The organism is Streptomyces sp. RKAG337 (assembly GCF_023701715.1).
In the GTDB taxonomy this organism is placed as follows: Bacteria; Actinomycetota; Actinomycetes; order Streptomycetales; family Streptomycetaceae; genus Actinacidiphila.
The window spans coordinates 225,395-283,065 of the sequence record NZ_JAJOZA010000001.1; the positions used below are offsets into that span (position 1 = coordinate 225,395).

Sequence of the window (57,671 nt, forward strand, 5' to 3'; positions counted from 1 at the left end):
ACCGACTCGCTGGCGACCACCGTGGACACCGTCCGCGGACTGCTGTCGGAGTCGGTCGGGCGGCACCTGGTCGCCGATGTGCCGGTGGCGGCGCTGCTGTCCGGCGGTATCGACTCCAGCGCGCTGACCGCGCTGGCCGCCGGCGCGCTGAAGGCGGAGGGCCGCGGCGCGATCCGCACGTTCTCGATGAACTTCGCCGGCTACACGGAGAACTTCGAGGTCCACCCGACGATGCGGGCCACCCCGGACTCCCCCTTCGCGACGATGGTCGCCGAGCACGTGCACAGCGACCACACCGAGATCCTGCTCGACACGGCCGCGCTGTCCGACCCCAAGGTGCACGCCCAGGTCATGCGCAGCCAGGACACCCCCTCGCCGCTGGGCGACATGGACGTCTCGCTCTATCTGTTCTTCCGGGCACTGCGCGACCAGGCCAAGGTGGTGCTCTCCGGGGAGACCGCGGACGAGGTCTTCAACGGCTACTTCTGGGCGTACGACCCCAAGCACGCCAACTCCCAGACGTTCCCCTGGGTGAACTTCGAGCGCGGTCACGACACCGCGGTCGGCGGCCTCGGCACCGCCCTGCTGGACCGGGGGCTGCGCGAGCGGCTGGACTTCATCGGCTACGCGGACGGGCACTACCGCGAGGCGGTCGCCGAGGCCCCGCGGCTGGCGGGCGACTCGCCGGCCGAGCGCCGGGCGCGCGAGATCACGTATCTCACGCTCACCCGCTGGGCGCCCACCCACCTGGACCGGGCGGACCGGATGAGCATGGCGGCGGGCGTCCAGCTGCGCGCACCGTTCTGCGACCACCGGCTGGTGGAGTACGTGTTCAACGTGCCGGCCGAGATGAAGCGGGTGAACGGGCAGGAGAAGAGCCTGCTGCGGGCGGCCGTCTCCGATCTGCTGCCGGAGCCGGTGCTCAACCGCCGCAAGAGCGCCTACCCGACGACGCAGGACATCGAGTACGGCCGGTTCGTCCACTCGCGCTTCGTCGAGCTGGCGGCCGACTCCTCGGCCGCCGTCCAGCCGCTGCTGGACCAGGCGGCGACCAAGGCGGTGCTGGCCCAGGACACCACGCCCGAGGGCGCGTTCGCCTGGGTCGAGCGGGCCAACCTGGAGATGGTGCTGCAGCTCGACACCTGGCTCACCGAGTACGGGGTCCAGCTCAAGCTCTAGCAGCTCAGGTACGGCAGGACGAAGGGCCGGCCCCGGGAACTCCCCGGTGGCCGGCCCTTCGCGTTCCCGCTCTCAGATGACTCGGACGACTCAGGTCCCTCAGGTCCCCCCTCGGGTGCTCAGGTGACTCAGGTGTCGACGCCGACCCGGGTGCCGTTGATCGCGTCACCGGTGTGGCTGTACACCTGCGTGCCGGCCGGATCGTAGATCGCCACGTTCGCGGTGCCCGCCCAGTAGGTGTCGGAACTGAAGGTGCCGTTCCCCCACATGTGCATCTGCCCGGTGTAATCCCCGGTGGCCGGGTCGGTGTTCAGGATGTGGAAGTTGAAGACGAAGGTGTTCCGTCCGGTGGACGACCAGTTGCCCATCCCGATGTTCGCGGCGGCGACATGCATGACCAGGACCAGTCCGTCGGAGGTGAAGGCGGTCAGCCCCGGCCGGAAGGTGTCGAAGTGCTGCAACTGGATGGTCCAGGCGCCGGGCAGCCGGCGTTCCGCCGCGTTGCCCGGCCGGGCCGGCGCCGTACCCGTGTGCGCCGAGGCCGCCGGGGCGGCCAGCATGCCCACCGCGGCCATTCCGAGGCCGAGCGTCCCCGCCGCGCCGGCCTTTCTGACGATGTCTCTTCGGGCTATCGCGTCCGTCATGTCCAGATCCCCCAGGGTGGCTGAAATGTGATGTTCCGGGTCCCGGCAAGCTCTCAGGGGCTACTGGAATTCGAATCGACGCGTACTGGAGTGCGAGGTCAGCTGGGCTCGACCCACCTTCTAGGCACCGCTGTCACGATCACCCGCGAGAGCTCCACAGCGGTTCACAAAAGGCCCACAGAGGTACTGAAGAGGCCCCGAGAGGGAGAAGTCCTATGAGCGATGACCGGGTCCCGGTCCTGATCGTCGGCGGCAGCCTCGTTGGCCTGTCCACGGCGCTCTTCCTGGCCGGGGAGAAGATCCCCTGCCTGCTGGTCGAGCGTCACCCCGGCACCTCCGTCCATCCGCGCGCGGTCGGGTACTACCCGCGCACCCTGGAGATCCTGCGCGCCGCCGGCCTGGAGGAGACCGTTCTCCAGGCGGCCGCCGGCTTCAAGGACCACACGCTGCGCGCCGGCCTGGAGTCACTGACCGGGCAGGTGTTCTGGAGCCGCGACGAGCTCGCCGGCGGTGACGAACTCGACGACCTGACGCCGAGCCGGATGGTGCTGCTGCCCCAGGACCGGCTGGAGCCGCTGCTGCGCAGCCGCGCCGAGCTGCTCGGGGCCCGTACCTCGTACGGCACCGAGCTGGTCTCCTTCGAGGCCGACGCGTCCGGTGTCACCTCGGTGCTGCGCGACCGCGCGGACGGCAGCGAGCGGACCGTGCGCAGCGACTACCTGGTGGGGGCCGACGGCCCGCGCAGCCTGGTGCGCGAGACGCTGGGCGTGCCGCGGCATGGGCGCGGCGTCATCTCGCACCAGCTGAGCATGGCGTTCACCGCCCATATGCGCGAGGCCCTGGACGGCCGCCGGTTCAGCGTGGCGCACGTCCAGAACGAGGAGGTGACCGGGATCCTCGTGCACGACGACACCCTCACCGAGGGCACCCTCGTCGTCGCGTACGACCCGGCCGAGGGCGACAGCCTGGACGACTTCACCGACGAGCGATGCGTGCATCTGGTGCGCGCCGCGATCGGCGTCCCGGACCTCGAAGTGCGCATCCGGTCCCGTTTCCCGTGGGAGATGGCCGAGTTCGCGTCCGAGGAGTACCGCCGCGGCCGGATCTTCCTGGCCGGCGACGCCGCCCATGTGATCCCGCCGACCGGCGGCTACGGCTCCAACACCGGTATCGCCGACGCCCACAACCTGGCCTGGAAACTCGCCTCGGTGATCCGGGGCACGGCGGGCGCGGGACTGCTCGACAGCTATGACGCGGAGCGCCGGCCGCTGGGCGACTTCGTCGCCGACCAGGGAGCCCTGGAACTCGCGGTCCGCTCCAACACCGCCACCGACGAGCAGCGCGCGCGGATCGCGGATCCGCTTTCCGTGACGATGGGGTACCGGTACGTCTCCGGCGCGGTGCTGAACGGCGCCGGCGACGAGGCGGCGGACCCGCCCGCGGTCATCGACCCGCGGACCACCGGCGGCCGGCCCGGCACCCGCGCGCCGCATCTGCTCGTGGAGAGCCAGGGCAAGGAGATCTCCACGCTCGACCTGTTCGGCGGCGGCTTCACGCTGCTGGCCGGGGAGGACGCGGACCCGTGGTGCGAGTCGGCCGGAACCGCCGCCGAGGAGCTGGGGACACGTCTCACGGTCCACCGGACCGGCGGTTCGCGCGGGCAGGTGCTGCACCCGGTCACCGGCGACTTCACCGAGGCGTACGGGATCGGCCCGCAGGGGGCGGTGCTGGTGCGCCCCGACGGATTCGTCGCGTGGCGCAGCCACGGCGCCGCGGCCGGGCCCGCCGACGAGCTCGGCACCGTACTGCGCCGGCTGCTCGCCCGAGACAGCTGACCGACCGATACCGAAGACCCCCGAAAGGAACGGCCGTGGCCGCCACTCCGATCCCCCGTCACATCAAGCTCATCCTGGCCGGTCTCATGCTCTCGGTCTTCATGGGCATGCTCGACGGCCAGATCGTCGCGACCTCCCTGCCCAAGGTCGTCACCGACCTGGGCGGACTCAATCTGTTCGCCTGGGTGACCACCGGGTACATCATCGCCGCCAGTGTGATCACGCCGCTGTCCGGCAAGCTCGGTGACCTGTTCGGCCACAAGCGGGTGGTCATGGGCTCCATCGGGGTGTTCATGACCGGCTCGCTGGCCTCAGGGCTGGCCGGCTCGATGCACCAGCTCATCGCCTTCCGGGTGCTGCAGGGGCTGGGCGCCGGCGGTCTGGTCACCGGTGTCTTCGCCATCCTCGGCGCGCTGTTCAGCCCCCGGGACCGGGCGAAGTACCAGAGCTACTTCGCCGCGAACTTCGCCGTGGCCGCGCTGGCCGGGCCGGCCGTCGGCGGCATCCTCTCCGACCACCTCGGCTGGCGCTGGGTGTTCTTCATCAACCTGCCGATCGGGATCGCCGCCCTGCTGATGCTGGGCCTGCTGCTCAAGCTGCCGGTCATCAAGCGCAACCCGGTCGTGGACTACCCGGGGATCGCGCTGCTCAGCGGGGCGATCGTCACGCTGATCCTGTTCGCGAGCTGGGGCGGCTCGCGGTACGCGTGGAGCTCCCCGGTCATCATCGGGCTGGGCGCCGGGACCGTGCTGATCGCGGCGCTGTTCATCGCCGTGGAGCGCAAGGCCGTCGAGCCGGTGATCCCGCTGCGGCTCTTCCAGGACTCGACGTTCTCCCTCTGCGCCGCCCTCGGCATCATCGGCGGCGCCGTCTTCCTCGGCTCGGTCAACTTCCTGGCGCTGTTCGCCCAGGGGGTGACCGGCGCGAGCGCCACCGTCTCCGGCCTGGTGCTGCTGCCGATGATGTTCGGCCTGGTCGCCAGCACGATGATCACCGGCCAGGTGATCTCCCGGACCGGCCGGTACAAGTGGTTCCCGGTGGCGAGCATGGCCGTCGGGCTGGTGGGCGTGTCCCTGCTGGCCACCATGACCGCCGACACCAGCCGGGTGGTGGCCTGCCTCTTCATGATCCTGCTGGGGATCGGCTCCGGGCTGTCCCAGCAGGTCCTCACCCTCGCCGCCCAGAACTCCGCCCCGATGCGCGACATCGGCGCCATCACCGGGACGGTGACGCTGGCCCGTCAGGCCGGTACCGCCCTGGGGCTCTCGGTGTTCGCGACCATCTTCTACACCCGGCTGGGACACCAGCTGCCCAAGCACCTGACGCCCGCCCTGGAGGCCGAACTGGCCGGCAAGGGCGGCGCCTCCTCGCTGGCCTCCACCCACGGTCTGTCGCCCGCACTGGCGCACGCCGTCTCCAGCGCCTACGCCGACGCTCTGACACCGGTGTTCATCGCGACCATCCCGCTGCTGGCGACCGGTCTCGTCATCGCCCTGTTCCTCAAGAACGTCCCGCTGCAGAAGGCGGAACGCGGCGCGCCCGCCGCTGCCAAGCCCGAGCCCCAGCTGGCCCACGCCAACGAATCGGACAAGGACTGACTATGGCAACGCCCCATGATGTCGACGTGATCATCGCCGGTGGGGGGCCGGTGGGTGTCTTCCTGAGCGCGGAACTTCAACTGGCGGGCATCCGCAGTGTGGTGGTGGAACGCCTCGCCGAACGGAGCCCCCACTCGAAGGCGTTCGGTCTGCACTCCCGCTCGATGGAGGTGCTGGACCGGCGGGGCCTCATCGACCGGTTCACCGACGGAGCGCGGTCCTGGAGCAACGGGCACTTCGCCGGCCAGGACGTCTGGATCGACTTCAGCGTGCTCGACAGCAGCCACGCCTACGCCCTGCTGGTCCAGCAGACCAGGACCGAGGAGCTGCTCGAGGAGCACGCGCTGCGGTCCGGGGTGGAGATCCGGCGCTCCCACGAGATCACCGGCGTCGACCAGGACGAGGACGGTGTGACGGTCCAGGTCACCGGCGGCGGCGCGGACTACGCGCTGCGCGGCCGGTATCTGATCGGCTGTGACGGCGGCCGCAGTCTGGTCCGCAAGGCGGCCGGCATTCCGTTCCCCGGCCAGGGCGGGCGGGTCACCGCCCGGCTCGCGGACGTGGTCCTGGCCGACGGCGAGAACGCGCCGATGGGCATGGAGCGCACCGAGAACGGCCTGCTGTTCTGTGTCTCCCTCGAAGAGGGGGTGCACCGGGTCGCGACCTTCGACTACACCGAGGAGGGCCGCAAGAGCCCGGACGAGACGCTGACGCTGGAGGAGTTCCAGGACAGCATGCGCAAGGTCTGGGGCACCGACCTCGGGGCCCACGACGCCCGCTGGCTCTCCTGGTTCACGGATTCGGCACGGCAGGCGGAGACCTACCGGCACGGCCGTATCCTGCTGGCCGGCGACGCCGCGCACACCCACTTCCCGGTCGGCGGGCAGGGCCTCAACCTCGGTCTGCAGGACGCCTTCAACCTGGGGTGGAAGCTCGCCGCCGAGATCAACGGCTGGGCACCGGAGGGCCTGCTCGACACCTACAACGCCGAGCGCCGGCCCCCGGCCGAGGGCGTCATCGGCAACACCCTGGCGCAGATCGCGCTGATGAACCCGGACCCGATCGTCACCCCGCTGCGGGACATGTTCAACCAGCTGATGCAACTGCCCGACGTCAACCGGTTCCTGGCCGGCATGATCGCCGGCGTCGACGTGCGGTACCCGCCGCAGGGCGGGACGCACCACCAGCTGGTCGGCGACTTCGCCCGCGACATGGTGCTGAAGGGCGCCGACGGGGAGGTACAGCTGGCGCATCTGCTGCACGACGGGAAGCCCCTCCTGGTCGACCTGGCCGGACAGCCGGAGACCGGTGCGACGCTCGCCCGCTGGGCGGCCGCGGCGGGCGCCGGCGACCGGGTGCGGTCCTACGCCGGGACCGCCGAGGCGGCCCCCGGCCTGGCCGCGCTGCTGATCCGCCCCGACGGCTACATCGCCTGGGCCGCGGACCGTGACGCCACCCCCGGTGAACTGGGGGACGGGCTGTACCTGGCCCTGTCGACCTGGTTCGGACGGCCCTCCGCCTGACCTGTCCTCAGCACCCCGGACCGTCCCCGGCCCCCGCGCGAACCTCTCGTGCGGGGGCCGAGCCGCGCTCCAGTGCCGCGAGAGCGCGAAGGTGACCATTGATGCCGGGGCCGTTCCCGGCCCGCAGCGGCGGGCCCGCCCGGTCCGCCGGCTCCCCTCACCGCCTCGGAGGCCGCCCATGCCGTTCGCCGCCATCACCTACGACATCAAGGCCGGGTACGAGAAGGAGATCGGGGAGATCTTCGGCGGCTTCCGCCGGGTCGGATCGCCGGTCGTGAAGAGCGAGGGTGAGGAGACCACCCGGATCCTCGCCACCGCCGTCTTCATCAGGGACGCCACGATGGTCCGCGTCATCGAGTACGAGGGCGACCTGCAGGACGTCGCCCGCTTCATGGCCTCTCAGCCCGGCGTCCAGGAGGTCGAGCGCAAGCTCGCCCCGTACCTCACCCGGCCGCGCGACACCGGTACTCCGGAGGGCTTCATCGCCACCTTCAACCGGAGTCTGCTCACCTGCCTGACCCAGATCTCGGCGCGCGACGCGACCTGATCCATCAGGCCGCGCCTGCGGCGTGCTGACAGGGCGGCGGCCCCGGTTTCCCGGGGCCGCCGCCCTGTCAGCACGCCGGTCGTCGTACCCCTCCGGCCGTCAGCCGGCCCGCACCACCCGCAGTGGTCCCCCGCCGGGCAGCGACCCGACGGAATCGCATTCGAGTCCCGGGTCCGACGCCAGCATCGCCTGCTGCAGTTCCTGCAGCGCCGAGGACGGGTCGAGGCCCAGTTCCCTGCCCAGCACGACCCGCATCCGGTGGTAGGCCTCCAGAGCGCCGCCCCGGCGGCCGGCCCGGTACAGGGCGAGCATCAACTGGCCCTGCAACCGCTCGTGCGTGGGGTGCTGGGCGGCCAGCCCGGCCAGTTCGCCCAGGATCTCGTGGTGCCGGCCGAGCCGCAGATCGGCCTCGATGCGCTGGCTGAGGATGCTCATCCGCGATTCCTCCAGCCGGGTCACCTCCGCCTCCAGCAGCGGGCCGACCTGTACGTCCACGAGCGCCGGGCCGCGCCACAGGGCGAGCGCCTGCTGGAACAGCACCGCCGCTCCCGCGTGGTCACCGGTCTCCAGAGCACGGTGGCCGGCGCCCGCCAGCCGCTCGTACTCCACCGAGTCCACGACGCCGCCCTGGGTGTCGAGCAGATAGCCCCCGGCCTCGGTGACCAGGACGCTCTTGGCGCCGAGCGGAAGGTCGGGCTGGTCCTCCCCGGCGAGCGCTCTCGTGATCAGGTTCCGTATCTGCAGGATGTAGGTCTGCAGGGTGGTCTGCACACTGCGTGGCGGATTGCCGCCCCACAACTCCTCGATCAGCGAGCTCACCGAGACCACCCGGTCCGGCTGGAGGGCGAGCAGGGCGAGCACCTTGCGGGGCTTGATCGCGGTCGGGACGACGGAGAGTCCCGCCTGCGTCACCCGGCAGGGGCCAAGTACACCAATGTCCATCTTCTCGGCTCCTCTCGAGCGTCAGACGGCCGGTTCCAGCGGGCGGCGCTCATCGAGCACGTCGCGCAGCAGTCCGGCCAGGTCGGCGTCCCTCACGAACAAGTGGTCCCCGGGCACCGAGCCCGTCCGGAATCCCTCGGGCGCGTAGCGGGACCAGGCGTGTACCGCACCGGGCGATACCAGCAGGTCGTCCTGGCCGGACACGGCCAGTACGGGGCACGGGAGCGGATCGCCCGCCGCGGCCCGCAGGCTGCGGGCGAGCAGCAGATCGTCGCGCATGATCGTCATGGTCAGCCGCAGCCACTGCGGCCGGTCGAGCAGCTGGCTGGAGATACCGCCGGAGGCCTTCATCACCGAGAGCACTCCTTCCTCGGAGACGTCCGCGCCCTCGAGCACCGGCATCCCCAGATGCGGTGCGGAGCAGGCTCCGACGGCCAGCACCTCCGGCGGGCGTCCGCCCGCCCGGTGGTGATGGAGCGCGAAGGAGTACGCCACGAGAGCGCCGAGACTGTGCCCGTAGAAGGCATACGGCCGGTCGAGCAACGGACCCAGTTCTGCTTCCAGCTCCCGCGACAGTTGCTCCCCGTCGACGACGCGTTCTTCACGCAATCGCGTCTCGCGTCCGGGAAGTCGTACCGGGATGACGGAAATGTCAGAGCCGAAACGATTCTGCCATCGCGCGAACGACAAGGCGCCGCCCCCCGCATGATGGAAACAGAATAGCCGCAGCCTGGCGGCCGATTTAGGCCTCACCGCCAGATATCCACCCACAGCTGACCGCCTCCTGGACTTGTCCCGCCCACATCCGGACGGATGCCGCGATCGTCCACAGGCCGCCTGGAAAGCGACTTGACGCAGGCTGGAGGCGGTGGCGCCGGCTCTCAGCCGATACTCGACACCCCGACGACCGCGCCCGAAGGAACCCCGTCGAGTACCGGGTCCGCCGAGAGAATCGCCCGCTGCAACCGCTGTACCCGGGCGGAGGGCTCCAGGCCCAACTCGTCCACCAGGCCCGACCGCAGCCGGCGAAAGGCCTCCAAAGCCTGCGAGGGCCGGCCGCACCGGTATAAAGCGAGCATGAATTGCGCGTGCAGATTCTCGTGCAACGGGAATTCTGCGGTGAGACCGGCCAGTTCGCCCAGGAGTTCATGGTGCCGGCGCATGGCCAGATCAGCGTCGAGCCGGCGCTCCAGCGCCGCGAGGCGGCTTTCCCGCAGCCGCATCACCTCGACCTCGAGCAGCGTCCCGTGCTGCAGGTCGACCAGTGCAGGTCCCCGCCACAGGTTCAGTGCCTCGCTCAGCCGGCGGGACGCCCGAGCGGCGTCCCCGGCCTCGTATGCCGCGTACCCGGCCACCGTCAGCTGGTCGAACTGCCAGGCATCGACGGCGGATGCGTCCATGCTCAGCTGGTAGCCGCTGTGCCGGGTGGCCAGTACGTCCTTCGCCCCCGTCACCGACCCGAGTGCCGCGCTCAGTTTCCGGCGCAGCTGCAGGATGTAGGTCTGCAGCGTCGTCGGCGCACTGCGCGGCAGATCGGATCCCCACAGCTCCTCCATCAACCGGGCGACAGTCACCACGTGGTTGGCGTTGAGAGCGAGAACGGCCAGGATCTGCCGCGGCTTGGCGGCGCTGGGCACAATCGAAGTGCCGGCTTCACTCGCCGTCAATGGTCCCAAGACGTTGATCTCCACAGGTGCCGTCCTCTCCCCGTTCCACGCCGCCGTTGTGTCGTCTCGACCCGGCGATCGCTGCGCACATAGGAGCACGAGCAAAGGTTCCCACCTAGGGGATCGGACTGAACAGTGAGATCTTCACGGGTTTCAGGGGGAGCACCGGAATCCGAGATCATGAAATCTTCACATGAGTTCCGTGACCGACCCACTGTTCGCTGCCCAATTTTCAGCCGCACACTCCTCGGTGTACGGCCAGGAACGCATCCACAGGCCGTCGACACGCCTCAGAACTGGAGAACGAGAATGGACGCAATAGAGCAGGACTGGCGCTTCGCGGAGCTGGTGGCGCTCAGTTGGATCGAGCCGGACTTAAGCATCCGGTACGCCCAGAACCCCTCCCAGGTGCTGGCCGAGTTCGGCCTGCACGTCGACGGCGACGGCAGTACCCCTGACCTGCCGCCGGCGCCGGAACTGGCACTCGTCATCGAGGACTTCGCCGCCGCATCGACGGCAAAGGCGTGCACCGGCTGCGTGGGCTGCAAAATAGCCGCCAACTGAGCCAATAAAACCGGACAGGCATGAGGGGGATGCTGCTGTGACCGAGTTCAAGGCTCATTTGCGCGCTGAAGTGATTCCGGGTGAGGGTACTTATCTCTTCTCGGAACGGGACGTGAAGATGATCGACTGTCCTCAGTTGGAGCTGGTTGCTCCGCTCATGGACGGCCGCCGGGGATTGAACGAGATAATCCGGGACGCCTCACGGGAACTCGCTCCTGAACAGATCGGATACGTGTTGGCGCAACTCGCCAATGCCGCACTGGTCGACTTCCGGCGTACCGCACGCACGCTGGAGAACCCGGCCAGGACAGGCCTCGCGTTCTGGGAACTGGCCGGACTCGACGGTGCTCGGACCGCTGCCCGGCTCGCGGACGGATCCGTCCGCATCCTCACGGTCGGCGCGGTCGACGGCAGTGCGGTGCGGGCCGCTCTGCAGGCCACCGGGCTGTCGGTCGACACCACCTCGGCGGTCGCCGGGTCGAGCTGCGAGATTCCGCGCACCGACCTCTCCGTCGTGGTCTGTGACGACTACCTGGCCAGTGAACTGGCCGCCGTCGACACCGCACACCGCGCGGCCGGCCGGCCGTGGCTGCTCGCGAAGCCGCACGGGGCCGACATCTGGCTCGGCCCCGTATTCCAGCCGGGTGAGGGCCCGTGCTGGAACTGCCTCGCCCACCGGCTGCGCGGTCACCGGGAAGTGGAGAACCACGTTCAGCGCACTCTGGGCCGTTCCGGTCCGCTGCTGATTCCGCAGGCCTCGATACCCCCGAGCCAGGGGGTGGGACTGCACATGGTGGCGCTCGAAGCGGCGAAATGGATGGCGGGACACCGCTATCACGGGCAGCAGTCCGTCCTCACCCTGGACAACTTCACGATGACGGCCCGTCATCACGCGGTACAGCGCCGTCCGCAGTGCACCCACTGCGGTGATCCGGCACGCAGCACCGAACGGATCGGTCGTCCGCTGCCACTGCGTTCGCGCACCAAGGCGTACGCGAACGGCAGCGGCGACCGGTCCGCCTCCCCGGAGAACGTGCTGGCCCGTTACCGGTCGCACGTCAGCCCGGTGACCGGGGTGGTGAGTCAGCTCGGCCCCGACCCGGCCGCGCCACCCGGACTCCAGGTGTACCGGGCGGGGCACAACATGGCGCTGGGGACGCCCGGTCTGCGCTCGTTGCGGCAGGGCTTCCGCGGCATGAGCGCCGGCAAAGGCGTCACGTCGGTGGAGGCCGAGGTCGGGGCGCTGTGCGAGGCGCTCGAGAGATTCTCCGGTGTCTTCACCGGCGAGGAGCTGCGGGTCCGCGATTCACTGCGGAACCTCGGCGACCGGGCCATCCACCCGAACCGCTGCCAGCTCTTCGACGAGCGGCAGTACGCGGACCGGGACGGCTGGAACGCGACGCACGGCGACTTCCACCAGGTGAACCAGGTGTTCGACGCCGACGCGGAGGTGGACTGGACTCCCGTCTGGTCCCTCACCGAGCGCCGGCAGCGGCTGCTGCCGACCAGCCTCATGTACTACAACACCCCCGGGGCGTCCGGCCGCGGCTTCTGCTCGGCCGACTCCAACGGCTGTGCGGCCGGCAGCAGTCTGGAGGACGCCATCGTCCAGGGGTTCCTGGAACTCGTGGAGCGCGACTCGACGGCGCTGTGGTGGTACAACCGCACCTGCCAGCCGGGGCTCAGTCTCAGCGCGTTCGAGGAGCCCTGGATCGCGGAGCGGCGCGCGCTGTACGCGGGCCGCAACCGCGAGGTGTGGGCCCTGGATCTGACCGCCGACTTCGGCATCCCCACGGTGGCGGCCCTGTCCCGGCGCACGGACAAGGAGGACGAGGACATCGTGATCGGGCTCGGCGCGCACTTCGACATGCGGGTCGCGCTGCGCCGGGCGCTCACCGAACTCGACCAGATGCTGCCCTACGTCATGAACGCCCGCCCGGACGGCCAGGGTTACGACTGCACCGGCGACGACATCCTGGAGTGGTGCCATACGGCCACCGTCGCCAATCAGCCGTATCTGCTGCCCGATCCGGGGGCTCCGCTGCGCACTCCGGGCGACTACGCGTACGCCGCCCGCCCGGATCTGCTCGACGACGTCATGGCCATCCAGCGCATGGTGGAGGCCAAGGGCATGGAACTACTGGTCCTGGACCAGACGAGGCCCGACATCGGCCTGCCGGTCGTCAAGGTCATCGTGCCGGGACTGCGCCACTTCTGGGCCCGTTTCGCACCGGGCCGCCTGTACGACGTCCCGGTTCTGCTGGGCCGTCGCACGACGCCACTGGGGTACGAGAAACTGAATCCGGTTCCTCTCTTCCTCTGACATCGCGTCCGTACCACCGCAGCTGAAGGAGACCCCCTGTGCACCCAGAACCACGCCCCGACGTAGGCACCGACCTGCGCAGGGTCTCCTTGTGGTCGCTACGGGAGGACGTCCATCTGGAACGGGCGTCCTCCGCCGGCGGGGCGGTGCTGCACAGCCGGTGGGGTGATGTGATGGTGGCCGGCTCCGACGAACTGGTCTACGAGTCACTGCGCAGGATGAGCTTCGGACCTGTCGATCTGGAGAACATCCTGCGCGCCACCCCCCGGCCGTACGCCGAGATCACGGCGAGCGACCGGGCCCGGCTGCTGGCGTTACTGGACAGCATCTCCTACCTCGTCGTCCGCTCGCTGGGTCTGGACGACACAGAACCGCAGCTGCTGGACATGGTCCCGATCGCGCGCGGCGCCCGGCTGGACATCCGGTCGGTGCCGCCCGACCAGCCGCTGCGGCTCTCCCGGTTCGCGGTACTGCAGACCAGGGACGAACTGCTGGTCCTGGAGTCCGCGCTGTCCCTGCACCGGGCGCAGTTCCACCGGCCCGAGGCCGCCTGGGTGGTCGGGGTGCTCGGCAAGGCCACCACTCTGAAGGCCGCGACGGCCGCGCTGCCGGTCGCGGACGGCGTCGTCGCGGACATCGTCGCCTATCTCACCGCCGCCGGCATGGTCACACTCGGCGAGCACGACGAGAACGGCGCGGTGGTCTTCGCCGAGGACCACGATCCCTCACTCATCACCTGGACCCCGAACGAGCTGCTCTTCCACACCCGTACCCGGCTCGGCCGGCACGACGGCGACTTCGGGGCCACGTTCCCCTACCTCGGCCAGTTGTCCCCGGAACCGGCCGTCAAGAGCGCTCCGGACGGGGAGCGTATCCCGCTGTTCCGGCCCGATCTCGACGCGGTGCTGGCGGCCGACCCGCCGCTGACCGCGGTGCTGGAGACCCGCCGGTCCACCCGTACCTACGCGGAGGAGCCGCTCAATGAACGACAGTTGGGCGAGTTCCTCTACCGGATAGCGCGGATCCGTTCGCTGTACAGCAGTATCGGTCTGGAGCCCGCCTCCTATCCCGCCAGTAGCCGGCCCTATCCAAGCGGCGGATCGGCCTATGAGCTGGAGTGCTACATCACGCTCAGCCGCTGCGCGGGACTGGCGCCCGGCAATTACTACTACGACCCCTACGGCCACTGTCTCGTACAGCTGGACGACCCGTCGAACTCGGCCGCCGAACTCCTGGCGCATGCGAGCGCCGCCGCGGGTATGACCACGACACCCCAGGTCCTCATCACCATCACCGCCCGCTTCCGCAGGCTGTCCTGGAAATACAGCGGTATGTGGTACGCCCTCGCGCTCAAGCACGTGGGCGTGGTCCAGCAGACGATGTGCCTGGTGGCCACCGCGATGCGGCTCGCTCCGCTGCCGCTGGGCAGCGGCGACATCGAAACGTCCGCCCAGGCGTTCGGTCTTGACTGGCGCGAGGAATCGAGTATCGGCGAGCTGCTGCTCGGCCCGCTGGCACCGGACGACACCACCGCCGCGGCAGAAAGTGCCATGGGCTACCCGGTCAATGACAGCGATTGGGGCGACAGATGCGCGGCAACAGCAATTCAAGTTCATCCCGTAGCGAGTAGTCTTCCGGCACGGCCTGGTGCTCAGCACGATGACCGCTGATCCATTGCTGCAGGGGAGACAAGTAATGGTCGGTGCACGGGGGCAGGTAGAACACGATCTGTCAGGTGGCGACATTCCTGTGCCCCGGCTCGGCCGGGTCATCGTCGCGCTGACGACGTTCGGTTATCTGGCGCTGGCGATATCGAGCATGTTGGGACGGCATGTCGCGACGCGTGACATCGCGTTGGGGATCCCGATACTGATCCTGCTGTTCCTGCTGCAGAATCTGCACTCGCTGCCCAATCGCGGTGGAGCCAGACCTCGTTACTGGATCTGGACGCTGTCCGCGCAGGGCCTGCTCACCTACATCCCCTTCCTGATCTTCAAGGAGAGCTGGGTGGGGATGCCCGGCTTCTTCTCCGGGTCCCTGCTGCTCTGGATACCCGGCGCCGCCGGTTGGATCAGTGCGGGAACGGTGTCGGTCACGCTGTTCCTGATCGAGAAACAGCTCGGCGCCGATTCGTTCACCTCCTTCTACTACGGCTGCGGCGCCGCGATCATCGGCCTGTCGATCTTCGGGCTGACCCGGCTCGTGGACCTGCTCGTCGAGGTGCAGCGGGCCCGCGCCGAACTCGCCCGGCTGGCGGTGGCGCAGGAGCGCGACCGGGTCGCCAGGGATCTGCACGATCTGCTCGGCTACAGCCTCTCCGCGATCACCCTCAAGGGAGAGCTCGTCTACCGGCTCGTGAACAGCCAGCCGGAGCGGGCCTGCGAGGAGATCTCCACGATGCTGGCCATCTCCCGTCAGGCGCTGTCCGATGTGCGCATGGTCGCCAGCAGATACCGCGACATGTCGCTGGCCGCCGAGATAGCCGCCACCCGGGCCGTGCTGGTCTCGGCCGACATCGCCACCGTGGTGACGGTCGACTGCGGGCCGCTGGAGGACCGGGTCAACACGGTGCTGTCCACCGTGCTGCGGGAGGGCGTGTCGAACCTGCTGCGGCACAGCAAGGCGCAGCACTGCGTCATCGAAGTGGTTCTGGACAAGGGCGTGGTGCGCCTGCGGCTGGAGAACGACGGGCTCAACAGCTCGCCTCCGGTCGCGACCCGGCGGGACGGCCGAGGGCTCGACAACCTCTGTACGAGACTCGGTGAACTGGGCGGCACGCTCAACGCCGCGGCGGCCGAGGACGGCTGGTTCCGGCTGGTCGCGCTGGTACCGCTGGCCGGCGCGGCGGCGTAGCAGACCGACGGTCCGGTGCGCGCGGCGGCCGGCGGGGCGGTCCACCCACCGCCCCGCGTCCGGTCGTTACAGCCAGCCCGCGTCGCGGGCGATCCTGATGGCGTCGACCTTGTTACGCGCGTTGAGCTTGGCGAGGATGGTCGTCAGATAGTTGCGCACGGTGCCGACCGACAGGAACAGCCGGGCGGCTATCTCCACCGCCTCCGCGCCGTTGGCGGTCAGCCGCAGGACCTCGACCTCGCGCCGGGTGAGCGGGTTCTCGCCGGTGTCCCAGGCCGCCAGGGCGAGATGGGAGTCGATCACCCGCTCCCCCGCGCGCACACTGCGGATCGCCTGGGCCAGTTTGGCCGGCGGCGCGTCCTTGAGGATGAATCCGGAGACATGCGCGTCCAGGGCCCGGCGGAGGTTGCCGGGTCTGCCGAGGCTCGTGAGGATCAACGTCCGGCAGGACGGCATCTGCTGATGCAGTTCCGCGGCGGCGGTCAGACCGTCGATGCCCGGCAGATCGATGTCGATCACCGCTACATCGGGGCGCATCCGGACGGACGTCGGCACGATCTCGTCCCCGGACTCCACCTCGGCGATGACCTTGATGTCGACCTCGAGGTTCAGCAGGGCGACCAGCGCACCGCGGACCATGTGCATGTCCTCCGCGAGGAGAACGTGAATCATGCGTCGCGCCTCCCGGCTCCCAACTGCCCACTTCCGGGTGACAGGATCGCAGATTTGGCCACGTTCAGCACACGGATGAGCAGATTACGTGGAGGGCAGGTGCCCAAGAGCGCAGGATATGACGTCCGGACCATGACGAGGACGTGGCCGGGACCGGCCGGGAACCGGCTCAGCCGTGCCGCACCAGACGCTTCAGGTCCGGGTCGACCACCTCGTGCAGCGGCCGCAGCCGGTCGGCGAGGAACAACTGCCGCATGGCGGCGCGCTGCAGCTTGCCGCTGGTGGTTCTGCGTACGGTCCCGGGCCTGACCAGCACCACGTTGCGCACCGGCATCGCGAACTCCCGCGACACCATCTGCTGCACCTGCGACACCAGGCCGGCCAGGTCGGCGTCGAAGGTGCGCCCGGACCGTACCTCCTGGACCACCACCACGTGCTCGCGGTCGGAGTCGACGGCGAAGACCACCGTCGAGCTGAACAGGGCGCTCACCCGCTGCACGGTGCGCTCCACGTCCTGCGGGTACAGATTGCGCCCGGCGACGATCATGACGTCCTTCAGCCGCCCGGTGACGAACAGCTCGCCGTCCCGCACCACTCCGAGGTCCCCGGTGCGCAGGAAGCCGCTCTCCCCGCTCGCGGTGACCGCCTGGAAGGCGTACGAGGTCTCGGCGGGCCGGTTCCAGTACCCCTGCGCGACGCTGTCGCCACGGATCCAGATCTCGCCTATGGCGCCGGGCATCTTCACCCGGCCGCTCTCCGGGTCGACGATCCGCAGGTCGAAGTCCCGGACCAGACCGGAGCCGACGAGGGTGCGGACGGGCCGGCCGGGCGTGGGGTCCTCCAGCCGGTGGCGCTCCAGCGCGGCGGCGTCCACCGGGAGTTGGGGCGCCCGGCTGCCGGGGATGCCGCCGGACACCAGCAGCGTCGCCTCCGCCATCCCGTAGCAGGGGTAGAGCGCCGAGGGGTCGAGACCGGCGGGCCTGAACTTCTCGGCGAAGGCGCAGAGCGTCTCGGCCCGCACCGGCTCGGCCCCGTTGACGGCGTTCTCCCAGCGGGAGAGGTCCAGTTCGGCGACCTGCTCGTCGGTGACGCGCTGCACGCACAGCTCGTAGGCGAAGTTGGGGCCGCCGCCGGTGGTGATCCCGTACTCGGAGACCATCTGCAGCCAGCGCACCGGACGCCGTACGAAGCTCATCGCCGGCATGATCACGCCCTGTGCGCCCAGCCACAGCGGGTGCAGCAGATGGCCGACCAGGCCCATGTCGTGGTGGAAGGGCAGCCAGCCGCCGATCCGGGACCGGGCGCCGGTGCCCATCGCCCGCTGGATCGCCCGCTGGTTGGCGAGCAGATTGCGGTGCGAGATCATCACGCCCTTGGGCTCGCTGGTGGAGCCCGAGGTGTACTGCAGGAAGGCCAGGTCGTCCAGCGAGAGGTCCGGGCGCCGCCAGTCGTCCGGGTCGGCCGGCGCGATGGCGTCGGCGGGCAGCGCGTCGGTCGCCAGGCACACCACGTCGCCGTGGCCGGCCTCGGCCAGCAGCTGGGAGATGACCGGCGCGTGCCGGGAGTCGGTGAGCGCGAACGACGCGGCGGAGTCCTTGACGATGCCGACGACGCGTTCGATGTGCCGGCGGGTGCCGCCGGGCGGCGGGGCGGGCACCGCGACCGCTCCGGCGTACAGACAACCGAGGAAGCAGGCGATGAACAGCGGACCCTGGTCCTGCAGTATCAACACCCGCTTGCCGGCCGCGTTGTGGTCCTGCAGCCAGGCGCCCAACCGCCGGGCCTCCCGGTCGAGCCGGCCGTAGGAGATCCGGTCGACCGTCGCGGCCCCGTCCCTGGCCTCCCCGATGAAGGCGAAGGCCTCTTGGCCGGTCCGCGCCTCGGCCTGCTGCCGCACTAACTCTGCGAAGTCCGCTTGTCCAGACAAGGCTGCTCCCCCGTTGGCGTCGCCGTACGGGGTCAGAATGGGCGCGTCGCCTCAAACTCGCCTCGAACCTGAGTGGTCAGGAGCGTTCGAACCCGTGCACAAGGCCCAGCTGGCGGGCCGCCTCGCGTTCGAAGGAGCTCAGCGGGACATCCGGACGGAGGGCCTCCGGGTGCCCGGCGACGGGACCGCCGAAACTCGGCACGGGCTGGCGCTGCTGTTGCCGTCCCAGCCCCGCGGTGCGGCCCGACGGGTAGAGGTACGGGGTGATGGGCACGTAGAACGTCCCGTAGGTCACCAACGCCCGGTAGACCGGGCCCAGGAAGTAGGTGACAGACCACTTGGCGAGCTGGCTCATCTAAGGCCTCCGTGGGATTCCGCGCCTCTGTCCGGCGCTGCGTCCATGGTGTCCGCGACCGCTCAAGGACGACTCCAGCACGAGTCATGGAAGTTCTGATCCGCTGCCACCGGATTTCCTTGACGGGACGTCGACCGGATCACGAGCCCCCCGGCGGACGCTCGGCCGGGGCGCGCTCCGGCGCTCCACCGCCCCGAGGAGTGTCACTGTGACCACCTACCCGCCGCCCCGGCCGTCCGCGACGCAGGTGCCACCGGCCTACCAGGAACTCCGCGCGGGCTGCCCGGTCGCCCGGGTCACCCTGCCCAGCGGCGACCCGGGGTACCTGGTGAGCCGTTACGAGGACGTCCGTGAAGTGCTCGGCGGCGCCGACTTCAGCCGTGCGGCCACCGTCCTCCCGCAGGCCCCGAAACTGACCGCGATGCCGTTCGACGCCGGTGGTCTGTTCACCCTGGACCCGCCCGAGCACACCCGGCTGCGGGCTCTGGTCACCGCCGAGTTCACCGCGGGCCGGGTGCGCGCGCTGCGGCCGCGGATCGAGCAGGCCGCCGAGCGGCTCGTCGACGGGATGATCACCGAGGGCGAGGGCGTCGACCTCATCGGCGCCTACGCGTTCCCGCTGCCTGCCTTCGTCATCTGCGAGCTGCTGGGCGTGCCCTACGAGGACCGGGACCGCTTCCGCGGCTGGTCCGACGCGCTGCTGTCGCTCACCGCGCACTCACCCGAGGTGATGCGGGCCAACCGCGACGAACTGGTGGGGTATCTCGCGGACCTGGTCGGCGCCAAGCGCCGCGAGCCCGGCGACGATCTGCTCAGCGCGCTGGTGCAGGCGCACGACGAGCACGGCAGCCTCAGCCATCTGGAACTGCTGACGATGGCGATGACGCTGCTGGTCGCCGGGCACGAGACGACCGCCGGAATGATCGGCACCTGCGTGTTCACCCTGCTGCGCGAGCCGGACGGCCTCGCGACGCTGCTGCGCCGGCCCGCCTCCGTGGTGGAGGAGCTGCTGCGCCACAACCCGATGGGCGACGGCGGCCCGCTGCGGGTGACCCTGCGCGACACCGAGGTCGCGGGCGTGCCGATCCCCGCCAACAGCGCCGTCATCGCCTCGATCTGCTCCGCCAACCGCGACGAGCGGGTCTTCCCGGACGCGGACACCTTCCACCCCGGCCGGCCCGGCCCGTCGCATCTGGCGTTCGGTCACGGCGTCCACCACTGCCTGGGTGCGCCGCTGGCCCGCGCCGAACTGGAGATCGCGCTGACGACGCTGGCGCGCGCGCTGCCGAAGCTGCGGCTGGCCGTTCCCGAGCAGGACATCACGATGCACACCGGACTGCTGGTGAACCGGCTGACGGCGCTGCCGGTCACCTGGTGACGTGGCCGGCCGCGTCCCGCGGTCCGTAACCGCAGGCGCGGTCCCAGCCGATGTGCCCGAGCCAGGCCAGACCCGCGACCGCGAGGCGGCGGCGCCCGGTGAGCGCCGCCGCCGTCAGCAGGACGGCCGGGACCGCGGGCGAGTGCAGCAGGTTGTACGGGCGCACCGCGTAGGACGGCATCCGGTGCCAGGTGGGCGCGCCGGCGATGCCGATCAGCAGGGCGGTGTCCGGCGCCACCGCGCAGAACCACAGCACCTTGTCGCGTGTCCCGCCCAGCGCCACCGCCCCGCCCAGCGCGCTCAGGCCCACCGCCAGGCTGACCGCCCGCCCGGCCGGGTGGCGGTGCGCCCAGGTGGCGGGAGCGCCGCTCCAGCGGGCTGTGGCGGGGGCGGGTGCCCGGTCCGGGACGCGGCCCCGCGAGGCGGTGGGCGCGACCGGCGGGACGGTTCCGCTGCCGGGGTTCGGGGGCATCAGGCGGCTTCCGGTACCGCGCCGGGCGCCGCCGGTGCGGCGGCGGCGAGCGCGGCCCCCAGCAGCAGTCCGCGGGTGTGGTCGAGGTGGGCGGGCGCACCGTGCACGTCGTCGAGGACCGTCACCTCGCCCGGGACGGCCGCCCTGCGGAGCACGGCGGCCTCGCCCAGCGGCACGATCTCGTCGCGCAGGGCGGCGATGTAGTGGACGGGGATCCGCAGCGCACCGAGCTCCTGGTCGGTGAGGCCCCAGCCACGGGTGTACCCGAAGACGAGGGACGGCGGGACGCCGGTGGTGTGGGCCAGCGCGGCGAGGGTGGTGCGGGGCACCTGGCGCTGCCAGGCCTCGTCCTCGAAGAACAGCCGCAGCGGGGCACCGACGGTGGCCACACAGGCCAGCCGGGAGTCCACCAGGGCGCAGCGCAGCGCGAGATGGCCACCGAAGCTGAGCGCGATGGCGGCGGTGCGGCCGACATCGGCGCGGCCGGACAGCGCGTCGAGGATCGCGGAGAGCATGCGCGGGGAGCGCGGCCCGTACGGCACGGTGTTCTCGCCCACGCCGGGCAGTTCGGTGACGGCGAGCGCGACGCCGAACGCCTCGGCGTGCACCAGCAGCGGCGCCCACTGCTCCTTGACGCTGACGATGCCGCCCATGACGACGATCAGCGGTTTCGGGTCGGTGGCCGACAGCCCGGCGGTCCAGCAGACGGCGGTGCCGTCCTCGAGAGGGACCTCCAGCCGCTCGATGCCGGCGTTCTGTTCCGCGCGCCAGGTGTCGAACGCCGCGACACAGCGGCGCTGGGCCTCCTGGCGGGGCGCGTCCCCGGGGTAGGGGAAGCGGGCCATCGCGTAGTGGCGGGAGGCCTCCAGGTGCAGTCCCTGGCCGGCCAGCCGGTCGCCCTCCGCGCACCAGACGCGTCCCCAGGAGCGCGCACGGTCGCCCCACGGCTCGGTGATCCGGGCCAGCAGCTCCTGGGCGGCGCCGGGTTCGATGCCCTGGGCCTGTGCGTGCAGCAGGGACAGCCCGCGCAGTTCCTCCAGGCCGATGGCGTCGTCGGCACCGAGCCGTGTGGTCATGTCCGTGCCTCCTGCTCGTGCTCGTCGTGGTCCTCGCGCCGTGCGCCGCGGGCCCGTTCGGCCCGCTGGTCGGCGAAGTACGCCGGCTCCAGCATCCGGGCGCGCAGCCGGGCGGAGCCGTCGAGCGCCCGGTAGACGCCGCGGCGCACCGCCACGGCGGCCGGGGCCGACCAGGTGAAGATCCGCTCCTGGCGCAGTTGCAGCCGCCGGGAGCGGGCCACCTCGCGGGACCGCTGTCGCTGGAACTGTGCCGTGGCGCGGTCGAGTCCGGCTGGTTCCCCGCTGTGGAGCGCGGCGGCGGCCAGCGGCGCGAGGGCCGCCGCGTCGGCGAGGGCGTGGTTGACGCCCTGCCCGAGGACGGGCGACAGGGTGTGCGCGGCGTCGCCGATCAGTACGGCGCCCGGCGCCGACCAGTGCGGCACGGTGGTGCTGAAGATGTCCAGCAGCGCGGTGTCGGACCAGTCCCGCAGCGTCTGCCGGGCGGGCGCCGCCAGTTCGGGGGCGAGCTCGCCGAGCCGCTCGTGCAGCGCGTCCAGTCCTGACCTGCGCAGTTCGCGCAGCCCGCCCTTGGGGATGTTGAGGCCGACCCGGACGGTGCCGCCGGAGTCGGGGAGCAGCAGGGCGTGCCGGTCGCCGCGGATCCGGATCCGGTAGGCCGCGTCCGTCCACTCGGCGGGGCGCGGCAGCCGCATCCAGATCACGTCCCGGTCCAGCGGCCGCACGTGGGCGTCGAGTTCGGCGAGTTTGCGGATCCTTCCGTAGCGGCCGTCCGCGCCGACGGTGAGCCGGGCGCGGATCTCGCACTCCGCCCCGCCGGGCCCGGCGGCCCGCACGCCGGCGGTCCTGCCGTCCGTGGACAGCAGGCCCTTGGCGGTCCAGCCGCGCAGCATCCGGAAGCCGTCCTGGCGCTCCGCCGCGGCCTCGATCTCGGCGAGCAGCAGGGACTGCGGGATCTCCAGCGGGAAGCGGTACGGATAGGGGAAGGACTCGAAGCCGACGTCGAGTACGGTCCTGCCGCCGTCGGCGACCTCCAGCCGGCGCACCGGCAGGGCGATGGCGCGCAGCGGTTCCAGGACGCCGCAGCGGTCCAGCAGCCGGACGCCGTCCGGGGACAGCGACTCGCCGCGGAAGTCGCGGCGGCCGCCGGCGGAGCGTTCCAGCACGGTCGTGCGCACCCCGAGCCGGACCAGTGCGAGGGCCAGCGCGAGTCCGGCCGGCCCGCCGCCGACCACGACCACGTCGGTCCCGGCGGGCGGCGGGGCGGTCATGCCGCCACTCCGGCTCCGGTCAGCGGCACGTCCGTCGCGGCGGTGGCCTCGGCGGCCGGCTGCGGCGCCTCGGCCGGCTGGTGCAGCAGCGCGGTGACCAGGCCCTCGTCGAGCATGGTGCCGGCCCGGGTGTCGTCGGTGTCGCCGAATCCCGCGTCGTACAGCGCCCAGCTGGCGGTGTAGCGGCCTTCGACGCGGCAGGTGCCGAACGCCCACTCCTCACCGGTGCCGGGCGAGCCGTCCGGTCTGAGCACTTGGACCGGATGCCCGCTGGGGCCGAAGCCGAACTCGTTGAACCGGAACCGCATGCCCTGGCCGATGGCCTTGCTGTACGCCTCCTTCAGCGTCCACAGCCGCACCATCTCCTGGTTGCGGTCGCTCTCCCTGACCTGGGACAGCATGGTGCGCTCGTACGGGGTGCACACCTGCCGTTCGATGCCGGAGACCAGCATGGAGCGGTCCTCCAGCTCGGCGTCGACTCCGATCCAGCCGCGCCGGGTGATGCCGACCAGCAGCAGTTCCTCGGTGTGGCTGAGGCTGATGTCGATCTGGTCGCAGCCGCGCAGATAGGGGCGGCCGCCGGGCTTGTAGGCCAGCTCCACGGTGGCGGGCGGGGCCTGGATCGCCTGTGCCGCCACGTGTTTGAGCAGCAGCCGGGAGGCGGCGAAGCGCTCCCGCACATGGTGGTGGCGCATCGCCTGGTAGCGGTGCCAGTCCCGGCCGAGCACCGGGCGCAGCTCCGGGTCGTCGAGGTTCTCGGGCACCCAGTCCGACAGCAGGGCGTGGACCATGACGCTGCCGCGCTCGTTCAGCGCCTCAACCACGCGGTGCCACGGGCCTTCCGGACTGGTCACCCTGATGGGCCGGCCGATCACCGGAACGGCGTTGGGGGGCGTCCCACCCCCCGGGAAGAGCGGCATCGCATGCCTCCAGGAGTAGTGCCAGGTCGTCCAGTACGTCGGCGGCCGCCGCGCCGTCGAGCACGCGGTGGTCGAAGGTCAGACCCAGGCGCAGCACCGGCGCCACGGCGACTCGCGTCGCACGGGCCACCGGAACCTCGGCGATCCGGCCCGCGGTCAGGGTGACCGCGGTACCACCGTAGGAGTGGAAGGTGTCCACCCTGCGGTGGCCGAGAGAGCTGACCGCCACGGTCCCGAGCAGCTCGGCCCGGCGGGCCCGGCTGCTCACGGCCGTCCGGAAGGCGAGGTGCCCGAGCGGCGGTGGCAGCCGGCCGAGCCGGCGCACCCCCTCCGCTCCGGGCAGGTCCTCGGCGGCTCCGTTCCGGTAGCGGTCGACGAGTTGCTGGATTCCGGCCAGGTCCAGCCGGTCCACGTCGGGCAGCACCGCCACCCGCACCGCGCGCCGGCCCTCGTCGGCGGTTCCGCTGTCGAGGGCCAGCTTCGCGTGCACCCGTTCGTAGCGCAGGGTGCGCGGCACGATCCCGCCGGCCGTCGTCGCGTTGGCCTCCGGGTGGTCGGCCAGTACCCGGCCGGCGGCGTACAGCAGATAGCTCACGACGGAGTACCGGCGGCCCTCGGCACGGGCCGCGGCCCGGTGTGCCTGGACGCCGGTCATGTCGATGTCGGCGCCCAGGTGTACGGGGGCGGCGGCGCGGGCCCACCGCAGGAAGTACCGGGTGTGGCGGCGGGCCCGGTCGGATCGCGCGGTGTCCTGGCGGGTCGCGGCCCGGCCGGTCCCGGCCTGACCCGAGGCGGCCTGGGGCGTCACAGCCCCACCGCCAGCGCGTGGATCTCGGCGAGGCTGCCGGCCGTGACGAGCTCGGCGACCGGCAGCGGCCTCCCGGCCTCCTCCTCCAGTACCGCGACGAGCCGGAACAGCAGCAGCGAGTCCCAGCCCGGGAGCGCGTCCAGCGGTGCCCCGGCGTCCTCCGGGCGCAGGAACAGGCCCAGTTCCCGGTTGAGCAGGGTGATCATGTCCTCGACTCCTGTCACTGTGCCTCCTCCTTCATTCGGTTGTGCCGCACGGTCCTCATGACGCCTCCAGGGCGAAGCCGGCCGATATCCACCGGCTGGACTCGACGCAGGCGCACAGCGCCCGCGCGCCCGGGGTCAGCAGCGGCAGCAGTTGTTCCAGCTGGCTCATGACGAGGGCGTTCCCGGTGTTCCCGGTGTCGGCGACGCAGGAGATCTCGACGGCCTTCTCGACCCCGAGCCGCTCGCGGAGCGCCGCGGTGATCCGCCGGGTCATCAGACCGCCGAGCTGCGGCGGCAGCAGATAGCCGAGTTCGGACGCGGACCAGCCGAGGGTGTCCAGCAGATCGGCGCAGACCCGCTGCGCCAGTTCCGGGACCAGGCACTCGACGGCCTTGTAGTCCTCGGAGACCGGCGGCAGCGCGCTGTCGCGGTCGGCCGCCCCGTACCACTCGACGTGCTGGCCCGGCGGCTGGCCGGGCAGAGCGAGCCGGTTCCCGAGCCCGTGGAAGGCGGCGCTGCCGGGGGCCGGGGCGGCGCTCACCACGGCGGCGCCCGCGCCGTCGCCGAAGATCACGTAGTTGACGAGCTGGGCGGGTGGCATCCGGCGGAAGTCCTGCTCCAGATCCAGGTGTTTGGCGCAGACGTCCCCGCCGAGCACCAGTCCGTACGGCCCGCCGCCGGACCCGGCGGGTTCCTGGGCGAGCAGCGCCTCGGCGAGGGTGAACGCCTGGACGGCGCCGGAGCAGCCCGACTGCAGCTGATAGGCGGGGATGCCGGCGGCGCCCAGCCGGTCCGCGACGACGGCGGCCGTGGTGGGCATCAGGGAGTCCGGGGTCGCGGTGGCCAGCACCACGAAGGAGAGGTCGCGCACGGTCAGTCCGGCCCGCTCCAGACCGCGGACGGCGGCCTGTTCGCACAGGTCGGCCAGCAGACAGCCGACGCCGCCCGCGAGGTCCACGGCGAAGTGCCGGGTCCGGGTGCCGATGAACATCTCCACCCACTCGGCGGACAGTCCGAGCCGCCCGGCCAGCGCGTCGTTGCCGATCGCCGGGCCGGGCAGCGCGGTGGCCGCCGAGAGCAGGTGCATGCCGGGCTCCGAGGGCGGGCGCCCGGTCATCAGGCGGGGACCCGGGCGAGCTGCTCACGCAGATAGCCGATGAGGGTCGTGACCGAGACCAGGCTCGACATCATCTCCGGGATCGACAGCTCGCCCAGCGCCGGTACCGCCTCCTCCAGCCGGTACTTGAGCTCCATGAACATCACCGAGTCGAAGCCCAGGTCGTCGTAGAACCGGTCGTCGTCGCGCAGGGTGCCCTCCTCGGCGCCGGTGATCCCGGCGACCGTCTCGCGCACCGCCTCGGCGAGGCCGCCGCCGTCGTGCTCGGGTGCCCGTGGGCCGGAGTCGGCGCGCACCAGCGACAGGACCGGGCTCCCCGGTTCGCCGGCCGGCGCCGCCGCGGGCCTGGGGGGCTCGTGCCAGAACCGGGCCGTGGTGTCGAAGCTCTGCGGTGCGAGCCGGGCGTGGACCTGGTCCTCGGGGCGGTAGAGCCGCTCCCAGCGGATGTCGACGCCGGCGGTGTAGAGCGCGGCGGCCGCCTCGGCCGCGGTCAGCGCGCCGCTCTGGGCGTCGCGGACCACCGAGATCCCGGGCAGCGCGCTGCCACCGGGCAGCCGCCGGGCGAGCGGCAGCAGGACGGGCTTGGGGCCGAGTTCGACGAGGTGCGTGACGCCGGAGCCGAGCAGCGCGGCGGCGGCGTCGGCGAACCGGACGGTGCCGGTGATGTGCTCGCACCAGTAGTCGGCGTCGAGCGGCCGGCCGGCGAGCAGTCCGCCGCGGACGGTGGAGAAGAACGGCAGTCGCGGCTCGCCCGCGGTGATCCGGTCGGCCGTCGTGCGGAAGCCGGGCAGCACCGGGTCCATCAGGACCGAGTGGAAGGCGTGCGAGACCTTCAGCGGGGTGCAGCCGACGCCGCGCGCGCCGAGCTGTTCGCGGATCCTGCCGATGGCCGTCAGATCACCCGACAGCACGGACGCGGCGGCGCCGTTGGCGGCGCCCAGGCCCACCAGCGGTTCGCCCGCGAGGACTTCGCGCAGGTCGTCGGGGTGCGCCCGTACCGCGAGCATCCCGCCGCCCTCCGGCAGCGCCTCCATGGCGGTGCCGCGGGCCGCGACGAGCGCCGCGGCGTCCTCCAGGCCGAGCGCGCCCGCGGTGACGGCCGCCGCGAACTCGCCGATGCTGTGGCCCAGTACGGCGCCGGGCCGCACTCCCAGCTCCTCCAGGTAGCCGGCCAGCGCGTACTGCACGGCGAAGACGGCGGGCTGGGTCCAGCCGGTGCGGTGCACCCGTTCGTCGCGGCCGAGCAGCAGTTCGGTGATCGATCCGCCGAGGTGCGGTTCCAGGGCCAGGGAAGCCTCGTCGAGGTGGCGCCGGTAGAGCGGCGACTCGCGGTACAGCCGGCTGGTCATCCCCGGGTACTGGGCGCCCTGGCCGGTGTAGAGGAACGCCACGACCGGGGGTTCCGGCGGTTCCGGCACGCCCTCCCCCGCCTCCGCGGCGGCGTCGAGCGCGGCGGCGAGCCCGGCGGTGTCCTCGGCGGGGATCGCGATCCGGTACGCCATGCCGGTACGGGTCAGGTTGCTGGTCCAGCACAGCGGGGTGACCGGCTCCTGGGCGCGCGCCGCGAGCGAGCGGGCCTGGACGACGAGGTTGCGGCGCAGCGCCTCGGCGTTGGGCGCGGTCAGGGTGAAGACCCCTGGATGCTCGCCGTCTTCGGCGTCCCGGTCCTCCGGGACGGGAGGAGCCGTCGGGCGGGGTGCGGAGGACAGCACCACATGGGCGTTGCTGCCGCCCATGCCGAAGCTGGAGACGGCGGCGAGCATCTCGCCCTCGGGCAGCGGCAGCGGTTCGGTCAGCAGCCGCAGGCCGTGCGCCGCCAGGTCGAGTCCCGGGTGCTCGCCGCCCGCGGTCCTGACCGGCGGGACCAGCCGGTGCTCCAGCGCCAGCACGGCCTTGATCAGGCCCGCGATGCCCGCCGCGCCCTCGGCGTGGCCGATGTTGCCCTTCACCGAGCTGATCGCGCACGGTTCCGGCCGCAGTCCGCCGTACACGTCGCCGAGCGCGCGGGCCTCGATGAGGTCGCCGACGGGGGTGCCGGTGCCGTGCGCCTCGACCCAGCCGATCCGCTGCGGCTCGACCCCGGCCCGCCGGCAGGCGGCCTGGATGACCTCGCGCTGGGCGCGCCGGGACGGGGCCATGATGCCGTTGCTGCGGCCGTCCTGGTTGACGGCGCTGCCCAGCAGCAGCGCACGGACCGGCCGGCCCGCTTCGCGGGCGCCCGCCAGCCGCTGCAGGACCACCGCGCCGACGCCCTCGGCCCGGCCGATGCCGTTGGCCTGCGCGCCGAAGGGCTTGCAGCGGCCGTCCGGGGCGGCGAGCCCGGACTGCCCGTAGATCTCGTCCAGGACGTCGGACATCACCAGGTTGACCCCGCAGGCCAGGGCGATGTCGCATTCGCCGGACAGCAGCGCGCCCATCGCGAGGTGCACGGCGATCAGCGCGGAGGAGCAGGCGGAGTCGACGGTGAGGCTGGGGCCGCGCAGGTCCAGCTGGTACGAGAGCCGGTTGGCGAGGATCGCCCGGCCGGCGCCGGTGCCGGTGCGCGGGGTGATCGCCGCGTCGTCGGCCAGCCGCAGCCGGGACCAGTCGTCGGCCATCGCGCCCACGTAGATGCCGGTGCCGCTGCCGGCCAGGTCCCTGGGGTTGACGCCGGCGTCCTCCAGGGCGCGCCAGGCGGTCTGCAGCAGCAGTCGCTGCTGCGGGTCCATGGCGGCGGCCTCGGCACGGCCGATGCCGAAGAAGGCGTGGTCGAACGCGTCGGCGTCGTCGATGAATCCGCCGTCGGGCCGGGCCGCGGGCCCGCTCGCCCGCCGGGTGTCCCCGACCCGGCGGGAGGCGGGTCTCGGCCCGACCCCGTCGGCTCCGGCGGCGAGCAGGTCCCAGTACGCCCCCGGGTCGGGGGCCCCTGGGAAGCGGCAGTCCAGGCCGAGAACGGCGATCGGGTTCACCGCGGTCCACCTCCCGGGGTGTTCCGCGTCCAGCCCGCCGTCCCGGGGGTGTCGCGGGGGTCGCTCGGGTCGCCGCCCGCCTGGTTCCCGCCGATCGGTTCACCGTAGGGGGCCTGCGTCAGCGGGCCGGTGGCGCTGCGGGCGGACTCGGAGGCCAGATAGCGGGCGAGGGACTGCACCGTGGGGTGGTCCCAGGCCACCGTCGGCTCCAGGTAGAGCCCGAAGGCGTCCTCGATGTCACCGAAGATGCTCAGCGCGGCGACCGAGTCGATGCCGTACTCCGCGAAGGGCACGCTGATGTCGATGTCCGCCGGGGGGCGCCGCAGGTACTGGCCGAGCTTCTCCAGGAGCCACCCGCGGAACTCCCGCTCCTCGACGGCGCTGCCGGGAACCACCATGTCCGACTCCTCTTGTGTCTCGGTGCCGCTCAACCGGCCAGGGGGCTGTCGTAGAGGTCGTAGCTGCGTTCGCCGTGGTAGCGGTCCAGGACCTCGCCGAGCAGCCAGTCCACCTCGTCCCGGGTGCGTTCCGGGACGGGCAGCCCCAGCCGCCGGGCGATCCGGGCGAGCGCGGCCGTCGGCCAGGCCGGGTCGGCCAGGAACGGCGAGCCGCCCCCCAGTTGTTCGCGCCACACGTTCAGGACGGCGGATCCCGCGAGCACCAGGGCGTACCGGTCGGCGAGCGCGTAGGCGTGCGGGCTGGCCAGTACGGTGCGGTCCTCTGGCGGCATCTCCGTGCACTCGCCCTGCAGTTCACGCAGTTCCTCGACGAGCGAGCGGACGAGTTCGATCAGTGCGGCCGCGTCCGTTCCCCCGCTGCCGGTGGCCCGCAGCCAGTCGTACCCGGTCACCAGGGAGGCGGCGAGCGCGTCGCCGTCCGCCGCGAGCGACAGCCGGCTCGTGTCGAGCGGCGGCAGCCCCTCCCAGCTGCGGAACAGCGAGGCGGGGGCGGGTTCGCCGGCGAACCACGACTTGCGGGCCAGCCGCGGCAGTTGCGGGATGATCGTGGCCTGGCAGGCGGCGGTCCCGGCGTGTCCGAGGCTGGTCATCGGCAGGTCGCGTACGTGCTTCTGGAAGATGCCGTACTCGCCGTTGCGTACGTAGAAGTTGGCGCCCAGCACGATCGAGAGGTCGTAGGTGGCATCCTGCAGGAACTTGGGCACCAGGTACTTCACCACCGCCGCGTACACGCTGGTCTGGCCGGGCAGCAGATGGACCGCCCGGGTGGCGGCCAGCGCGAGGGAGTCGCAGATCAGCAGGTCGGTGAAGGCGCCGGCCACGGTGGACCGGGCGTGCGGGATCTCCAGTACGGAACGGCCGTACAGCTGCCGGTCCACGGCGAAGCCGACGACGGTGCGCAGCGCCGTGTCGGCACCGGCCAGCACCATCGCGGGGATGGCGCTGCGGGTGATCTGGAAGGACCGCAGGGCGATCTCCACGCCTTCGCCGAGGCCGCCGACGAGCGCGTCGCCGGGCAGCGGGCAGTCGCGGAAGTGGAAGCCGCCGATCTCGCAGCCCTTCACCCCGACCGTGCGGTAGCGCGGCAGGTGCTCGAACCGGTCGGCGGGCAGCACGCCCTTGTCGACGAGCAGCACGGAGTGGCTGCGGGCGCCGGCCTCCTTCGCGGTGCGGCTGAACAGCACGAGGGCCTCGGCGCGCCCGGCGTTGTTGATCACTTCCTTGCGGCCGTCCAGCCGGAAGCCGGTGCCGTCGGGGAGTGCGGTGAACTCGTTGCGGACGAAGTCGTTGCCGTGGGCCAGCTCGTGGTAGGCGATGGCCAGCCGGCCGCCGCCCATCAGCAGGTCGGCGGTCCAGCGGCGCTGCTCCGGCGTGCCGGCCGCCCACACCGCGACCGCGGCGAGGAAGGAGGTCACGCCGTAGCCCAGCGCCAGTGAGGCGTCGCGGCGGAAGACCGGGCGCAGCACCCGGGCGAGGGTGTCCACCCGGGCGAGCCGCCCGCCGAGTTCCACCGGCACGAACTCGTGGTTGAGGCCGAAGCCGGTGAGCGCGTCCTCCGCGGAGGGGAGGAGTTCGCTGCGGTCGTCGGCGGCGAGCAGCGCGTCGTGCCCGAAGGGGTTGTCCGGGTCGCGGGGGTCGCCGAGCAGTTGCTCCAGTTCGGCGACCCTGGCCTGGATGGCGACTTCCGCCGGGTCCACCGACCGGAGCCCGGCCGGCTGCGCCGGCGCGGCGTCCGGGACGGGACCCGGCTGCGGGCGGGAGCTGTTGTCCTTCAGCATGATGGCGGTCCCTCGGCTATCGGGCAGGGCAGCAACGAGAAGAGACTGCCGTCCTGGTACTGCTGGGTCAGCTGTGTGTAGAGCCGCTCGAACAGCGGGTCCTCCGCGGCGCCCGCGGCCGGACGCGCCTCCAGGCGGGCCAGCAGCCGGTTCAGTACGGCTTCGAGCCACAGGCCGTCCTGCCAGAGCCCGCCGGTCCCGCCCGCCTCGGCCTCACGGTGGCTGTGCAGCCACAGGCCCAGGCAGGCGGCCCCGGCGAAGCAGAGCCCGTACTTGCGTGCGTCGGTGAAGCTCTCGGGTGACGCGGCCGCCACCGTTTCCATCCGGCGGGCGATCCTGCGGTGCAGCGCGTCGGCCGCCACCCGCAGTTCCGCGGCGCACCGGGCGGCGCCGCCGAGCGCGGGGTCGAGCAGCGCCGCGTCCGCCAGCCGTGTCACGGAGGCGGGCAGGGTGCCCAGGACGCTGCTGCCGTAGCGGGAGAGCAGGGTGAGCCGCTCGGGGTCGAACGGCGGCAGCGGCCGGCTCAGGTTGAACAGGGTGCCCAGCCGCGGGCGGTGGTCCAGCGGTCCGAGGTAGTTGCGGGCCAGGGAACGGAACTGCGCCACCAGCGAGTACTGGTTGACGAGGGTGTTGCCGTCGAAGATGCCGACGATGCGGTGGTCGCGGGCCACCTTCTGGAAGCTGCCGTGCGCGAACTCGCCCGACAGGAACGACCGTGCGCCCAGCAGGGATCCCAGCGAGGCGACCTGTCCGTCGATGATGGTCGGCACCAGGTACTTGGCGACGGCGGAGGTGACGCTCAGCTCGCTCGGCAGGGCGTGGATGCTGCGGGTCGCGACCGTGCTCAGCGCCTCGCAGACCAGCAGGTCGGCGTAGGCCTCGGCCAGGGTGCGCCGGGTGAGCGGGAGTTCGGTCAGCCGTCGGCCGTAGAGCACCCGCTCACTGGCGAACTCCATGGCCAGCCGCAGCGCGTGGTCGGCCGCGCCGAGTGACAGCGACGGGCAGAGCGTACGGGTGAGCTGGAGCGACTTGAGGAGCAGTTCCGCACCGCCGCCGGCCCCGCCGACCACCGCCTCCGGTCCCACCACGGCGTCCTGGATGACGACGCCGCTGATGTCCGCGCCGCGGATGCCGTGGGTGGGCACCTTGGGCAGGCAACGGTAGGTCTCCTCGGGCAGTTCCTCCTTGTCGAGGAGGAGCAGGGTGAAGCCGCGCGGGCCGCCGACCGGTGACGTACGGGCGAGCAGGCTGAGCAGCCGGCCGCGGGTGGCGTTGTTGATCAGCCACTTCTCGCCGTTGACGCGGTAGCCGGGGCCGACCGGTTCCGCGGTGAGCTCGCCCGCCATGATGTCGCTGCCGTGGGTGCGCTCCGTCAGCCCGAGCGAGACCCGGGCACCGGCCTTGACCAGCGCACCGAGCCGGACCGCCGCCGCGTGGTCGCCGGAGACCCACACCGACACCGAGCCGAGGAAGGTCTTGCCGTGTCCGACGGCGACCGTCAGATCGCGCCGGGCCAGCATCCGGATGAGCTGCTGCAGGTCCTCGAAGCCGGTGAGGACCCCGCCGTAGTCGGCGGGCACGTAGTAGTCGGCGAGGCCCCAGGCGTCGAGGGCGGCACACGCCTCGTCGGGGAACTCCTCGGCGTCGTCCAGCCGGACGGCCTCCTGGTAGGAGAAGACGGTGGCCGGGTCGCCCGGGTCCCCCAGCTCCCGGTCGAAGCGGGCCGCCAGCTCCCAGGACGAATGGCGCAGTTGCGGGACCGCCGGGGCGCCTTCCCCGGCACCGGCGCGCCGCAGGACCGTCACCATGGCCGCCGTCCCGGCTTGTGGAACGTCGCGCGTACGTTCACAGCAGGTTCCTTTCGGGTCACTCCGGGCGATGCGTCCGAGGATGTGTACCGGCCCTCGAATCCAGCTCAAGGGGGCGTCCACGCTGTGGGTTGATGAGAAGAATTCAGCCCGCCGTTACCGGCCGGTCGCCGGTGCCGCCGGGACTTCTGCGGCACGCTGGAGGGAAGGGAACCGCGCGGGACGTCCACCGAGGATCCGCGGGCGGCCCGCGGCGGACAGCCGGCCGCGCCGACCGGGCGGATACGTGGACACGCTGAGGAGGCGTCGCCATGCCCATGCTCGTCATCGAGGGCACGTACCGGATCACCGGAGCCCGTCCCGACGGGGACTCCATCCGCTTCCATCCCACCGATCCGGCCCACTGGGACCTGGTCGAGGGCAAGCACCGGGTGCAGCGCAACGCGACGGGCGGCGCGCAGCTGCGGCTGGACGCGATCGACGGGCTGGAGACGCACTACATACCGGCGCACGGCCATGAGCTGCACCAGCCGGCGCCGTACGCCGACCAGGCCGCCGGGGAGCTGCTGTCCTGGCTGGGCTTCACCGGGGTCACCCGCGACGGCCGCGGCACCGTGAGCGCGGCGGAGCCGGCGCAGCTGCCCGGCTATCTCCTCACCCGCGGCGCCGACCTGTACGGGCGGTGCGTCGCCCTGGTCGGCAAGGGCGCGGCGCCGGGCACCAGCGGGGAGCGGATCCGGGTGGAGGCCCCGCTGCTGGAGGAGACGGCCAACTTCCACCAGCTCGCGGAGGGCCTGGCCTATCCGACGTACTACCGGAACCTGTACGTGGATCTGCGCCGGGCGCTGACCGCGGCGGTGGACGCGGCCCGGTCCAAGGGCGTCGGGCTGTGGTCGCTGGACGTCACCCAGTCGGGGGCGCGGATCGACGGCCTGGAGTCGATCACGGCGGAGGCCGTGATCATGCCGAAGCTGTTCCGGCGGCTGGCGGACTATCTGGCGCTGGGCGCGGGAGACCCGTCGCTGGCCGGTTTCGCCGCGTTCCTGGACCAGCGGGGCGATCGGGTGCTGATCGTGTCCCGCGGCCAGTACACCGGCTTCGAGACGGTGGTGGAGGTCTCCGGCCGGACGGTGCGGATGAACCGTCCGCCCGAGGACCTGGTCTTCGACGAGGGCTGAGGCGTCCCGCTCCGCGGCGGGGGCCTGTCCGGGCCGGTCCCCCGCCGCATCCCGGTACGGCCGTCACATCCCGCTTCCGGCCGTCACACCCCCGTCAACCGTGGAATCCGTCCGACCAGCTCGGCCCACTCCGCGTCGATCTGCCCCGGTACCATCCGCCCGGCCGACCGCCACTGGTCGGCCAGGGCGGCGTACACCGGGACGTCCGAGCCGTGCGGAATCGTTCCACCCCGGGTGACGCGCCAGGCGGCTCCGTCGTTCGCGCCGCCGCTGTCCCGGGTCCATTCCGTCGTTCCCATGACAGGACCAACGAGGCCCACCCGCTGATCGCCACTGCACCCGGTCACCCCATCACCCGGATGAGTGAAGTCGCCGGAATATCCGATCGGCACACCCCGTTATGCGCACCATGAGCACTGTCGAGCTGACCAAGGACAACTTCGACGAGGTCGTGACCAAGAACGATTTCGTCCTCATCGACTTCTGGGCCGCTTGGTGCGGCCCGTGCCGGATGTTCGCCCCGGTCTACGAGAAGGCCGCCGAGGCCAATCCGGACCTGGTCTTCGCGAAGGTGGACACCGAGGCGCAGCCGGAGCTGGCCGCCTCGTTCGACATCCAGTCGATCCCGACGCTGATGATCGTCCGCGACCGCGTCGCCGTCTTCGCCCAGCCGGGCGCGCTGCCGGCCGCGGCTCTGGAGGACGTGATCGGCCAGGCGCGTGCGCTGGACATGGACGAGGTCCGCAAGTCCGTCGAGCAGGCCCAGCAGGGTTCCTGACCCAGCGCCCCCGACCGCTCGCCCCGGCCTCCGCCGCTGAGCGCCCCCTCCACATCTGACGACTAGTCAGTTATGGTGCGGCTTGCTGTCCAACGGACGGGAGGCGGCGATGGGGAGCACGCACACGGCGGGGGCCGCAGACACCCCGGACACCGGCTCCGCGGCCGGCACCACGGTCGCGGAGCTGGTGCGCGCGCGGTGGAAGGACCACCGGCCGGGCCTGAAGTACCGGGATCTGGTCCTCACCCATCACGAGACCACCGCCGCGTCGGCGGCGCGCGCCGCGCTGCTGCGTGATCTGCTGCCGCCCGGAGCGCAGCCGCATGTCGGCGTCCTGCTGGACAACGTCCCGGAGTACCCGCTGTGGCTGGGCGCCGCCGCGCTCGCCGGCGCCACCGTGGTCGGCGTCAACCCGACCCGGCGCGGCCCGGAGCTGGCCCGCGACATCGCCCACACCGAGTGCGCCCTGCTGGTCACCGAACGCGCCCACCTCCCGCTGCTCGACGGCCTCGACCTGGGGCCGTCGCTCTCCCGCGACCGCGTCCTCGTCGTCGACGACCCCGCTTACGACGCGCTGCTCGCCCCCTACGCGGGCGCCGAGCCGGAACCCGCGCCGGAGGTCACGCCCGGGACCCGGATGCTGCTGTACTTCACCTCCGGCTCGACCGGCGCCCCCAAAGCGGTGATCTGCTCCCAGGGCCGCCTCGCCCACGCCGGGCGGGCGCTGGTCGACTCCCTGGACGTGGTGCCCGAGGACGTCCATTACATCTGCATGCCGCTGTTCCACGGCAACGCCGTCATGGCCAACTGGGCCCCGGCGCTGACCGGCGGCGCCGCCGTCGCCCTGCGCCGGAAGTTCTCCGCCTCCGGTTTCCTGCCCGACATACGGGCCTACGGGGCCACGTACTTCACCTACGTGGGCCGCGCCGTGCAGTTCCTGCTCGCGACCCCCGAACGCCCCGACGACCGCGACCACCCGCTGCGGCACGGCTTCGGCACCGAGGCCGGGGCCGTCGACGCCACCCGCTTCGCGGCCCGCTTCGGCGCCCCGCTCATCGAGGGGTACGGCTCCTCCGAGGGCGGCGCCGCCATCCAGCGCTCCCCCGGCACACCGCCCGGCGCCATCGGCCGCGCCGCCCCCGGCGCGGACCTCGCCGTCGTGGACCCGGACACCGGCCGGGAACGCCCGCCCGCCCGCTTCGACGCCGACGGCCGGCTGCTCAACGGCGACGAGGCGATCGGCGAGCTGGTCAACCGCGGCCGGAGCACGTTCGAGGGCTACTGGAAGAACGAGCAGGCCGTCGCCGACCGGCTGCGCGGCGACTGGTACTGGACCGGCGATCTGTTCTTCCGCGACACCGAGGGCTTCTTCCACTTCGCCGGGCGCAGCGACGACCGGCTGCGCGTCGACAGCGAGAACCTGGCCGCCGCGGTCATCGAGAACATCCTGGCCCGCTTCCCCGACGCGGCCTCGGCGGCCGTCTACGCCGTCCCGGACCCGGTGGCGGGCGACCAGGTCATGGCGACCCTCGCCCTGCACGAGGGCGCGGCCTTCGACCCTGCCGCGTTCGCCGCCTTCCTCGCCGCCCAGCCGGATCTGGGGACGAAGATGCCGCCGCGCTTCGTGCGCGTCACCGAGCGCATGCCGGTCACCGCCACCAACAAGGTCCACCGGGTCGGCCTGCGCCGTACGGGCTTCCGGTGCGCGGATCCGGTCTGGTGGTCGCCGCCGGAGGCGGGCCCCTGCGGCGCGGTATACCGGCCCTTCACCGCGGCGGACCTGCGGGCGCTGCTCGACCGGTACCGCGCCCAGCACCGCGACGCGCTCCTGGACCGCTGACCGGCGGCCTTGCGCACGGCCCGTTGTCAGTGCCCCGCTCTACGCTCGACCCGTGACCACTCCTCTCCCCTCCGCGCCACGCGTCGCCGTCGCACCCGACCCCGTGGGGCACGGTGGGCGGCTGCTGGCGCTGGACGAGGAGGGCGCAGCGGCCGGGTCCGCCGAGCGCGTGGCCGATCTCGCCGCGGCCATCGCCGCCCGCGAGGCGTCCGGCGGGCCGCGCTGGGTGTGGGCGGCGACCGAGGACCTGTACCCCCGGCTGCTCGACCGGCTGCCGGTACGGCCGGCCCGCTGCCATGACCTGAAGCTCGTCGAAACGCTGCTGCTCGGCCGGGACGGCCGGCACGGACAGCCGCGCTCGCTCGGCGCCGCCTGGGCGCGGCTGAAGGATCTGCCGGTCCCCGAGGACGCCCGGGAGGGCGCGGCCGACGACCAGCCGGTGCTCTTCGCGGCCGACCGGCACCACCTGCCGCAGGACGCCGATCCGCTGACGGCCGTCGTCGCCGTGCACGCCGAGCAGCAGCGCCGGCTCCAGGAGGGTGAACACCCGGGCCGGATGCGGCTGCTGTGCGCCGCCGAGTCCGCCGGATCGCTGGCCGCCGCCGAGATGGGCCGCGGCGGACTGCCGTGGAGCGCCGCCGTGCACGACGAGCTGCTGACCGGTCTGCTGGGCCCCCGCCCGGCGGGCGGCGCCCGGCCCAAACTGCTGGGCGAGCTCGCCGTCCAGGTCCAGGAAGCACTCGGCAGCCCCGTCAACCCGGACTCCCCCGCCCAGGTGCTGCCCGCCTTCGCCCGGGTCGGCGTCCAGCTGCCGTCGACCCGCTCGCATGTGCTGCGCGAGGTCGAGCACCCGGCGGCGGCCCTGCTGCTGCGCTACAAGGAACTGTCCAGGATCCACGCCGCCCACGGCTGGGCCTGGCGCGAGGCCTGGGTGCGCGGCGGCCGGTTCCGCGCCGAGTACGTCGTCGGCGGCGTGGTCTCCGGCCGCTGGGCGACCCGTGGCGGCGGCGCCCTGCAGATCCCCCGGCTGTTGCGGTCCGCGGTCGTCGCCGACCCCGGCCACCGACTGGTCGTCGCCGACGCCGGCCAGCTGGAGCCCCGGGTGCTCGCGGCGATGTCGGCCGACACCGGCCTCGCCGCCGCGGCGGCGGAGGGCGATCTCTACGCGGGCATCGCGCGCACCGCGTTCGGCGGCGACCGCAGCCGCGCCAAGATCGGGCTGCTGGCCGCCATGTACGGGCAGACCAGCGGTGAGGCGGGGCAACTGCTCGCGATTCTCCGCCGCCGTTTCCCCGACGCGATGGGCCTCGTCGAGTCCGCCGCCCGCATCGGTGAAGGCGGCGGCGTGGTCCGCTCCCGGCTGGGCCGGACCTCCCCGACGCCGTCCTCCGGCTGGCTGGACACGGACGACGCCGACCTGGGTTCCGGATCCGGCGCGGGATCGGGTTCCGACGACGGCTCCTCACCGGACCGGCGGGCCGCCCGTTCCTGGGGGCGTTTCACCCGCAACTTCATCATCCAGGCCAGCGCCTCCGACTGGGCCCTGGCCATGCTCGCCGCCACCCGGCGCCGGCTCGCCGCGATCGGCCCGGAGCCGCAGCTGGTCTTCTTCCAGCACGACGAGATCATCGTGCACACCCCCACCGACCTCGCGGGCGCCGTCGAGGCCGCCGTCGCCGCGGCGGCCGAGGAGGCCCGCCGCCTGGTCTTCGGCGATACCCCGGTCCGCTTCCCGCTGGAGACGAACGTCGTGGAGTGCTACGCCGACGCCAAGTAGCTTCGCGACACGACGACTCGGCTCGTTCCGATCGCCTACGCGGTTACAGCGGCCGCACCGGCCGGGGCAGGCCGATCGGGTTCGGGAACGGGAGCACCCGGCCGGCCAGGACGCGGTCCACCACCGGGGCCAGATCACGGAACAGCGCCTGCACGCGGTCGCCGGACAGCGGGCGCAGCAGGCGGCCGGCCAGCCGGTCGGTGTCGTCCTCGATGGACCGGCGCTCGTCGCGTCCGCGGTCGGTGAGGGCACCGTCCGACGCGAGCAGTCCGCGTTCGCGCAGCCGGGCACCGGCGCCGGCCCATTCCTCCGCCGTCCAACCGCGGTCCTGCCGGATCGAGTCGGCGGGCACCCGGCCGTCGGCGGCCGCGAGGAGCAGTGCCTCGCAGCCGTCGAGGCCGTGGTCGGCGAGTACGGCCAGATGCGCGTCACCGCGGAACTCACGGAGTGAGGTGGTCAGTTGCCACACCTGCTGCACGGGGTCGGCCCGGTCGGGGAGGTCCCGGTTGGCGGCGAACACCGGCCGGGCGAGTGCGGGTGCGTCCGCCACCATCGCGCGCAGCGGACCGGTCAGCCGCTCCGCCCGTCGCTCCAGTTCCGGATCGAGCGCCCGCAGGGCGGCGGCCGAGCGTTCGGCCCGCAGGTCGAGTGCCCGCTCGGGGTGGTGATGTCCCAGGACGCGGGCAGCGCGCGGGCGACCGGTCCTGGGGCGAACACACCGAACGCGGCGGTCACCACCGACGGCTGTGCACGGCCCAGCGGGGCGGACCGGGTGGCGAAGTACCCCATCCAGTAGCCCTTGAGACCCAGCGAGCGCCCCATCTCGCGGCACTGCGCGTCGAAGTAGACCACCGCGTGCAGTGGTTCCGTGCGCAGCCACAAAGTCCGTGCCATCGACTCCATGGCCGCACAGGTTACGTGAGCCGTCCGTCAGTTGTCGGATGCGGCGTCGGATTCCGCCGCGTTCGCCGCGGACTCCGCGTCGCCGACGACCTTGTCGAGGTGCGAGAGCTGCGACCCGGACGGCGTCGGCGTGGTGGCCGAGCCGTCGTCGGCGCCGCCCTTGCCACCGCAGCCGGTGGCAAGCGCGGCGCAGAGCAGCATGGTCGCGGTGACCGCGACCGCCCGGTATCTCATGGTCACTTGGACGTTCCGTTGTTGTTGGCCTGGCACCAGACGAGGACGGCCTTCAGGTCCTTCTGCCGCTGCTGCAGCGTCGGCACGAGCGACTTGCGGAAGGTCAGCCGGTCGTTGAGAAGGGTCTCGATCTCGGTGTGGCCCGCGGACTTGGCGTTCGCGACGCGCTGGGTGAGCCGGGCGACGGATCCCTTCGTACCGGCGTTCCCGTTGAGCCGGGCGAGCGCCTTGTCGATCCGCGCGTCGGCCTTGGGGGCGCGCTTGCAGACCGCCTTGGCGCCGTCCCCGGTCGGGGGCGCGGACGGCGTGGCGGCCGCGCTTCCCGCCGCGCCGAGCAGCGCGGCGACGGCCGCGCACGCGGCGATCGCCGTCCGGGTGGTGCGAGTGGTGCGCATGGTGTCCTCCTCGACGGACCGGGCAGGGTGCCCGGCCGCGGGACGACGCTAGGAGGGGTCTTTGTGGAAACCTTGTGGGGTCTGACCGGGCACCGTTCCGGCCCCTGGTCCCGTCCCTGGTCTCGTTCCCGTCGCCGTTCCCGTGGCTGTTCCCATGGCCGTTTCCGCGGTCAACCAGTCCCTGCGAGACGGGAGTCCGGAGTCCGGCCGGCCGGTCACGGCCAGCGGGAGCCGTACCTCGAACCGGGCTCCCCGGGCGGCACGGCCGTCTCCGGCCGGCCGGTCCAGAATCCTGATCGTGCCCCGGTGCAGGGCGATCTGCTGCGCGACGAGCGTCAGACCGAGGCCGGAACCGGGACTGTCCGGACCGCGCTGGAAGCGTTCGAAGACCCGCTGCCGGAACTCCGGCGGCACACCGGGCCCGTCGTCGTCCACGGTGAGCACGACGAACGGACCGGCGACGTCACCCGGCCCGCGCCCCTCCTCCCCGGAGCGCACCGTCACGTCGACGGCGCCGCCTCCGTGCGTCAGGGCGTTCACGATCAGGTTGTCGACCGCCGAGCGCAGCCCCGGTTCCCACCCGTGGACCAGGAGCCCGGGCCCGCTCCGCACGGTCAGCGCCGTGCCCGGCCGGCTGCCGTGCAGCGCGGCGGCGGACGACTCCACCACCTCGGCGAGATCGACGGGCCCGAAGGCGTCGGCCTCCACGAGATCGCCCTGCGCCAGCGCCCGCAGCATCACCAGCAGGCCGAGCAGCCGGGCGTGCTCCCGGCTCAGGTCCGCCACGATCTCGGCCCGTTCCGCGGGGTCGAGACCGGGGTGGCCGCCCAGCACGTCCAGGTTGATCCGCATGCTCATCAGCGGGGTCCGCAGTTCGTGCGAGGCCGCGGCGGAGAAGGAGCGGGCCGTGGCGAGCGCCTCGGCGGTGCGCGCGGCCTGTTCGTCGTAGCGGGACAGCACCGTCCGCAGCGTCAGCGCCAGGTCGTCGACCTCCGCGATCCGGGACGGTTCGTGGTCGAGCCGGGCCGCGCTGGTCCCCGGGTCGAGGCCGGCGGCCCGCCGCTGGAGCCGGCGCAGCGGGCGTACGGCGGCGGTGGCGGCGAGCCAGGTGACGGCCGCGGCCAGCGGCGCGCCCAGCAGCGCCACCATCACCACCCGCCGCCGTACGAGCTGGATCTGTGACTGGCTCGCGGTGTCCGGCGAGAAGATCCACAGCGTGCCGGTCGCCGCCGGGCGCTTGGAGACCACCGGCACCGACAGCACCCGCCAGCTCCGCTGCCCGTCGCGGACGGTGACCGGCCGGCGGGCGTCGGCGGGCAGCGTGAAGGACGCGCCGGGCTGCGGCCCGCCGGTCACGGTGCCGTCCGGGCCGATGAGCCGGATGCCGACGTCCAGCGCCGAGGTGAACAGCCGCTTCTCCTTGGCCTGCTCGGCGGCGGCCGACCGGTCCGCCGCGGTGACCCGCAGCAGGTTGCGGGCGTCCTGCGCCATCGCCGCGGCGCGTTCCCGCAGATGGGCGTCGGCCTGGGCGTGCAGATCGTTCGCGACCAGCCGCACCAGCAGCCAGCCGGACGCGAGCACGAGGAGCGGAACGAGCACGCCGACGGCGATCGCGATCCGCGTCGACAGCCGCATGCTCATCGCGCGCCCTCGGCCGGGCTGTCGCGCAGCACGAAGCCGACACCGCGCACCGTGTGCACGATCCTCGGCCGGCCGCCGGCCTCCAGTTTGCGGCGAAGATAGCTGACGAAGGTGTCGACGGCGTCGGTCCGCACCTCGAAGTCGTAGCCCCAGACCCGGTCGAGCAGCTGGTCGCGGGTGAGCACGATCCCCGCGTTGCGGGCCAGGGTCTCCAGCAGCTCGAACTCACGGCGGGTGAGGTGCAGCTCGGCGCCGTCCAGGTGTGCGGTGCGGGCCGCCGGGTCGAGCAGCAGGCCGCCGGCGCGCACGGTGTCCGTCCGCCGCGGTGGGCGGCGGCGCAGCAGCGCGTGCAGCCGCAGCACCAGCTCGTCGAGGGCGAACGGCTTGACGAGGTAGTCGTCGCCGCCCGCCTGCAGCCCGGCGACCCGGTCGGCGACCTCGTCCAGCGCCGAGAGCATCAGCACCGGTATGTCGTTGCCGTCCTCGCGCAGTGTCCGGCACACCTCGATCCCGCTGATGTCGGGCATGGAGATGTCCAGCACCACCACGTCCGGCGGGTCGTCGCGCAGCCCGGCGAGCGCCGCCCGCCCGCCGTCCGCCTCGGTGACGCGGAAGCCGTCCAGGCGCAGCCCGCGGCCCAGCGAGCGGCGGATCGCCGCATCGTCGTCGACGACGAGGACCCGCCCCCGACCTGCTGGATCGACCCGTGGTTCCACCATGGGACCGCACCATACTCCCGGCCCCTGTGACCCTCGGCCGCGGCTGGGGCCGGTTCGGAGCAGGGGCTCAGAGCACGCGGCCGGAGCAGGGGCTCAGAGCACGCGGCGCCGCATGAGGGCGGCCAGCACCAGGACGCCGGGGATCAGCGGCAGCCAGACCGTCACGAGCCGGTAGCCGAGGACAGCCGACGTGGCCACGACGGCCGAGGCGCCGGCGGTCACCAGGGTGAAGGCGAGGGCGGCGTCGAGCGAGCCGAGGCCGCCGGGGGCGGGCAGCCAGGCCGCGGCGGTGCTCGCGAAGAGGTACGCGAGGACGACTCCGCTGACCGGCACGGGCGCGTTCAGCGCCTGGATCACCGCCACGAGCACGGTGGCGTGCATCACCGGGAAGGCGAGCGATCCGCCCCACAGAGCCGCGACCCGTGCCGACTTGCAGTGCAGGGCCCGCACATCGACCACCATCGTGCCGAAGAAGGTGCGCACCCGGTCCCTGACCCGGCCGGCGAGGAGCAGCAGCAGCGCGCCGGCCACGGCGCAGCCCGCCACCACCGACACGATGACGACGGGATGGGCGGGGCCGGCCGGAGTGACCCGGTCGACCTTGAGGGCGTGCGGGAAGACGGCGAGCAGTATCAGCAGCATGCCCACCCGTACCACCGCGGCGGCGACCGCGCGCACCCCGAGCGCGGCGGCCGAGCGGCCTGGCGGCAGCCCGCGGCGCAGCAGGAACCTCAGGTTGACGGCGTTGCCGCCGACTCCGGCGGGCAGCAGGTGGTTGGCGGCGGACGCGGCGAACTGGGTGGCGAGCAACCGCCCCGGCGGCAGCGACTCCACCACCGCGCCCTGCTGGGCGGTGGCCGAGCAGATCCAGGTCATGACGGCGGCGGCGGCCGCGACGGCCAGCCACTGGCGGTCGGCGGCGCCGAGCTGGTCGGCGCTGGAGTCGATCAGCGACCAACGGCGGCCCGCGAGCACCGCGAGGGCGAGTACGGGGATCAGGACGGCCATGGAGCGCACCGAGGTCCGCTGCCACCCGCCCTGCCACTTGACCCGTTCAGCCTGGGCAAGCGTCATGGCCCCTCCTCGGTACAGGTGGTCTCGATACAGCGACAATGCGGTTACGGCGATGCGGCGATCCGCCCAGCGTAAGCGTGTCCCGGCACCCGGTCTCCCGCACGACCGGCTGCCGGGCGGGCTGTGCGCGTTCCCGCCACTGGGTCAATTCATGCCCCGCACACGGAAAGAGCGGGGGTCCGCGGGTCGAACACTCCGTGAAGGAGTGCTCCCGCTCCCACCGCCAAAGGGGTGACGCACCTGCGGAAACGCAAAGCCGGGCGGGGCCCCCTGCTCCCCGCCCGGCGGTCTGCGACCGGTGGCCTCGCGGCCCCGGTCCCGGTTCTGGTCCCGGTTCTGGTTCTGGTTCCGGCTCTGCTACTTCAGCTCGATCTGGAAGACCTTGTCCGCGCCGTCGGCGGCGTTGCCGTTGTTGTCGCAGTTGGTCGTGGAGAGCCACAGCGCGCTCTTGCCGGGGATCTTCTCGACGGTCCGCAGCCGGCCGTACTGGTTGACGTAGTACGCGGCCGGGGTGCCCGCGGTGGTCCCGCTGACCGGGATGCGCCACAGCCGCTGGCCCTTCAGCGCCGCCATGTAGATGGCGCCGTCGGAGTAGGCGATGTCACTGGGCGACGCCTGGGCGACCGGCCACTGGGCCTTCGGGTTGGTCATGCCGGAGGTGGAGCACTTGCCCTCACAGGTGGGCCAGCCGTAGTTGGCGCCCGGGGTGATCAGGTTCAGTTCGTCGTACTGGGAGTTGCCGAACTCGGCCTCCCACAGCCGGCCCTGCGGGTCCCAGGTGATGCCCTGCGGGTTGCGGTGGCCGTAGGAGTAGATGAGCGTCCCGAACGGGTTGCCCGGGGCGGCCTTGCCCGCGGTGGTCATCCGCAGGATCTTGCCGTTGAGGGAGTTCTTGTCCTGCGCGAGGTCCGGGGTCTGGGCCTCGCCCGTGGTGGCGTAGAGGTAGCCGTCGGGGCCGAACTTCAGGCGCCCGCCGTTGTGGTACTTGCTCTTCTTGATGCCGCCGACGAGCTGGGTGTAGCCGCTCAGCGTCGAGCCGTCGTAGGTCATCCGGACGATCCGGTTGCCCTCCGAGGCGGTGTGCATGATGTAGACGTAGTGGTCGCTGCTCCAGTTGGGCGAGACCGCGATGCCGAGCAGGCCGCCCTCGCCGTCGGTGGTGACCGCGTTCGGCACGGTGCCGATCTGGGTCCGCGCCCCGGCCTGGGTGAGCTTGAAGACCTTGAACGAGTCACGTTCGGTGATGAGCGCGGAGCCGTCGGGCAGCCAGCTCATGCCCCAGGGGATCGTCCAGCCGGTGGAGACGGTCTTGATGCTGGAGGGGGTCTTGTCGCTGCCGCTGTCGGGCAGGGTCTTCGCCGTGACCTGGTTGCTGGCCGGCGAGACGTTGCCCGCCGCGTCCTTGGCCTTGACGGTGAAGGTGTACGAGGTGTCCGCGGCGAGTCCGGTGACCGTGGCGGTGGTGCCGGTGACGTCGGGGAGGATGACGTCCGTGCCGTTGTAGACGTCGTACCCGGTCACGCCCGTGTCGTCGGTGGCGGCCGTCCACTTGAGCGAGGCGCTGCCGGACGTCGTCCCGGTGACGGCCAGCCCGCCGGGCGCGGTGGGCGGCGTGGTGTCCGAGCTGGGCGGCGTGGTGACGGTGGCCAGGTTGCTGGCCGGGGAGACGTTGCCCGCCGCGTCCCGTGCGAAGACGGTGAAGCGGTAGGCGGTGTTGGGGGTCAGCCCGGTGACGTTCTTGGTGGTGGCGGTGCCGGCCGCCTCCGCGATCTTGTTGCCGTCGTTGTAGATGTCGTACGCGGTGACGCCCGTGTCGTCCGTCGAGGCGTTCCAGGCGAGCGCGGCGCTGGTCGGCGTCGAGCCGGTGGAGTGCAGGCTGCCCGGGGTGGTGGGGGGCTGGGTGTCGGCGCTGCCGCCGCCGAAGACCTGGAACTCCTGCAGCGAGTAGCCCATGGTGGGCCGGCAGCGCACGGAGCCGGTGGTGCGGACGTAGCGGGCGGTTCCGCTGACCGCGAGGTCGTCGGTGCCGCCGTCGCCCGTGGTGGCGGAGTAGACGCTCTTCCAGGTGGTGCCGTCCGTCGAGAACTCGACCTTGTACGACGTGGCGCAGGACAGGTCCCAGACCAGCTTGACCGAGCTGATGGCGGCCGCCGTGCCCAGATCGACCTTGATCCACTGGGGGTCGACATTCTTGACGCTCGCCCAGCGGGTCGCGGTGTCGCCGTCGAACGCGAGCTTCGCGGCGTATCCGGTGCCGCCGTCGGACGACGAGGTGGCGGGCTTGCCCTGGCTGAGCAGCACGGGAGCGGCACTGCCTGTTCCGGCGACGGCCACGAGCAGTCCTGCGGCGGTGGCCGTGACCGCTCCGGTGGCGATCAGGGCTCTCGGGGTGAATCGGCGAGGGGTGGGGGGCCTCGGCATTGCGCGTCCTCCTACGGAATCCGTGCTCGGCCCAGTACTTGATCATGACATGACAAGTCACAGTCGAACTGCGGCGGATGGGCCGAACCTCTACCGCACAGGACGGTAAAGAAACCTTCCAATTGCGTCAATAGATCGGACCAGTTGAGCCCGATTGTTCGATGAACCGAGGGGAGTTCGTTACGTGTACGGACAGCCCCGATGACACATCGGACCTTCCGGGAGAGCGCTCCCCCAGCCGGCCGCTTGGGCCGGCCGGCTGGACGGGCTTTGAAGACACGACCTAGGCGGGCCGCGGGAGTTCCGCCGCGAAGAGCTCCTGGACACGGATCCAGGCGTCGTCCGCGGCCTCCTTGCGGTACGAGTCCCGGACGTCGCAGAAGAACCCGTGCGCGATCCCGGGGTAGACGGTCATCTCGTGCCGGACGCCGGCCTCCGCCAGCCGGGCGGCGATGGCGGCGCGGTCCGCGGCGGGCACGGCGTGGTCCTCGTCGCCGACGAAGAAGGCCAGCCGGCCGCCGTGCTCGGCGATGCCCTCGGTGAGCCCGAGGGTCGGCTCCGGGCGGCCGAGTCCGATGTCCGAACTGGCGAGCCAGCCGGCGTAGAAGACCGCGGTCGCGGCGAGATCGAACTGCGTGGCGGCCAGATAGGCGAGATGGCCGCCGAAGCTGAAGCCGATCATCCCGACGGACGGGGCACCGGGTTCCGCGCCCCGCAGATGGTCCACGGCCGCGCGGATGTCCTCGACGGCCTCCTCGCGGGTGAGCCCGCCGCTGAGTTCGAGCCCCTTGCGGCGGCCGTCCGGGTCGTCGGTGAAGTCGATGCCCGTGCCGGCCCGGTGGTAGAAGTCCGGAACGATGACGGTGTAGCCGAGACGGGCGATCCGCTCCGCGACGTCACGGATGTGCGCGGTGAGCCCGAAGATCTCGAAGGCGACGACCACGCCCGGATAGCTGCCGGGGGCCTGCGGCCGGACCAGGTGGGCGGCCATGGAGCCGTCGCCGGACGGGATGGTGATGTTTTCCTTGACGATCTCGAATGCCATGATCGAAGCCTAGAACGGGCACTCGGATCCCGACCAATAGCCGCAGTCGCAGCGGGACATCGGATATCCGATCCCGGCGGGGCCGTTCGCGACGGCCCGCCTGCTCGCCGCACCTCAAGGCCACCTCGGCGCCACCTCAGCGCCACCTCAGGGCCGGGTCACCAGCCGGTGAACGCCTCGTAGGCCGGCCCCAGCACCTCGGTCAGACTGCGGCCGCGGACGGTGATCGCCGGCCGGCCGAGCAGCAGCAACGCCGAGTCCGCCGGCTCACGCCGCGGTACGGCGGGGGGCAGCTCCTTCAGCAGTTCCTCGCGGGTGCGCCCGCGCCAGGTCAGGACGAGATACGGATCGGCGTCGAACGCGTCGGCCAGGCTCCGCAGCACCGCGCTGAGATGGGCGCAGGGCAGCGCCCAGTCGGGGCACGAGCACTCCATCGCGAGATCCGGGGTCCGCGCCGGGAAGAGCCGGAGGCCGGCCCTGGCGAACAGGTCCTCCGCGTCGGGAGCCAGTTCGTTGTCGAGCAGCCGCGCCCGGCAGTCGGGGTCGGCGCCGACGGCCCGCGCCGCGCGGGTCCACTGCGCCGGAGTGAACTCCGTCAGCCCGATCCGCACGTCGTAGCGCGCCTGCCCCTCCCTGACCCGGGCCGTCACGGCGCCGGCCGCCACCTCCAGCCCGGTCACCCCGGCGGCGGGCGGGCCCGGCGGCACGGTCGCACCGATGGACTCCAGCCGGTCGGCGAACCGCTGGGACCAGGAACGTGCCCTGCCGGGCAGCCCCGGCCGCGCCGTCATTCGCTCACCGCGTCGGCGCCGAGACCGACCAGGTCGTACAGCGCGTCGGTCGACAGCTCCGTCAGCCAGTTCTCGCCGGAGCCGACGGCGGCCCTGGCCACGGTCCGCTTCGCCTCGATCATCGCGTCGATGCGTTCCTCCACGGTGCCCACGCACACGAACTTGCGGACCTGGACGTCACGGCGCTGTCCGATCCGGAACGCCCGGTCGGTGGCCTGCTCCTCTACCGCCGGGTTCCACCACCGGTCGACATGGATGACCTGGTTGGCGGCGGTCAGATTGAGTCCGGTGCCGCCGGCCTTGAGGGAGAGCAGGAACACCGAGGGACCGTCCGGGTCCTGGAAGCGCTCGACCATCTCGTCGCGGGCCCGCTGGGGTACCCCGCCGTGCAGGAACAGGACGTCGGTGTCCAGCCGCTCGGCCAGGTGCCCCTGCAGCAGGGAACCGAACTCGGCGAACTGCGTGAAGCACAGCGTCTTGTCGCCCTCGGAGAGTGCCTCCTCCAGCGTCTCCTCCAGCCGGGCGACTTTCCCCGAGCGCCCCGCCAGTGGTGAGCCGTCGTGCGCGAACTGCGCGGGGTGGTTGCAGACCTGCTTGAGCTTGCCGAGCGACGCCAGCACCAGGCCCTTGCGCTCGATGCCGCGGCTCTCCTTGATCTGCTCCAGCAGATCGGTGACGACCGCCTGGTACAGCGCCGCCTGTTCCGCGGTGAGATTGCACAGCACCGTCATCTCCTGCTTGGCGGGCAGGTCCCGTGCGATGGCCGGATCGCTCTTCAGCCGCCGCAGGACGAACGGCCGGGTGCGCTGCTGCAGCGCCTGCGCGGCGGCCTCGCTGCCGTCGCGCTCGATGGGGACGGCGTACCGCTCCTTGAAGCGGATCGCGGAACCGAACAGGCCGGGGTTGGCGAAGTCCAGGATGGCGTGCAGTTCGGCCAGCCGGTTCTCCACCGGGGTGCCGGTGAGGGCGATGCGGTGGTCGGCGGTCAGTTCGCGGACCGCCCGGTACTGACGGGTGGCGGAGTTCTTGACGTGCTGCGCCTCGTCGATGATGACGCGCCGCCAGGCGGTCTGTGTGAGCGCCTCGGTGTCGCGCTGCACCAGCCCGTACGTGGTGATCACCAGATCGGCGCCGGCGACCGCTTCCCGCAGCTCGGCGCCGGACAGCCGGCCGGCCCCGTGGTGGACGTAGACCCGCAGCATCGGGGCGAACCTGGCGGTCTCGCGCCGCCAGTTGCCGACCAGCGACATCGGGCAGACCAGCAGCGTCGGCCGGATCCCGGCCGGTTGATCCGCCCGATCCGCGTGCTCCGCCTGCTCCGCGTGCTCGACCGCGAGCAGCGCCAGTGCCTGGGCGGTCTTGCCGAGCCCCATGTCGTCGGCGAGGACGGCGCCGAGCCCCAGCTCCGACAGGAACTTGAGCCAGGCCAGCCCCCGTTCCTGGTACGGGCGCAGCGTCGCGCCGAATCCGGCGGGCACCGCGACCGGGCGCAGCCGCTGGTCGGCGCGGCCGGAGAGCAGGTCACCGAGCCGGCCGTCGGCGCTGACGGCGGCGACGGGCAGGCCGCCCGCCGTGGCGTCCGGGTCGAGCGCGATCCGCAGGATCCGCCCGGAGTCCGTGGCGCCGCTGCCGTCGCGTTCCAGGAAGGCGAGGGCGGCGGCGATCGTGTCCGGGTCGACCTCGGTCCACTGGCCCCGGATCCGGATCAGCGGCTGCTTGGCGGCCGCCAGCTCGGCGAGCTCCGCGGGGGTCAGCGGCTGGTCGCCGAGCGCGGCCTGCCAGCGGAACGCGACGATGGCGTCCTGGTCGGCCAGGCTGCCGATGTCCACGGCGCCGGGCTGCGGGGTGCGCGCGGTGAGGGTCATGCCGAGTTTCTGGGGGCGCTGCCACCAGGTGGGGAGCAGTACGCCGAAACCCGCGTCGGCCAGTGCGGGAGCGGCGTCCCGGAGGAAGCCGAGGGCGCCGGCCCGGTCCAGTGCCAGCCCGGCGGGCCGGTTGCCGCGCAGCGCGCGCCGCACCTCGGGGTAGGCGCGGCCGGCCCGGTCGAGACCGGACAGCAGCGCCTCCTGGGGGCGGGCGGTCTTGCGTTCCAGGGCGCTGAGCGCGGGTCCCTCGCTCCAGACGTCGTCGGCGTGGACCATGAGCGACGGCTCGTCGGTGGCCTGCAGCAGGAAGTCCAGCCGCCAGTTGTCGTCGGAGGGGTGGCCGCGCGGGTCGGCGGGGTCCGGGCCCACCGGTTCCACCAGCCGGAAGCAGACGCGCAGCGGGCCGTGGACGGGCGGCTCCGACCGGTGCCAGGCCGTGAGCCGCTCCTCCAGTTCCGCCAGCTCGTCGGGGTCGGCGCCCTCCACGCGGCCGGTCGGCGAGGTGAGGGCCCGCAGCCACAGCTCGGTGGCGGTCGTGGCGGGGCGCCGGCCGCGCGCGGTGCTCAGCAGCTCGGGTTCGTCGTCGAGGACCGCGCGGGCCTCACGGTCGGTGAGGACGTCGAGCAGGTCGGTGAGGATCGTGGCGGCGGCGCGGCCGTCGGGCCGGCCGTCGTGGTGCTCGGCGCGGCACTCCTGCGGCGCGGCGGCGGCGAGCTCGCCGGCCTCCTGCCAGCCGGCGTCGTCGCGGACCGGGCGCCACCGGGCGTACGGCGTGCCGGCCTCGCTGACCAGCACGGGCAGCAGCCTGCCCCGTCCGACCGTGCGCCAGGCCAGGTCGTGGGCGGCGATCAGCCAGCGCAGCGCCCCACCGTAGGGCGCCTCGGGCAGGCCCGCGGCGGACAGCTCGCCCAGCAGCAGTGCGGCCTCCGCGGGCTCGAAGAGCAGCGAGGGGACGGTCCACGGTGCGACGGGCACGCCCCTGACGGCGGTGGGACCGCCGAGCTCCGGCGAGGCCTGCGGTGCGCCGTCGCGGGTGGGCAGCAGCAGACCGGTCGGGCCTTCATGGGCCCGGCCGGCGAGCCAGCCGAGCGCGGGCCCGCCGTCGCCGAGCAGCTCGGCGACGGCGGATCCGGGGACGGCGTACGGGTGGCCCGGCGCGGGGACGGGCGGCTGCCGGGAGTCCTCGGCCCACAGGGCGAGCCGCTGATCCGCTCTCCACAGTGCGTGCAGAGCGAACACGGTGCGGCCTCTTCCTGCTGGGCGTGTGCTGACACCCGGAAGCCTACGTGCAGGTCAGCCGGTGGGAACGGTCCACTGCTGGTTGGCGCCGCCGGCGCAGTCCCAGATCTGCAGCCGGGTCCCGTTGGCGGAGCTCATCCCGGTGGCGTCCAGGCATCTGCCGGACACCGGATTGACCAGTGTTCCGCCGCTGCCGGGCTGCCATTGCTGGGCGCCAGTGCCGTTGCAGTCGTACAGCTGGGCCTTGGTGCCGTTGGCGGTGCCGCCGGCGGCCAGGTCCAGGCACTTGCCGAGCGCCTTGTAGGTGCCGGCGGAGGCGGTCCACTGCTGGGCGGTGCTGCCGTTGCAGTCGTAGAGTTGGACGGCGGTGCCGTTGGCGCTGCTGCCCGCGGCGACGTCCGCGCACTTGCCGCCGAAGCCGGTGATCGGTCCGGTGGAACCGCCGCCGCCGTTGCCGGGGGTCCCGGTCCAGGTGAAGGTCGCCGAGGCGCCGGCGGGCAGGGTGTACGCGAAGGACTGGTTGCCCCAGTTGACGCGGACGGGCTGGGCGCTGCCGGTGTCGTTGTACGCGATGAGCGCCTTCGAGCCGTCCGGGTTGCGCCAGGCGACGTTGGGCACCGATGTGTTGGCGGTCGAGGCGATCCGGTAGGCCCCGGGCTTCACGAACTTGGTGAGGTGGCCCATCGTGTAGTACTCGACGGTGTAGTCGACCTGTCCGCTGCGGCTGTCGCCGTTGTGCACGGTGACCAGGCCGGTGCAGGTGCCGCAGCCGCCGTTGTGCGGTCCCATGTTCTGGTCGACGGCCAGGCTCCACTTGACCCAGCTCTGGCCCCAGTTGCGGGTGTAGTCGATCAGGTTGTGCATGTCCTCCTTCTGCTGGTCGGCGATCCAGGTGCCGCCGGAGTGCTCGGTGTCGAAGGCCTTCACGGTGGGGTACCTGTTGTGGACGGTGGTCTGCTGGGCGACGTCGCCGCCGTAGCCGTGCCAGGCCATGCCGCCGAAGTTCGGGTCGTTGCGGATCGCCGCGTCGTCGAGGGTCGGCGCCGCGAAGGCGTCGTACTGGTCCCAGTTCCAGTCCAGGGCCAGCACCTTGGTGGAGAGCCCGGCGGTGTGCAGGGCGGGCAGCAGGTTGTTCTTGGTGAAGGACGCCAGACCGGAGCCGTTCCACTGCATGGACGGATAGCCCCCGCAGCAGGTGGGCTCGTTCTGCGCCGAGATGTAGTCCACGGGTACACCGGCCGCCTGGTAGGCCTGCAGGTACTTCGCGAAGTACTGGGCGTAGGCGCCGTAGTACTGCGCCTGCAGCCAGCCCAGGCTCATGCTGCCGTTGTCCTTCATCCAGGCCGGCGCGCTCCAGGGCACGCCCATCACCTTGACGGCGGGGTTGAGCTGGCGGGCCTGCTTGGTCAGCGGCAGGACGTCGGCCAGGTCGTGGGCTATGGAGAAGTGCGCGAGGCTCGCGTCGGTCTGCCCGCTGGGCATGTCGTCGAAGGTGTAGTTGCTGCGCGCCAGGTCGGAGGCGCCCATCGGGTTGCGCAGGAAGTCGATGCCGATGCCGTTGACCGGGTCGAAGAGCTTCTTCATCACCGCGTCGCGGGTGGCGGCGCTGAGTGCTCCGCTGGAGTTCATCAGCCAGGCGGCGGTGTCGGTGAACGACGCGCCCGCGCCCTCGAACTGCTGGTAGCGGGTGTTCTCGTCGACGGTGACGGACTGGCCGGAACCGCTGCCTGCGGTGAAGGCGATCGGCGCCTGCTGTTCGAGCCCCTTGACGACGTTGCGGCCGCCAGCGTCGGAAGTGGTGGTCAGCCACACCTGGACGCTCTCGCCCGCCGCGTGCGCGGTGAGCGGGGTGGCCAGCATCGGGGTGACGACGGCGACGGCCGCTGCCAGCAGTCCGGTGACGGCGCGGCGGAGTCCGGTGCGGTGAAGTCCGGTGCGGTGAAGGCTGGTACTGCCCGTGTGGGGACGGGTGAGTGAGCGCATGGGTCCGGTTGCCTTTCTACGGCACTTGCCCTGGTGCGTGACTTAATTCAGACCTTGATTTACTGCTTAGTTCGAGGCGTGAGTTAACTCGTGCGCTTTGGGCACGTCAAGACTTCGCGCAGGAACGGCCGCTTCCGTGGCGCGGACGGCACGAGGACCGCGCGCGGCCGCCACGAAGAGCGGACGCCACGAAGAGACGAAGCCGGCGCTTTCGAACTGACGTACCGTCATGAGACGGTGCCCCATGACCACATCGACGACGATTTCCCCGCTGCACGGCAGGACCGCTCTCGTCACCGGCGCTTCCCGGGGCATCGGCCTGGCCGTCGCGCACGCCCTGGCCGGGGCGGGCGCCGCGGTCCTCCTCACCGCCCGCGACCCGGAAGGGCTGCGCGCCGCCGTCCTGGAGATACACGCGCTCGGCGGCCGGGCCACCGGCCTGGCCGGATCGGTGGGCGACCCCGCGCACCTGGAGGCGTGTGTCGATCTCGCGGTCGAGGAGCTCGGCGGGGTGGACATCCTGGTCAACAACGCCGGCACCAACACCCCGTTCGGCCCGCTCGTCGACGTCGACCCGGACGCCTGGCGGCACGCCTTCGCCGTCAATGTGGACGGGCCCCTGCGGCTGGTCCAGTACGCGTGGCGGGCCTGGATGCGCGAGCACGGCGGCACGGTGGTCAACATCTGCACCGAGGGCGCCCACGGCGTCGGCCCCAACATCGGCGCCTACGGCACCAGCAAGGCCGCCCTGCTCCACCTCACCCGCCAGCTCGCCGGCGAACTCGCCCCGACCGTCCGGGTCAACGCGGTCTCCCCCGGCCTGGTCCGCACGGAGATGGCCCGTTTCGTCTGGGAGGGCGCCGAGCCGCAGCTCGCCGCCGGGCTGCCCATGGGCCGGATCGGCGAACCGGACGACGTCGCGCGCGCCGTCCTGTGGCTGGTCTCCGACGACGCCGGCTGGGTCACCGGAACGGATCTGGTGATCGACGGCGGCACCCGCGTCCGCGGCGCGCGCACCGGCGCCGGCGCCGCGTACACCGTCCACGAGCGGCTGCGCGCGCACGGCGGCTGATCTCCGACGGCTCATCCGGCGGCCGCTGACCGGCCGGTGGCTGACGTGTCGGCGGCGGGCGTGCTGCGGCTGAAATCCTCACGGCTGCACTGCCTGCGGCTGACCTGCCGGCGCCCGGCCGTGGCGGGCCGTGGCGGGCCGTGCCCGGTCAGCGCAGGACGCAGTCCCCGCACAGTCCGCCGCCCGGGACCCGGTAGTAGAGGCAGCAACTGCGGCGTACGAAGCTGACGTCCGCGGTGTCCAGCGTTCCGGTTCCGTTCAGTGGCGGCTCCCGGAAGAGCCGCGCGGTGAGGTCCAGGGCGCTGCGCGCCTCCGCTGTCCGGCCCCGTGCGACGCACCAGGTGTGCAGCACCCGCAGGGAACCGGCCAGCGCGGAGCCGGCGTTCCCCCAGAGCAGCCCGCCGGAGACGGGGCAGGCCTCGCGGGTCGCACGGTACAGCGGGACCAGGTGGCCTGCCAGCACCGTTCCGGCCAGCTGAGCGGCGAGGTCGCCTGAGTCGGGAAGGGCCGACGGGTGCGGCAGCCAGAGGTCGTTCGGGGCACTGAGCGCCGGGTTCCACCACAGCCGGTCGGCGGCCAGGTCGGGGACCCGGCCCGCCAGGACGGCCGCGCCCAGGGCCACCGACCACAGCCGGGCGGCCAGCCCCTGGAAGGCGAGGGAGGCGCCCACCCGGAGCTCCGGAGTGCCCAGCCGCCCGGCGACGTCCGCCGCCCGCTCACGGAGGGGATGCGGCGCGGGTGCGGTGTCGGTTCCTCCTACCCCGACCGAGGCGTAGAGGTCGGCGAGCGGCCGGTAGCCGTGCGCGCGGGGGCCGTCGTCCGTACTGCTTCCGCCGTCCCCACCGGTCTCCCCGAGCCCGGTCCTGACGGCGAAGAACGGCCCCACTTCCGCGACATCCCGCAGCGTCCTGTCCATGAACCGATCATGACGTACCCGCCGCACCGCGAACCGACCGGACATGAGGCCCTATTGCCGGGGCACCGGCCAATCCCGACAATGCTCATGACAATGCCGAAAGAACTTCGGTCTGGAGAGGACCCCCCACATGAAACGACCTCTCGTCGGTGTCCTGGCTGCCCTGCTGCTCGGCGGCGCGGCTCTCACAGGCACCGGTGCGGCGTCCGCATCGGCCACAAGCCGGAATGCGGCGCCCGCACACACCGCGAAGGCGGCCGTCACGGTCAACTTCGCAGGCACCGTGGCGCTCAGCAACTGTTCGGGTTCGGTCGTGAAGATGCCGACCTCGGTGCCGACCGACCCCGCGATCGTCATGTCGAACGGGCACTGCCTGTCCGGCGGCTTCCTGGATCCGGGCGAGTCCATCGTCGACGTGGCGTCCAGCCGTACGTTCAGCCTGCTCAACTCGGCCGGGACCAAGGTCGCCACGCTGCGGGCCACCAAGGTCGCCTACGCGACCATGACGGACACCGACATCTCGCTCTACCAGCTGAACACCACGTACGCGCAGATCCAGTCGAGCTACGGCATCGCGGCGCTCGAGCTCTCGGCCACCCACCCCGTCGCCGGGACCGCGATCAAGGTGGTGTCGGGCTACTGGAAGCGGATCTACAGCTGCAACATCGACACCTTCGTCTACCGGCTGCACGAGGACAACTGGATCTGGAAGGACTCGGTCCGCTACACCCCGTCGTGCAACACCATCGGCGGCACCTCGGGCTCCCCGGTGGTCGACGTCGCGACCGGCAAGGTCGTCGCCATCAACAACACGGGCAACGAGGACGGCGGACGCTGCACCCTCGACAACCCGTGCGAGGTCGACCAGAACGGCAACATCACCGTGCACCAGGGCATCAACTACGCCGAGGAGACGTATCTGATCACCCAGTGCGTCGGCGCGGGCAACAAGATCAACCTCAGTCTGCCGGGATGCACCCTGCCCAAGCCGTGATCTGAGGCAGCCCCGAAAAAGAACGCCGCTCCCCGGACCTGGGATCCGGGGAGCGGCCGCCGGGCACTCGTGACCGGCGGCCGGGCGCGCTCGAGACCGGTCCGGGCGCACTCGTGACCGGCCGTCCGGGGCCGCTCGTGACCGGCCCGCCTGGCGCTACGCGTCGAACCAGCTCAGCAGTTCGGCGTGGTCCGCGGCCGTGAGCGGGTCGGGCGACCACCGCGGGTTCCGGTCCTTGTCGACCAGCGCGGCCCGCACGCCCTCAAGGAAGTCATGGGCACGGGCGGTACGACAGGCCAGCCGCAGCTCCCGGTCCAGACACGCGCCGAGGTCGGAACCGGCGCCGCGCCGCAGCAGCTCGAAGGTGACGAACAAGCTCGTCGGCGACATGCGCCGCAGGACGGCCAGCGTCTCGGCCGCCCAGTCGCCGCCCTCCGCCGCCAGCCGTTCGAAGACCTCCGGCAGTTCGGGGGCCGAGAAGCAGCGGTCGATTGCGTCGAGGTGCGCGCCGATCTCGGAGGCCGGCGCCGTCACCGCGAACCGGTCGAGTACCGCGGCCGGCTCCCCGCCGCCGGTCAGCGCCTCCTCCAGCGCGGGCAGCTCACTGGAGTGCACGTAGTGCGTGGCGAGTGAGCAGCCGACCGCCGCCGCGCCCGCGATCCGGGCGCCCGTCAGCCCCAGGTACCGGCCGACGGAGCCGGGCAGCCGGGGCAGGAAGTGACTCGCCCCGATGTCGGGGAAGAACCCGATGGCGGTCTCGGGCATGGCCAGCGCCGCCCGCTCGGTCACCACCCGCGCCGTGCCGTGCACGGAGATCCCGAGGCCGCCGCCGAGCGCGAAGCCGTCGATGAGCGCGGTGTACGGCTTGGGAAAGGCCGCGATCAGCGCGTTGAGCCCGTACTCCGCGGCGAAGTACTCCCGCACGGCCGCGTGATCGCCGCGCAGGCTCGCCGCCCGGATCGTACGGATGTCGCCGCCCGCGCAGAACGCCTTCGGCGAGGTGCTGCGGACGACGACCGACCGGACGCCGTCGTCGTCCCGCCAGGTCTCGAGGGCCTCGGTCATCGCCCGGACCATGGTCAGATCGAGCGCGTTGAGCGCCTCGGGCCGGTCCAGGGCGATGACGCCGGTGCCGTTGGCGACGTGCGTCTGCACGGGGAGGTACATGGTGCCGGTGCTCCGTGGGTTCTCCGCGACCGCGTCGCCGCGTCCGCTTCTGCTGTTCTTCGGTGATCCTCAGTCCACCCCGACAATACGCAGCACCAGCGCACCGCCGAGCAGGGTCACCAGGGCGGTGGCCACGTACAGGCCCGGATAGCCGCCGAGGTGGGCGACGATCGGCGCGGCAACGGCGGGGGCCAGCACCTGCGGGCCCGAGTTGGCGATGTTGATGACGCCGAGGTCCTTCGCCCGGTCGGCGGCGGACGGCAGCACCTGGGTGATCAGCGCCTGGTCGACGGCGAGGTAGATGCCGAACCCGGCGCCCAGGACCGCGGCGGCGATCATCACGGCCGTCCAGGTGTGGGCGACCGCCAGCAGCAGGGCGGCCACCGCCATGATCACGCTGCACACGACCACGAACACCTTGCGTCTGCCGATGCGGTCCGACGCGATGCCCGCGGGGATCGCGGTGAGGGTCGCGGAGACGGTGTAGATGACCGTCAGGACCAGCACTCCGGTGTCCGGGTCCGGGTGGTGCACCTCGTCGGTGAGGTAGAAGAGCAGATAGAGCGTGCCCAGCGCGTTGCCGAGGTTGATCAGGAACCGGGTGAGCCACGCCCAGCCGAAGTCCGGGTGGGCGCGCGGATCGACCCACAGGCCGCTCAGCAGCGCGCGCGGACGGAAGGCGGGGCGCAGCGCGCGCGGCAGGACGGGCTCCCGGAAGCAGAGCGCGTACGGCAGGGCCAGCGCGACGGCCAGCAGCGCCGTCAGCAGATACC

48 protein-coding genes and 1 pseudogene (2 of these 49 running past the window's edge) are annotated in these 57,671 nt (G+C 72.3%); 16 read left to right on the forward strand and 33 right to left on the reverse strand.

Annotated elements, in window-relative coordinates; translation table 11 throughout:
- Positions 1-1,179 carry the 3' portion of an asparagine synthase (glutamine-hydrolyzing) gene (gene asnB, locus LNW73_RS01050; RefSeq protein WP_250988464.1) on the forward strand. Its footprint begins 702 nt before the window's first position, so only the last 1,179 of its 1,881 coding nucleotides appear in the window; its start codon lies beyond the left edge, outside the window; it ends in the stop codon at positions 1,177-1,179.
- A 128-nt stretch (positions 1,180-1,307) separates the two neighbouring features.
- Here the strand turns inward: asnB and LNW73_RS01055 are convergent, their stop codons facing one another.
- Positions 1,308-1,823: a hypothetical protein gene (locus LNW73_RS01055; RefSeq protein WP_250988465.1), complete on the reverse strand. Its 516-nt coding sequence runs from the start codon at positions 1,821-1,823 to the stop codon at positions 1,308-1,310.
- 215 nt (positions 1,824-2,038) lie between these two features.
- Between LNW73_RS01055 and LNW73_RS01060 the strand changes: the two genes are divergently transcribed.
- The 4 genes from LNW73_RS01060 to LNW73_RS01075 all read left to right on the forward strand — a co-directional run bounded on the left by LNW73_RS01060 (position 2,039) and on the right by LNW73_RS01075 (position 7,326).
- Positions 2,039-3,658 carry an FAD-dependent monooxygenase gene (locus tag LNW73_RS01060; protein WP_250988466.1) on the forward strand — a complete coding sequence of 540 codons (1,620 nt, stop codon included), beginning with the start codon at positions 2,039-2,041 and terminating at the stop codon, positions 3,656-3,658.
- A gap of 35 nt (positions 3,659-3,693) precedes the next feature.
- Positions 3,694-5,256, forward strand: a complete 1,563-nt coding sequence (locus tag LNW73_RS01065) for an MDR family MFS transporter (RefSeq protein ID WP_250988467.1) — start codon at positions 3,694-3,696, stop codon at positions 5,254-5,256.
- 2 nt (positions 5,257-5,258) lie between these two features.
- Positions 5,259-6,779, forward strand: a complete 1,521-nt coding sequence (locus LNW73_RS01070) for an FAD-dependent monooxygenase (RefSeq protein WP_250988468.1) — start codon at positions 5,259-5,261, stop codon at positions 6,777-6,779.
- Between the two features lie 178 nt (positions 6,780-6,957).
- A complete protein-coding gene (locus LNW73_RS01075) occupies positions 6,958-7,326 on the forward strand; it encodes a SchA/CurD-like domain-containing protein (protein WP_250988469.1) in 369 nt (122 codons plus the stop codon).
- Positions 7,327-7,425: 99 nt separating this feature from the next.
- Here LNW73_RS01075 and LNW73_RS01080 read toward each other — a convergent pair whose 3' ends face one another.
- From LNW73_RS01080 to LNW73_RS01090, 3 genes are all read right to left on the reverse strand, one after another.
- On the reverse strand, positions 7,426-8,268 hold the full coding sequence (locus LNW73_RS01080) for an AfsR/SARP family transcriptional regulator (protein ID WP_250979184.1): 843 nt from the start codon (positions 8,266-8,268) through the stop codon (positions 7,426-7,428).
- Positions 8,269-8,289: 21 nt separating this feature from the next.
- Complete coding sequence (locus LNW73_RS01085) at positions 8,290-9,039, reverse strand: thioesterase II family protein (RefSeq protein ID WP_308407623.1); 750 nt, start codon at positions 9,037-9,039, stop codon at positions 8,290-8,292.
- Between the two features lie 110 nt (positions 9,040-9,149).
- The gene (locus LNW73_RS01090) at positions 9,150-9,959 is read right to left on the reverse strand and encodes an AfsR/SARP family transcriptional regulator (protein ID WP_250979182.1); all 810 of its coding nucleotides are present in this window, start codon (positions 9,957-9,959) and stop codon (positions 9,150-9,152) included.
- A gap of 285 nt (positions 9,960-10,244) precedes the next feature.
- On the opposite strand from LNW73_RS01090, the gene LNW73_RS01095 reads away from it, so the two are divergent.
- From LNW73_RS01095 to LNW73_RS01110, 4 genes are all read left to right on the forward strand, one after another.
- A complete protein-coding gene (locus LNW73_RS01095) occupies positions 10,245-10,499 on the forward strand; it encodes a hypothetical protein (RefSeq protein ID WP_250979181.1) in 255 nt (84 codons plus the stop codon).
- A 175-nt stretch (positions 10,500-10,674) separates the two neighbouring features.
- Positions 10,675-12,822, forward strand: a complete 2,148-nt coding sequence (locus LNW73_RS01100; protein WP_250988470.1) for a TOMM precursor leader peptide-binding protein — start codon at positions 10,675-10,677, stop codon at positions 12,820-12,822.
- Positions 12,823-12,860: 38 nt separating this feature from the next.
- Positions 12,861-14,492, forward strand: a complete 1,632-nt coding sequence (locus tag LNW73_RS36215; RefSeq protein WP_250988471.1) for a SagB family peptide dehydrogenase — start codon at positions 12,861-12,863, stop codon at positions 14,490-14,492.
- Between the two features lie 79 nt (positions 14,493-14,571).
- Positions 14,572-15,675, forward strand: coding sequence for a sensor histidine kinase (locus LNW73_RS01110; RefSeq protein ID WP_250979178.1), 1,104 nt, complete (start codon positions 14,572-14,574; stop codon positions 15,673-15,675).
- A 66-nt stretch (positions 15,676-15,741) separates the two neighbouring features.
- Here LNW73_RS01110 and LNW73_RS01115 read toward each other — a convergent pair whose 3' ends face one another.
- The 3 genes from LNW73_RS01115 to LNW73_RS01125 all read right to left on the reverse strand — a co-directional run bounded on the left by LNW73_RS01115 (position 15,742) and on the right by LNW73_RS01125 (position 18,629).
- Positions 15,742-16,347: a response regulator transcription factor gene (locus LNW73_RS01115; protein ID WP_250979177.1), complete on the reverse strand. Its 606-nt coding sequence runs from the start codon at positions 16,345-16,347 to the stop codon at positions 15,742-15,744.
- A 169-nt stretch (positions 16,348-16,516) separates the two neighbouring features.
- Positions 16,517-18,274, reverse strand: a complete 1,758-nt coding sequence (locus tag LNW73_RS01120) for a fatty acyl-AMP ligase (RefSeq protein WP_250988472.1) — start codon at positions 18,272-18,274, stop codon at positions 16,517-16,519.
- Positions 18,275-18,350: 76 nt separating this feature from the next.
- The gene (locus LNW73_RS01125; protein ID WP_250979175.1) at positions 18,351-18,629 is read right to left on the reverse strand and encodes a DUF6059 family protein; all 279 of its coding nucleotides are present in this window, start codon (positions 18,627-18,629) and stop codon (positions 18,351-18,353) included.
- Positions 18,630-18,837: 208 nt separating this feature from the next.
- Here LNW73_RS01125 and LNW73_RS36220 point away from each other — a divergent pair, with 208 nt between their 5' ends.
- On the forward strand, positions 18,838-20,007 hold the full coding sequence (locus LNW73_RS36220; protein ID WP_250988473.1) for a cytochrome P450: 1,170 nt from the start codon (positions 18,838-18,840) through the stop codon (positions 20,005-20,007).
- Here LNW73_RS36220 and LNW73_RS01135 read toward each other — a convergent pair.
- The 11 genes from LNW73_RS01135 to LNW73_RS01185 are packed head-to-tail and all read right to left on the reverse strand — an operon-like array spanning position 19,997 to position 32,866.
- Positions 19,997-20,479, reverse strand: coding sequence for a DUF4260 family protein (locus LNW73_RS01135; protein ID WP_250988474.1), 483 nt, complete (start codon positions 20,477-20,479; stop codon positions 19,997-19,999). The two genes, LNW73_RS36220 and LNW73_RS01135, sit on opposite strands and share 11 nt — an antisense overlap.
- Positions 20,479-21,555: an alpha/beta hydrolase gene (locus tag LNW73_RS01140; RefSeq protein WP_250988475.1), complete on the reverse strand. Its 1,077-nt coding sequence runs from the start codon at positions 21,553-21,555 to the stop codon at positions 20,479-20,481. Before LNW73_RS01140 ends, LNW73_RS01135 begins: the two co-directional genes overlap by 1 nt.
- Positions 21,552-22,823 carry an FAD-dependent monooxygenase gene (locus LNW73_RS01145; protein WP_285390398.1) on the reverse strand — a complete coding sequence of 424 codons (1,272 nt, stop codon included), beginning with the start codon at positions 22,821-22,823 and terminating at the stop codon, positions 21,552-21,554. The genes LNW73_RS01140 and LNW73_RS01145 overlap by 4 nt, the downstream gene beginning before the upstream one ends.
- Complete coding sequence (locus tag LNW73_RS01150) at positions 22,820-23,647, reverse strand: 4'-phosphopantetheinyl transferase family protein (RefSeq protein ID WP_308407624.1); 828 nt, start codon at positions 23,645-23,647, stop codon at positions 22,820-22,822. Before LNW73_RS01150 ends, LNW73_RS01145 begins: the two co-directional genes overlap by 4 nt.
- Positions 23,640-24,551: a 2-oxo acid dehydrogenase subunit E2 gene (locus LNW73_RS01155; RefSeq protein WP_250988477.1), complete on the reverse strand. Its 912-nt coding sequence runs from the start codon at positions 24,549-24,551 to the stop codon at positions 23,640-23,642. Before LNW73_RS01155 ends, LNW73_RS01150 begins: the two co-directional genes overlap by 8 nt.
- Complete coding sequence (locus LNW73_RS01160; RefSeq protein ID WP_250988478.1) at positions 24,548-24,775, reverse strand: phosphopantetheine-binding protein; 228 nt, start codon at positions 24,773-24,775, stop codon at positions 24,548-24,550. The genes LNW73_RS01155 and LNW73_RS01160 overlap by 4 nt, the downstream gene beginning before the upstream one ends.
- Before the next feature lie 37 nt (positions 24,776-24,812).
- Positions 24,813-25,844, reverse strand: coding sequence for a 3-oxoacyl-ACP synthase III family protein (locus LNW73_RS01165; RefSeq protein ID WP_250988479.1), 1,032 nt, complete (start codon positions 25,842-25,844; stop codon positions 24,813-24,815).
- 29 nt (positions 25,845-25,873) lie between these two features.
- On the reverse strand, positions 25,874-28,822 hold the full coding sequence (locus LNW73_RS01170) for a type I polyketide synthase (protein ID WP_250988480.1): 2,949 nt from the start codon (positions 28,820-28,822) through the stop codon (positions 25,874-25,876).
- Positions 28,819-29,220, reverse strand: coding sequence for an acyl carrier protein (locus LNW73_RS36225; protein ID WP_308407625.1), 402 nt, complete (start codon positions 29,218-29,220; stop codon positions 28,819-28,821). Before LNW73_RS36225 ends, LNW73_RS01170 begins: the two co-directional genes overlap by 4 nt.
- Positions 29,221-29,249: 29 nt before the next feature.
- Positions 29,250-31,058 carry an acyl-CoA dehydrogenase gene (locus tag LNW73_RS01180; RefSeq protein ID WP_250979165.1) on the reverse strand — a complete coding sequence of 603 codons (1,809 nt, stop codon included), beginning with the start codon at positions 31,056-31,058 and terminating at the stop codon, positions 29,250-29,252.
- Positions 31,052-32,866, reverse strand: coding sequence for an acyl-CoA dehydrogenase family protein (locus tag LNW73_RS01185; protein WP_250988481.1), 1,815 nt, complete (start codon positions 32,864-32,866; stop codon positions 31,052-31,054). Before LNW73_RS01185 ends, LNW73_RS01180 begins: the two co-directional genes overlap by 7 nt.
- A 311-nt stretch (positions 32,867-33,177) precedes the next feature.
- Between LNW73_RS01185 and LNW73_RS01190 the strand changes: the two genes are divergently transcribed.
- Entirely contained in the window at positions 33,178-34,044 is an 867-nt protein-coding gene (locus LNW73_RS01190; RefSeq protein WP_250988482.1) for a nuclease, read from the forward strand.
- 83 nt (positions 34,045-34,127) lie between these two features.
- Here LNW73_RS01190 and LNW73_RS01195 read toward each other — a convergent pair whose 3' ends face one another.
- Positions 34,128-34,343, reverse strand: coding sequence for a hypothetical protein (locus LNW73_RS01195; protein WP_250979162.1), 216 nt, complete (start codon positions 34,341-34,343; stop codon positions 34,128-34,130).
- 110 nt (positions 34,344-34,453) lie between these two features.
- Between LNW73_RS01195 and trxA the strand changes: the two genes are divergently transcribed.
- From trxA to LNW73_RS01210, 3 genes are all read left to right on the forward strand, one after another.
- Complete coding sequence (gene trxA, locus LNW73_RS01200) at positions 34,454-34,822, forward strand: thioredoxin (RefSeq protein WP_250988483.1); 369 nt, start codon at positions 34,454-34,456, stop codon at positions 34,820-34,822.
- Positions 34,823-34,931: 109 nt separating this feature from the next.
- Positions 34,932-36,662, forward strand: coding sequence for an AMP-binding protein (locus LNW73_RS01205; protein ID WP_250988484.1), 1,731 nt, complete (start codon positions 34,932-34,934; stop codon positions 36,660-36,662).
- A 52-nt stretch (positions 36,663-36,714) separates the two neighbouring features.
- Positions 36,715-38,439: a bifunctional 3'-5' exonuclease/DNA polymerase gene (locus tag LNW73_RS01210; RefSeq protein ID WP_250988485.1), complete on the forward strand. Its 1,725-nt coding sequence runs from the start codon at positions 36,715-36,717 to the stop codon at positions 38,437-38,439.
- A 43-nt stretch (positions 38,440-38,482) separates the two neighbouring features.
- Here the strand turns inward: LNW73_RS01210 and LNW73_RS36595 are convergent.
- From LNW73_RS36595 to LNW73_RS01270, 11 genes and pseudogenes are all read right to left on the reverse strand, one after another.
- Positions 38,483-39,342, reverse strand: a pseudogene (locus LNW73_RS36595) (SCO6745 family protein).
- Positions 39,343-39,369: 27 nt separating this feature from the next.
- Positions 39,370-39,582, reverse strand: a complete 213-nt coding sequence (locus LNW73_RS01225) for a hypothetical protein (protein WP_250988488.1) — start codon at positions 39,580-39,582, stop codon at positions 39,370-39,372.
- On the reverse strand, positions 39,579-39,971 hold the full coding sequence (locus LNW73_RS01230) for a hypothetical protein (protein WP_250979156.1): 393 nt from the start codon (positions 39,969-39,971) through the stop codon (positions 39,579-39,581). Before LNW73_RS01230 ends, LNW73_RS01225 begins: the two co-directional genes overlap by 4 nt.
- A gap of 48 nt (positions 39,972-40,019) precedes the next feature.
- Positions 40,020-41,612 carry a sensor histidine kinase gene (locus LNW73_RS01235; RefSeq protein ID WP_308407626.1) on the reverse strand — a complete coding sequence of 531 codons (1,593 nt, stop codon included), beginning with the start codon at positions 41,610-41,612 and terminating at the stop codon, positions 40,020-40,022.
- Entirely contained in the window at positions 41,609-42,331 is a 723-nt protein-coding gene (locus LNW73_RS01240; RefSeq protein WP_250988489.1) for a response regulator transcription factor, read from the reverse strand. Before LNW73_RS01240 ends, LNW73_RS01235 begins: the two co-directional genes overlap by 4 nt.
- Positions 42,332-42,424: 93 nt before the next feature.
- Entirely contained in the window at positions 42,425-43,405 is a 981-nt protein-coding gene (locus tag LNW73_RS01245; protein ID WP_138354176.1) for a lysylphosphatidylglycerol synthase transmembrane domain-containing protein, read from the reverse strand.
- Between the two features lie 357 nt (positions 43,406-43,762).
- Positions 43,763-45,826, reverse strand: a complete 2,064-nt coding sequence (locus tag LNW73_RS01250; RefSeq protein ID WP_250988490.1) for a PQQ-dependent sugar dehydrogenase — start codon at positions 45,824-45,826, stop codon at positions 43,763-43,765.
- Positions 45,827-46,109: 283 nt separating this feature from the next.
- Entirely contained in the window at positions 46,110-46,871 is a 762-nt protein-coding gene (locus tag LNW73_RS01255; protein ID WP_250988491.1) for a dienelactone hydrolase family protein, read from the reverse strand.
- Between the two features lie 158 nt (positions 46,872-47,029).
- The gene (locus LNW73_RS01260) at positions 47,030-47,662 is read right to left on the reverse strand and encodes an SWIM zinc finger family protein (protein ID WP_250988492.1); all 633 of its coding nucleotides are present in this window, start codon (positions 47,660-47,662) and stop codon (positions 47,030-47,032) included.
- A complete protein-coding gene (locus tag LNW73_RS01265) occupies positions 47,659-50,766 on the reverse strand; it encodes a DEAD/DEAH box helicase (protein ID WP_250988493.1) in 3,108 nt (1,035 codons plus the stop codon). Before LNW73_RS01265 ends, LNW73_RS01260 begins: the two co-directional genes overlap by 4 nt.
- 54 nt (positions 50,767-50,820) lie before the next feature.
- Positions 50,821-52,626 (reverse strand): RICIN domain-containing protein, encoded by a 1,806-nt coding sequence (locus tag LNW73_RS01270; protein WP_250992766.1) that lies wholly within the window; start codon positions 52,624-52,626, stop codon positions 50,821-50,823.
- Positions 52,627-52,993: 367 nt separating this feature from the next.
- On the opposite strand from LNW73_RS01270, the gene LNW73_RS01275 reads away from it, so the two are divergent.
- Positions 52,994-53,821 carry an SDR family oxidoreductase gene (locus LNW73_RS01275; RefSeq protein ID WP_250988494.1) on the forward strand — a complete coding sequence of 276 codons (828 nt, stop codon included), beginning with the start codon at positions 52,994-52,996 and terminating at the stop codon, positions 53,819-53,821.
- A gap of 148 nt (positions 53,822-53,969) precedes the next feature.
- Here LNW73_RS01275 and LNW73_RS01280 read toward each other — a convergent pair whose 3' ends face one another.
- Positions 53,970-54,737, reverse strand: coding sequence for a (2Fe-2S)-binding protein (locus tag LNW73_RS01280; protein WP_250988495.1), 768 nt, complete (start codon positions 54,735-54,737; stop codon positions 53,970-53,972).
- Positions 54,738-54,867: 130 nt separating this feature from the next.
- Here LNW73_RS01280 and LNW73_RS01285 point away from each other — a divergent pair, with 130 nt between their 5' ends.
- Positions 54,868-55,731: a S1 family peptidase gene (locus LNW73_RS01285; protein WP_250988496.1), complete on the forward strand. Its 864-nt coding sequence runs from the start codon at positions 54,868-54,870 to the stop codon at positions 55,729-55,731.
- 156 nt (positions 55,732-55,887) lie between these two features.
- On the opposite strand, the gene LNW73_RS01290 is transcribed toward LNW73_RS01285, so the two are convergent.
- Both LNW73_RS01290 and LNW73_RS01295 read right to left on the reverse strand, forming a co-directional pair.
- A complete protein-coding gene (locus tag LNW73_RS01290; RefSeq protein WP_250988497.1) occupies positions 55,888-56,898 on the reverse strand; it encodes an enoyl-CoA hydratase/isomerase family protein in 1,011 nt (336 codons plus the stop codon).
- Positions 56,899-56,967: 69 nt separating this feature from the next.
- Positions 56,968-57,671 carry the 3' portion of an MFS transporter gene (locus LNW73_RS01295; RefSeq protein ID WP_250988498.1) on the reverse strand. 550 nt of this gene lie beyond the right edge of the window, so the window shows 704 of its 1,254 coding nt (coding positions 551-1,254); its start codon lies off the right edge, out of view — the gene reads right to left on this strand; its stop codon occupies positions 56,968-56,970.

Bases quoted from the DNA above. Each gene is read 5' to 3' on its own strand.
- LNW73_RS01245 (WP_138354176.1), bottom strand. From the start codon at position 43,405: ATGACGCTTGCCCAGGCTGAACGGGTCAAGTGGCAGGGCGGGTGGCAG.
- LNW73_RS01070 (WP_250988468.1), top strand. From the start codon at position 5,259: ATGGCAACGCCCCATGATGTCGACGTGATCATCGCCGGTGGGGGGCCG.
- LNW73_RS01205 (WP_250988484.1), top strand. From the start codon at position 34,932: ATGGGGAGCACGCACACGGCGGGGGCCGCAGACACCCCGGACACCGGC.
- LNW73_RS01060 (WP_250988466.1), top strand. From the start codon at position 2,039: ATGAGCGATGACCGGGTCCCGGTCCTGATCGTCGGCGGCAGCCTCGTT.
- LNW73_RS01140 (WP_250988475.1), bottom strand. From the start codon at position 21,555: ATGACCACACGGCTCGGTGCCGACGACGCCATCGGCCTGGAGGAACTG.
- LNW73_RS01075 (WP_250988469.1), top strand. From the start codon at position 6,958: ATGCCGTTCGCCGCCATCACCTACGACATCAAGGCCGGGTACGAGAAG.
- LNW73_RS01055 (WP_250988465.1), bottom strand. From the start codon at position 1,823: ATGACGGACGCGATAGCCCGAAGAGACATCGTCAGAAAGGCCGGCGCG.
- LNW73_RS01125 (WP_250979175.1), bottom strand. From the start codon at position 18,629: ATGAGCCAGCTCGCCAAGTGGTCTGTCACCTACTTCCTGGGCCCGGTC.
- trxA (WP_250988483.1), top strand. From the start codon at position 34,454: ATGAGCACTGTCGAGCTGACCAAGGACAACTTCGACGAGGTCGTGACC.
- LNW73_RS01185 (WP_250988481.1), bottom strand. From the start codon at position 32,866: ATGGTGACGGTCCTGCGGCGCGCCGGTGCCGGGGAAGGCGCCCCGGCG.
- LNW73_RS01165 (WP_250988479.1), bottom strand. From the start codon at position 25,844: ATGCACCTGCTCTCGGCGGCCACCGCGCTGCCCGGCCCGGCGATCGGC.
- LNW73_RS01095 (WP_250979181.1), top strand. From the start codon at position 10,245: ATGGACGCAATAGAGCAGGACTGGCGCTTCGCGGAGCTGGTGGCGCTC.
- LNW73_RS01135 (WP_250988474.1), bottom strand. From the start codon at position 20,479: ATGCCCCCGAACCCCGGCAGCGGAACCGTCCCGCCGGTCGCGCCCACC.
- LNW73_RS01290 (WP_250988497.1), bottom strand. From the start codon at position 56,898: ATGTACCTCCCCGTGCAGACGCACGTCGCCAACGGCACCGGCGTCATC.
- LNW73_RS01190 (WP_250988482.1), top strand. From the start codon at position 33,178: ATGCCCATGCTCGTCATCGAGGGCACGTACCGGATCACCGGAGCCCGT.
- LNW73_RS01230 (WP_250979156.1), bottom strand. From the start codon at position 39,971: ATGCGCACCACTCGCACCACCCGGACGGCGATCGCCGCGTGCGCGGCC.
- LNW73_RS01080 (WP_250979184.1), bottom strand. From the start codon at position 8,268: ATGGACATTGGTGTACTTGGCCCCTGCCGGGTGACGCAGGCGGGACTC.
- LNW73_RS01180 (WP_250979165.1), bottom strand. From the start codon at position 31,058: ATGCTGAAGGACAACAGCTCCCGCCCGCAGCCGGGTCCCGTCCCGGAC.
- LNW73_RS01280 (WP_250988495.1), bottom strand. From the start codon at position 54,737: ATGGACAGGACGCTGCGGGATGTCGCGGAAGTGGGGCCGTTCTTCGCC.
- LNW73_RS01235 (WP_308407626.1), bottom strand. From the start codon at position 41,612: ATGAGCATGCGGCTGTCGACGCGGATCGCGATCGCCGTCGGCGTGCTC.
- LNW73_RS01250 (WP_250988490.1), bottom strand. From the start codon at position 45,826: ATGCCGAGGCCCCCCACCCCTCGCCGATTCACCCCGAGAGCCCTGATC.
- LNW73_RS01285 (WP_250988496.1), top strand. From the start codon at position 54,868: ATGAAACGACCTCTCGTCGGTGTCCTGGCTGCCCTGCTGCTCGGCGGC.
- LNW73_RS01270 (WP_250992766.1), bottom strand. From the start codon at position 52,626: ATGCTGGCCACCCCGCTCACCGCGCACGCGGCGGGCGAGAGCGTCCAG.
- LNW73_RS01240 (WP_250988489.1), bottom strand. From the start codon at position 42,331: ATGGTGGAACCACGGGTCGATCCAGCAGGTCGGGGGCGGGTCCTCGTC.
- LNW73_RS01255 (WP_250988491.1), bottom strand. From the start codon at position 46,871: ATGGCATTCGAGATCGTCAAGGAAAACATCACCATCCCGTCCGGCGAC.
- LNW73_RS01115 (WP_250979177.1), bottom strand. From the start codon at position 16,347: ATGATTCACGTTCTCCTCGCGGAGGACATGCACATGGTCCGCGGTGCG.
- LNW73_RS01260 (WP_250988492.1), bottom strand. From the start codon at position 47,662: ATGACGGCGCGGCCGGGGCTGCCCGGCAGGGCACGTTCCTGGTCCCAG.
- LNW73_RS01195 (WP_250979162.1), bottom strand. From the start codon at position 34,343: ATGGGAACGACGGAATGGACCCGGGACAGCGGCGGCGCGAACGACGGA.
- LNW73_RS01145 (WP_285390398.1), bottom strand. From the start codon at position 22,823: ATGACCGCCCCGCCGCCCGCCGGGACCGACGTGGTCGTGGTCGGCGGC.
- LNW73_RS01275 (WP_250988494.1), top strand. From the start codon at position 52,994: ATGACCACATCGACGACGATTTCCCCGCTGCACGGCAGGACCGCTCTC.
- LNW73_RS36225 (WP_308407625.1), bottom strand. From the start codon at position 29,220: ATGGTGGTTCCCGGCAGCGCCGTCGAGGAGCGGGAGTTCCGCGGGTGG.